This is a genomic window from Armatimonadota bacterium (genome assembly GCA_016223145.1).
Lineage (GTDB): Bacteria > Armatimonadota > Fimbriimonadia > Fimbriimonadales > Fimbriimonadaceae > Nitrosymbiomonas.
On record JACRPN010000011.1, the window covers coordinates 56,485 to 114,155 of the forward strand.

The window sequence follows — 57,671 nt, forward strand, 5'->3', positions numbered from 1 at the left end:
GCGCCGCCCACGCCGAGCACTTTGATGGTCGCCTGCTGATCGAATAGGTTGTCTGGTCTCATGCGCAATTCACTCAATGGGGAGCGAGGGGACGGTGAGAATGGTGAATGGGTGAGAATGGTGAGAATGGCCCCGGTCAATTCTCACAACCCTCACCACTCTCACGACTCTCACGTCCCGAGTGGCTTCCCGAACCTAAGTTGAAGACGAAACCACAAAGGCAAAGGAAGCTTGGGGGTTTTCCCCATGTGGAGGGCGGTTGTTTCCGACGGTGAGCGGGATCTTTCACGCAGAAGCGCAGAAGGTGCACGTTGCGATTGGTGAGGGGTAGAGGAACGCCTCTCGCCTCCCGCCTCTCGCCTCTCGCCTCTCGCCAAAGTACAATCCAGTCCGTGAGCGCAGCCCTTCCCCTGGTGAGGTCGAAGAGGACCCCTTGGACCCCCTATGCCTCACTGACAGAGGTTCAAGCCAAAGCTCTGGCCGACCTAAGGGCGAGGCTTGAATCTGGCTCGCTCAGGCTGGAAGAAGCGCCCTGCCTGACCGGCGCCCTTCCCGCCGAGGCGATCCTGGTCTCAGACATCGACCGATACGGCGTGCCGATCGGGGTGCACCTGGACCCCAAAAGCGGTCTGATGTGGACGTCGCCGAGGCTCAGCGAGGCGAGCATCGAGCCATTCTATCGGGACCTCTATCGCGCGCTCTACCGGGGCCGGCCCAAGGCCGATCCCAAGTTCTATCAGACTCAGATCGGACGCGGAAGGCAGGTTCTGGGCGCCGTTTCCGGCCATGTTTCTACGGGCAGAGTTTTCGATATCGGGTGCGGTGCCGGAGGGTCGCTGATCGCCTTTCGCGAGGCGGGGTGGGAGTGCGCCGGGTGTGATTTCGGCGCGGACTACCTGGAGGAGGGCCGCAAGGCCGGACTCGAACTGAGGCAAGGGAACGCTTCGTCGCTGAGCGATCTGGGTCCGGCGCAACTCGCCTTCGCGCTGCACGTTTTGGAGCACACGCTCGACCCGGTGGGCCAGATTGCGGCTTGGCGGGACCTGTTGGCCGAGGGTGGGCACCTGTATCTGGAGGTGCCGGGGGTGCTGCACGCCTATGCGGATTACGGCACGTTTGAGAAGTTCGTGCACCTCGCGCACACCTACCATTTCACGCTTGCGACGCTGCGCGGGACGGTCGAGCCGGTGGGGTTTGAGTTTGTGGATGGGGGCGAGGGGGTTTGGGCGCTGTTCAAGAAGTCCGCGCCACGTCCTTGCAACTGGCGACCCGGCGAGGCCGAGAAGATTGTCCGGTACCTGAAGCTGAACGAAAGCTCGCTGGGGACTCTGGCAAGGAAGCTCAAGCGGCCGCTCAGCAAGTTGGCGAGGAGGAGGGAAAAGAAGGGGTTGGGGGGGTCATAGGGCGACTCACACCTTCGCGGTCCCAAACTTCACGTTCATCAGGCTCCTGATCTGCACCAGGGTGAAGCCGATCAGGATCGCGCCCATGACCCACGCCGCGGCGGTCGCATAGCCGAACTTCAGGAACATGAACGCGTTCGTCCAGATTTCTAGCCCGATCGTGTGGGTGCTATACAGCGGCCCGCCGCCCGTGAGCACGAACACGTTCTCCATTGCCTTGAACCCCGCGATGAACACGCCGAGCAGGTTGATGAGAATAAGGGGTTTGAGGCCTGGCAGCGTGATGTAGCGGATCTTCTGCCGCCAGTTCGCGCCATCCAGGTCCGCCGCCTCATAGCGCTCCTCGCTGATGTTCTTCAGCGCCGCCAGATAGAGGATCGAGCCCGGCCCCGCGCCCGCCCAGATGCCCGGCAGCACGACGGCGAACATCGCCAGCTTGGGGTCGCCCAACCAGTCGTACTTGGCCAAGTCGAAGTGCGTCCCGAAGTGATCGTTAAGGAAGGCTCCCGGCACGTTGATGAGCGTGTTCAGCAGGCCGGTCTCGGCCTTATCGTAGAACTGCCGCCAAAGGAAGGCGATGACGATGCCGCTGGTCATCGCGGGCAGATAGAAGACCGTTCTGAAGAACACTTTGAACCGAGGGATTTCGTTGAGCGCGAGCGCCAGGAGGATGGGCAAAAAGAACCCGATGGCGATGGTGAGGGCGACGTAGATGAAGCTGTTGAGCAGCGCGCGCCAAAAGATCGGCTGTGTGAAAACCGACACGAAGTTATCGAGCCCCACCCACTTCGATCCACCCAGGATGCGGTAATCCTGAAACGCGATGGTGAGGCCTCGCCCCAGCGGGTAATAGCTCCAGACGAGCACGCTGAGGCCCGCCGGAAGCAGGCAGAGCATCACAAACCGCCACACACGCACCCGGTTCGTCCCTGCGGCGAGCCGCTCGACGACCTCCTTCTGGGCTCCGCGAGACTTCAGCCACCCCCAAACCCCAAACCCCAAACCCCCAAAGAAAAGCAGCCCAAGGATCCACTTGGCCATGGCGCGTTGGCGCTCCAGAAGGTCCGGCGGCGTGTAGCCGAGGAGCTTGCGGTCCATCTCCTGCGAAACGGCTTTGAGGATGTCGAGAGAAGGCCGATTCGGGTCCACGACCGCCATGTCGAGGGCGTTGTCGAGGATGGTGTAGACCTGCTGGCAGTTGCGGCCGTAGGGCTCCGGGTGGCCGGTCTTGAAGACGTCCTCGTTGGCTTTCTGGTACCCGGGGTCCACTTGCGCGGCCAGGTCGGCATAGCCGAACTTCTTGAGCCACGTTGGGCTGACCAGGTTGCCGAGACCCAGCTCGACGAACATCTTGGTGTTGATGCGCGCCGCTTCGTCGCCGGCGAAGAACTGGATGAACTTCCAGCAGGCTTCGAGCTTCTTGGGGTCTTTGACGTTGGCGTTGATCGCCCACATGCCGGCGTTGATCTCGTTCGCGCGTCCCGCGGGGCCCGCCGGGAGCGCGGCCACGCCAAGAAGCGACGGATTGAGGTCGGACATAGTGAGCAGCACATCGTTCGTGTAGCTGAACCACATGCTCACCTTCCCATCGGCGACGTCTTGCGACCAGTTGCTTGAGAGCGTGGCTACGGGGCCATAGGTTTTGCCGTTCTTGCCCTTCCAGGTCTCGGTGACGAGCTTGCGATAGAAGTCGAGCGCTTTGGCGCCTGCAGGAGTGGCAACGGCGGCCTTCCAGACGCCTTGCTGGGCGCCAGTAGGAACCCCCTCACCCGGTCCCGTAAGGCGCGGGGTCTTCGATTCACGGCGCTCAGCGACCTCCCCCTCAAGGGGGGAAGTGGAAGGGACGACCACCTCACCGCCCGCCTGCCAGACGAAGTTGCTCCACCAATACGCACGCCCGCCCATGCCTTTGGAGAAGACAAAACCGCTACGTCCCGACCTGGATTCGCACAGCCTCTTGCCGTATTCATAGAACTCTTCCCAGGTTTGCGGAGGGCGATCGGGGTCGAGGCCGGCCTCGGCGAAGTGGTCCTTGCGGTAATAGAGCGCCTGGGCCACTTGGTACCAGGGCATCGCGTAAATCTTGCCGTCGTAGCTGCGGAGGACCTTTTCGATCAGCGGGTTCATGCGCCCGACCGAGGCGGGGTCCCCCGCGATCAGGTCGTCGAGTGGGCGAGCGAAGCCTTGATCGTTGTAGTTGTAATACTGCCGGAAGTTGACGTAAAAGACGTCCGGCGCGGTGTCACCCGCCATCGCCATGAGGAACGCGCTTTCCAGGCGGTCGCCGGTGAGCTCGAGTCCGCCCGCGTTGACCACCCTTACACCCGGGTTCTGTCTCTGAAATTCCTCGAAGACGGCGCGTCGGGCCTGGGACCTGGGGTCGGCAACCTCCTTTGGGGGCACGCCCCAGCTCGGGCCGGCCATCATCCGGATGAGGATGGGCTTATGGGCTTGGCTGAATCCCAACCCGGCAAGCGCCACCAGGAGTGCGAGGCCCGTTCGCCGCATGACCCCCATTTTGCGCTCAAGTGAGGGCAATGTGACTGCTTGGAGCCAAAAACACTTGGCCCCGTCCCGAATCGGGACGGGGCCAATGCGCTTTCAGGGAGCTTGGGAGGCTACCGGGCCTTGCGTCGAAGCACACCCAGGAGGCCAAGTCCAACCACCGCGAGCGAGGCCGGTTCGGGAACCGGATCGTATCGCTGCTGGATCGAGGTCACGGTCGCCGTGCCGTAGGCCACGCTGAAGTACAGAATGTCCTTGCGTGCTCGGAAATGCGCAGCCGTTGTCGCAGGTCCGCCGGGTGCGTACTCCTCGAACGGCATATAGAAGGTCGCCGACCACGCTTCCTCGATCACGCTGCCGGTGCCGCGCGTATCGTTAAACGTTGCGTCCACGATCTTGCCGGTCTCGAGATTGCCGCTGCCGTCATAGCGGTTGATCTCTTCGCCAGCCACGAACTCCAGCACACAGTGCTCGGCCGGGCCGTCGGCGCGGATCGTTCCCGTCAGGGTAAGCCAGACGCCCTTGAAGGCGACAGGGCTGTCGGCATCGTAGGTCCACTGGATGTCGCCGGTCATGGCGACCGAGTTGGACAGCTCGAAGTTGTCCACGTCCAGCATGTACTCATAGGTTGGCGTGTTTTCGATCTCGGTCAAGATAGCGGCGGCATGTGCGCCGTCGGTTCCCTTGAGCACGGTGTTGAAGATGGCCGCTTGGGCGCCAATAGCGGCACCAAGCATGCCCACCGCCAATAGCATGCGTTTCATGATAGGTTTATCTCCTTTTGCGATTGCGAATGAACAAAGCGGAGATCCCGAGTCCCAGGGTAGCCAGTGCGGCCGGCTCAGGGACCAAGGACTCCGTGTATTGGAACGTGATGTCCGTAACCTTGGAATACGGTGTTGGGTTGGAGGCGTTGGTGGTGCTCAGATCGATGCTCACGAAAACATCGAAGAACGAATCGATCGGCGCGAAAGGCATGTCGCCTCCGCTCGCCCCTACGATCGAACCACCAGCGGCGTCATAGCTGGAATAGGTCTGCGGCCCGGCATAGTGCTTCGCCACGATCGAGATGTCGCCGTTACGAACGGACCCCACGGGCGACACGTACACATGGTCGATGGCAAAGCCGGCTGTCGCCGTCACCTGAAAATGGATGTCCACGAACCGAGTCAGGCTCTGCCCCACGATGAAATCGTCAGGCAGCGAGAACTCGTAGCCGTTCGAGCCAAAGGGTGCGCAATTCCATCCGGCGCTTCCTGTACCGGTTACGGAAATGATGTTGAAGGTCATGGCCTGGGTAGCCCCAGCCACGCCCAAGAGGGCCAATGTCTTTATCGTCCTTTTCATTTGCGACCTCACTAATGCGGTCAAACAAGCCCAGCAATCTCGCTGAGACAACTACAAATCACACTTTACGCCAAGACCTGTAGATACCGGGCCAGCAAAAATACTGGTTTCTCGACCCTGTCCATTCTGCAGAGACTTCGAGCCTGCTGGCGCCGTCCCACGGAGAGCTCGTGGGCTCGCACTTTTGCGAGATTTGTGGGGGCCCCCTATTGCATTCCGAAAGGGCTTTTTGTAAACTGATCACGTAGACAAATCTATAGGGGTTTATTCATGGCAGACATTGGCGGCGGCACAGAGAAGTCACGGGCGCTCGATTCGGCGCTTCATCAGATTGAAAAGCAGTTCGGCAAAGGCGCGATCATGCGGCTCGGCGACCAGGAGAGGGAAAGGATAGCCGTGATCTCAACGGGTTCGCTGAGCCTCGATGCGGCGCTTGGTGTCGGCGGCATCCCCAGAGGGAGAATCACCGAAATCTATGGGACGGAGTCCAGCGGCAAGACGACCCTCGCCCTGCACACGGTTGCCGAGGCTCAAAGGGCGGGAGGGCTGGCGCTGTTCGTCGACGCTGAACACGCGCTTGACACGGAGTACGCAAGGGCGCTGGGAGTGGACGTCGACCGGCTCTATGTGGCACAGCCCACTTCCGGCGAGGAAGCGCTCGAAATCATGGAGGCCATCATTCGATCCGGCGCTGTGGATATCGTTGTTCTCGACTCGGTTGCGGCGCTCGTGCCCAAGGCTGAAATCGAGGGCGAGATGGGGGATTCTTTTGTTGGTATCCAGGCTCGCATGATGTCGCAAGCGCTAAGAAAGCTCGGCGGAAGCATCAACAAGTCGAACACCGCCGCAGTCTTCATCAACCAGCTTCGCGAGAAGATCGGCGTCATGTACGGCAACCCCGAGACCACCCCCGGCGGACGGGCGCTCAAATTCTGGGCCTCGGTTCGACTGGAGGTGCGCCGTGGCGACACGCTAAAGGTCGGCACCGACATCTTCGGCGCGCGCACGAAAGTCAAGGTGGTCAAGAACAAGGTCGCACCGCCCTTTAAAGCCGTCGAGTTCGACATTCTGTTCGGCAAGGGCATTTCGAGGTCCGGCGACCTTCTCGATTGCGCGGTGGCCAAGGGCATCGTAAGCCGCTCTGGCACTTACTTCAACTACGGCGAGACTCGGCTGGGCCAGGGTCGCGACAACGCGCGCACTTTCCTCGACGAGAACCCGACCATCTTCACGGAGATCGACATGGCGCTTCGCTCGATGATGCAGGCGAGCGCCGTGGCGGCCGTCGCGGGTGAGAGCCTGGAAGAGGCCGAAGTCGAGTAGCCCGTGGGTTCCGAAGATCAACGAGCGCTTGCTCTTGCGCTGAAGATGCTGCACGCTTCGGACAAGTTCGAGGCCGAGATCGTGGCGCGTTTGGAAAGAGAGGGCTGTCCCGAACCCGCGATAGCCTACGCCTTGGCCTGGGTAAGGGAGAAACGGCTCGTGGATGACGCGAGGTTGAGCCACGAGTCGGTTGCGAAGCTGCTGTCCTCAGGCGCTGGCCCCGACATCGCTCGCCAGAAGTTGCTGTCCCGTGGAGCACCTGAATCCGTCCTTGAAGACGCCCTCGCCGAAGGAGACGATGACCGTCAGATCGAGGGCATTCGGACTCTTCTCGGAAAAAAGCTGAGGCCGCTTTCGACCCGGGCGCAGATGGCTCGGGCGCTGGCGTCGCGCGGCTTCGAGGAGCGTCTGATCGAGCCGGAGCTGGATCGGGTGTTTGGCGAGTTGTCGGAGCCCCGTATGGTAGGAGACACGGAAGATACGATCTGAGCCAACGTTCCTCCCTCGACATTTGCCACACTAATAGCCCGTGTCCACCTATCGCATCCTCTTTCTGGGAGACATCGTCGGAAAGCCCGGCCGCAAGGCGGTCAAAGACGGGCTTCCGTCGCTCAAGAACGAGCTGAATCCGCTCTTTACGATCGTCAACGCCGAGAACAGTGCGGCGGGCGTCGGCTTCACCTCAGACATCGCCGACGACCTTTTCCGCATGGGTATCGACGCGATCACGCTCGGGAACCACGCCTTCCACAAGCGCGATTCCTACGGCTACCTCGACAGCGGCAGGGCCATCGTGCGTCCCGCGAACGCCTCGCCGCGCGCACCGGGCCGAGGGCTTTGCTTCGTCGAACGCGAGAATGTCAAGCTTGCCGTGGCGAACATCTGCGGGAGGGTGTTCATGGACGGGTACGACGACCCGTTTCGTACCGCCGACGAGATGCTGGAGCAGATCGGTACGCCGCACGTCCTGATCGACTTTCACGCCGAGGCCACCAGCGAAAAGACCGCATTTGCCTGGCACATGGACGGACGGGCCACCGCCGTGCTTGGCACGCACACCCACGTTCCCACCGCCGACGAGCGGGTCTTGCCTGGAGGCACGGCCTATATCACCGACGTGGGGATGTCCGGACCGATCGACAGCATCATCGGCATGCAAAGAGAGATCATCATCGGGCGATTCTTGACCGGATTGCCGGCTCGTTTCGAGGTTGCCGAGAACTCTGGTGTAATATCCGGGGTGGCTGTGGACGTCCAAAGAGAGACGGGCCGCGCAGTCGGCATTCGTCGGGTTCGATATGGAAGCGGCTATTAGGGCCGCCCCAGAAGTCGATAGGAAGAACAGTATGAAGAAACACATTGTGTTGGCATTGGCTTTGTCCTCTGGACTGGCCGCGGCGCAGACGATCTACAATCCCGTTCGCTCGGTCAAGGACCAATCCATCGCGCTCAAGGCCTGGGGAAGCGGATCGATCGCGGAAACCGATGAGGCGGCGTTTGAAGGGATCACGTCCGTTCGAGTTTCCACGCGTAACTACTTCCAGGGCGGCGTGATGACGCTGGCCAATCCGGTGGATGTTGGCACTGCGTTTGGCGACAAGAACAACATGCTCCGCTTCGCAATCCGGATCGCCGACTCCAGCCAGACCTTTGGAGGCGGGCCCGCCGGTCCCGGACCCGGCGCAGCGGGAATCCCTGGCCGCCCTCCGGGTGGAGGTGGTAAGGGTGGGCCGGGCGGTGATGCCGGCGTACCCGGTGGCGCGGGAGGCGCCCTGGGCGGAGGCGCGAGCACCGCGCCGGAGACTCTCAAGAACCTGCGCATCATCCTGACCACCGAAGACGGCAAGCGCAGCGAGGTCTACCTGCCGATCGGCACGGCCGCCGCGGGTGAGCGCCAGTGGAAGCTGGTCGCCATACCTTTGCAGGCGATCGCGGGACTCTCCGACACCAACAAGAAGATCTCGGCGGTCGCCTTCGCCGGCGACGCGACGACAACCTTCTATGTTGGCGAAGTCAGGGTAATCAACGACTCGACGCCCATTTCCTGCGACACGACCTACCATGACCTGAACCTCGCGTTGGGCGATGAGATCACGCTCACCGGCACCGGTTACGGCGGCGCGAGCGTGCTGCGATACATGTGGGACTTCGATGCCGGCGATGGCATCCAGATCGACGCCGAGGGCCAGGCGGTGAAGCGTAAGTTCCGAAAGCCGGGCACCTACATGGTCACGCTGACGGTCGTGGACGTCTTCAACCTCAAGAAGGCGAGCACCAGCACGATCAAAATCGTCGTCAACCCCTAGTCGGCGGTACTTTCTTCCTATCTGGCAGCCCGGACAATGCCCGGGCTGCTCTGACTTTAGGGCGCCGATTCGCACAGCATTTTGAAGCAGAGCTTGACGGTGCTTCTCGAAAGCCCTTTGGGGTGGTCCGTTCGTCGGCAGAAACCGGCGGAAACGATTTCCCAAACCTGTTGACATCGTCGGGAGCTTTCCCATAGACTGTGGTCCAGAGGCGCTCTCAAAGCGCCCGATGTTGAGGGGGCCTTGCGAGCGCAAGGCGCAGAGGGGTGTCAGTGGCGACCCTGGGTCAACTCGCCGGAATGAACTGTTTCGGAACCATGCAGGACGAGGACGTTGTCGTCCTCGCCAAACGGGGCAGCCTGGCTGCGACCGAGTTCCTCATCACGCGCTACCGCCCGCTCGTCGAGAACAAGGCAAAGGCGTATTTTGTCATCGGCGCCGACCATGACGACGTGGTGCAGGAGGGCATGATCGGCCTTTACAAGGCGATTCGCGACTTCCGAAGCGACCGGCTCAGCAAGTTTCGGCCCTTTGCCGAGCTCTGTGTGACTCGGCAGATCATCACGGCCGTCAAGACCGCCACCCGGCAGAAGCACGTTCCTTTGAACGCTTACGTCTCGCTCAACCGGTCGCTGAGCACGGAGATGGCAGACGGGTCGCTGCTCGACGTGCTGCCGGACCAAGGGGTCGAGAGCGCCGAGCAGAACATGCTCGCCAACAAACTGCCTGAGGACCTTCCCGAAGTGGCCAAGCACGTGCTGAGCGCCCTCGAAAGCTGCGTGCTCAACTGCTACCTCGACGGCATGTCCTATCGCGAGATGAGCGCCGAGCTCAAGTGCCATACCAAGTCCATCGACAACGCTCTCCAGCGCGTCAAGCGAAAAATCGGCGTCCTGCTCCGGGACTAGGTCTCACTTGACGGGTTGCTTCGCCGGGCCCAACGGGCGACCCGTTGAAGCGAAGGGCGCAGCCCTGGAAGCACATCGGGGATAGGCACAAGGCCCGGGTAGCTGCCCTACAGGCTCTTAGGGCGACGATAGGACGAAGGGGCATCAGAAAGCCTGAGGCGCGCACCACGCCAACACGGCCCGCCACGAACCCAAAATACAGTACCTTTGTATTCAGTACCCATAATTTTGGTACTTTAACATGTGGTACCTCAAAGATAGAGTGAACACCGGGGCTCGCAGGGTGTTTCTACTTGTTACAAGTGGGGCGACTATGAGAGTGGCAGTACTATGTCAGGATGCCATGTTGCGCGACGGCCTGTTGAGCGTAGTGGGCTCGATCCCGCAGGTGGAAATCGTGGCAGCAGATGGGCGAATGCGAAGCATCGCGGCGCTTGCCGGAATCGGGCAGGTGGATGTCGTGGTGGTTCCCAGTGATACGCTTGCGAGCGCCGACGTTTCGGCGCTCCAGACGCTACGCGTGCCAAAGGGGCCGAGGATGGTCGCGATTACGGCTCAAGGGAGCCTCCCCTTGAATGGCCAGCGGCTTTTTGATGCGTTCGTACCGCGTAGCGCGGGCGCGCATGGACTGCGTTCGACGCTTGGCAACCTGCGCCTGGCGCCCCGCCGCGCCGATTTTGGCGGCGCTGAGCCGGCGCATTCCAACGGTTCAACCCGGCTGACCAAGCGCGAGCACCAAGTGGCTCAACTCATAGGCAAAGGGATGCCCAACCGCAAGATCGCCGAGGTCCTTGGCATTCGCGAGCAAAGCGTGAAGAACTTGGTGAGCGTGCTGCTGAAAAAGCTGGAATGCGAAAATCGGGTTCAAGTGGCCTTGCAATTGACTCGGCTTTAGGCGTTTACTCCAAAGCGTGAAGCATCGAGTCGCCACGGCTCTCATCGGCATTCCGGTGGTGCTTGCCTGCGTCTTCCTCGCTTCTCCCTGGCCCCTCTTCGCCCTGACGGTCCTCGCAACGCTTTCCGGGTCTTGGGAATTGACCAAGTTCACACCCAAGGAACGCTATCCATTTCCGCTCTTCGGCCTGGTTCTGATGCTGCTTCTTGCCGGACTGTTGGCGCAGGAGTTGCCGGGGTGGACAGCTCAGAGCTTCTACCTTCGAAACCTTGGGCTCTTGGCGGCCGGGTTCTTTGGGGCGTTCTTGCTCACCACGGCGTATGCCACTCGCCTGGCGAAGGAAGCGGCCTCGCTCTGGGTGGCGGCGCCCTTGGCGAGCCTGGTGCTTCTCAAAGCTGATGCCGCCGCAACGGCGACTTCGGCGTGGAACTGGACCGATCCGGCCCTCCTTGCCCTCGCGCCGCTTTGGGCGGGCGACACGGCCGCGATGCTCGTTGGAAAGAAATGGGGCAAGCACAAGCTCGCGCCAAAGATCTCCCCAGGAAAATCCGTCGAAGGCGCGATCGCCAATCTGGCCGCGTGCCTGGCCGTGGGGGTGCTTGCCGCCTCGCTCACCCAGCGCGGCCCGTTGCTGGGCCTCTCGTGCGGACTGGCGTGCGGCGTTTTGGGTCAGTTGGGCGACCTCTTCGAGAGCTATCTCAAGCGGTCCGCCGGGCTCAAAGATAGCGGCGCCATTCTTCCGGGACATGGCGGCGTGCTCGACCGAATTGACTCTTTGCTCGCCTCCGCTCCGGCGGTCGTGGCCGTGGTCCTGTTTTGGCCCGAGTAGGAGGGCGCAGGGTAAGATCGGCCCGCATGCCCGCGGTCGAAGTAAGCCACCTGCGCAAGGTCTACGTTTCGCACAAGAAGACGCCTGGGGTTCTAGGCGCCATCAAGGGGCTGGTCACCCGGGAGCGCACCGAAGTCGAGGCCGTCAAGGACATCTCCTTCTCAGTGGAGGCCGGGGAGTTTGTTGGCTTCCTGGGGCCGAACGGCGCCGGCAAGACGACAACGCTCAAGATGCTTACAGGCATCCTCTATCCCAGCTCGGGCTCGGCCACAGTGCTCGGCTACCGGCCGACGGACCGAAAGATCGAAATGCTCAAGCGGCTGACCCTGCTGATGGGCAACAAGATGCAGCTTTGGTGGGACCTGCCGGCATGGGACGGCTTTCTGGTGCTGAAAGAGATCTATGAGGTGCCCGACGCCGCGTTCAAGTCCCGCGTCGAGCACCTGATCGAGATTCTCGATCTGAGCGAGAAGATTAACGTGCAAGTTCGCAAGCTTAGCCTTGGCGAGAGAATGAAATGCGAGCTGGTCGCAGCGCTGCTTCACGCCCCAGAAGTGGTGTTTCTCGATGAACCAACTTTGGGCCTCGACGTGGTCAGCCAAAAACGCGTGCGCGACTTCTTGAGGGAGCTGCATCGGCAGGATGGTTCCACGATTTTGCTCACGAGCCACTACATGCAGGACGTTGCCGAGCTCTGCCACCGCGTGATCGTGATCGACCACGGGAGCCTCGTGTTCGACGGAACGCTCGACGCCCTCTCGCACCGATTCGGCAACGAGCGCCGGATTCGGCTCCACCTGGAGGGAGACGCAAGCCAGGAGATTCTCGAAAAGCTCGGCAAGGTGATCTCGAACGAAGAGGGCGAGGCCGTGCTGGAAGTTCCGGCCGATCGCGTTGCTACAGTCACCGGCCGCGCGCTGAAGGAGCTTTCGGTTGTGGATTTGAAGATCGAGGAGGTGGATATCGAGGACGTGGTCCGCAGGCTCTTCACCTCAGTCGAAGAGCCCCTTGCCCAGGAATCTGGCTGAGGTTCGGCGATAGGCGCGCCGCATGTTTCACGTGAAACACGCAGCCCCCACTTTGGTGCGAGCGCCACCCCCAGGTACACTTTCCCCACTTTCGCGACAGGAAAGGGTACTCATGGAACATTCAGGCGAGATGTCGACGCGCTACGACGCGTCATCGGTGGAAAGCAAGTGGTACGGTGAATGGGAGCGTGCAGGGCTCTTCTCGCCCGACCCAGACCCGGGCAAGCCTACCTACTGCATCACAATTCCGCCTCCCAACATCACGGGCTCGCTCCATATGGGGCACGCGCTCTGCTATCCCATCCAAGACTGCCTCGGGCGATTTCACAGGCTGGCCGGCAAATCGGTGCTCGTCCTGCCCGGCCAGGATCACGCCGGTATCGCCACCCAAAGCGTGGTCTCCAAGCTGCTGCGAAAGGAAGGGACAAGCCCCTCGGCCATAGGTCGCGAGAAGTTCCTCGAGCGCGTATGGGAGTGGCGCAAAGAGAGCGGCGACACCATCTTGAACCAGCTTCGACTGCTCGGCTGCGGGTTCGACTGGCCGCGGCAGCGCTTCACGCTCGACGACGCTTATGCGAAGGCTGTTCTGAAGGTTTTCGTGGATTGGTACGACCGTGGCATCATCTATCGCGGCAAGAGGGTGGTCAACTGGGACCCCGTGCTCGAAACGAGCGTCTCCGACATCGAAACAGAGCGAAGAACGGTGCGCGGCAAGCTTTATCACGTTCGCTACCCATTCGCCGATGGTTCCGGCTCGCTTGTCGTCGCCACAACCCGCCCAGAGACGATGCTGGGCGACGTGGCCGTCGCCGTCAACGAAAAGGACCCCCGCTACTCAGGCATGATCGGCAAGAGCCTTGTCCTGCCGCTTATGAATCGCGAGATTCCACTGATTGCCGACCCTTACCCGGACCCCGAGTTTGGGACCGGCGCGGTGAAGGTCACGCCCGCACACGATCCCAACGACTACGAGATGGGAGTCCGCCACGAGCTCGACATGCCGGTCATTTTGGACTCCAGAGCAAGGGTCACCGAACTTGGGGGTCCCTATGCAGGCTTGGACCGGGTTGAGGCGCGGAAGCGCGTGGTTCACGACCTCGAAGAGCATGGGTTCCTCGTGAAGGTGGAGGATTACGACATTCCGCTGCTGGTCTCGGAGCGGTCAGGCGAGCCCATAGAGCCGCTGCTGTCCGAGCAGTGGTTTGTCGCTCAGAAGCAGCTGGCCGGGCCCGGAATCGAGGCCGTAAAGTCAGGAAAGGTGCGGTTCTATCCTGAGCGCTACGAGAAGGTGTACCTCGACTGGATGGAGAACATCCGGGATTGGTGCATCAGCCGCCAGCTTTGGTGGGGCCACCGAATTCCTGTCTACTACATGGAAGACGGTTCCGCCGTTGCCGCCCTGAGCAAGGAAGAGGCCGAGGCCAAGTCTGGGAAGAAGGTGGTCCGCCAGGACGAAGATGTGCTCGACACCTGGTTCTCCAGCGGGCTTTGGCCGTTCGCGACCCTCGGCTGGCCCGAAAACACCGAGGACCTCTCCCGGTACTACCCAACTTCTGCGCTGATCACCGATCGAAACATCATCTACCTGTGGGTTGCCAGGATGATCATGATGGGGATGGACTTCCTCGGCGAGGCGCCGTTCCACGAGGTCTTCATCTACGCCACCGTCCTAACTGAATCCGGTCAGCGCATGAGCAAGAGCCTCGGCACAGGCAAGGACCCCACCGAGCTCATCGAGAAGCATGGCGCCGATGCTTTGCGATTCGCGCTCCTGTGCCAAACGGGTGAGAATCAGGACTTGCGGTTTGGCGATCGCAGGGTCGAAGACGCGCGCAACTTCTGCAACAAGCTCTGGAACGCGACGCGCTTCGTTCTGATGAACATCGTGGAGCCGCCCGTTGAGCCCAACGCGCTCCAAGAGGTCGATCAGTGGCTGCTCAGCCGGCTCTACAGCCTGGAGAAGTCTGTGCGAGACGCCTATTCCCAATACCGCTTTCAGGACGCTGCCTGGAGCCTCTACGGCTTTTTCTGGAGCGAGCTCTGCGACTGGTACATCGAGATATGCAAGTCGCGTCTGCTGGCTGGGGAGACCGCGCCAAAATGGGTGCTCCTCACCGCGATCGAGGCCGTGCTGAAGATGCTCCACCCGATCATGCCGCACATCACCGAGGCGCTGTACCAGCACCTGCCTCTTGCGCAGCGCGACCCGTTCCTGATGGGATCTTCCTGGCCGTCGCTGCCGCAACATTTCCATCAGCCCGGTGTCGAGGCCAAGTTGGAACAAACCTTCGCCGCGGTTCGCGCGCTCCGCGCTCTAAGGCATGAGGCCGGCTTGACGCCGATGAAAGCGATTCCGCGAGCCTACATCGATCGGGAATGGCCCGGCGGCCGAGAAATCCTGCTAAGCCAGGCTTGGCTCGAGGATCTGGTCGTGGGCGAGCCCGAATCGGGCGTTCGCTGCCTTTCGACCTCTTGCGAGGGCTTCCAGCTATCGGTTCCCGTTGAAGGGCTTGATCTGGACAAGGAGTGCGCCAGGCTCCAGCAGGAACTCGCGAAGGCTGAAGGTGAAAGAGCCCGCATCGAGGCTCAGTTATCGAATCCGAGCTTCGTCGAGAGGGCCAAGCCAGAGGTTGTGGAACAAGCCAGGCAGCGACTCGCGAGCCTGAACACAACCATTGAGCAGCTTGCCGAACGCCGCCGGGTATTTGGGTGTTCGGATTAGCGCCGCCCCTTAGCGAACGCGCACGAACGCGCCGTTTCGCAACTCGAACCGAATGTCCCCCTCCTGGTCGGTTCGGACGGCCGTTGCGCCGGCTGAGGTGACGCGCGCCAGCGCCTCCTTTGAAGGATGCCCATAGCTGTTATGGCGGCCACAAGAAAAGACCACGGTGTTTGGCTCGACGGCCCGGAGCCAGGCCTCCGAAGTGGAAGTTCGGCTTCCGTGATGGCCCGCTTTCAGCACCTGCGCGCGCCAATTGCGGCGCCCCGAGAGCACCGCTTCGGCTATCGCGTCGGCATCTCCCGAGAAGTCGGCAGCGGCGGTTCCGCCCTCCACCCGCAGGAACATCGACCCGAAGTTGTCCGGATCGCCCTGCGCGAATCGGACGGAATCCACCTCGATGCGGAACGACCCGAACTCGATGCGAGATCCCGGCGAGAGCCAGGCCACGCGGGATTCGTCAATCCGTGCCTCGCGAAGCCAATAGCCCAGGTCGGAACTCGATGCAAAGTGGGCCATTGCTCCCACCTTTCGAACCGGAATGTGCCTCGCGATTCCCCGCAAGCCTCCCACGTGGTCGGCGTCGGGATGTGACAGAAGGACCAGGTCGACCGCCGTGACGCCCATGCGCCTAAGGTCCCTGATGATCCCTTGCGCCGCCGTATCGCGATCAGGAGCGGCCGGGCCGGCGTCGATGAGCACGGTCACCCCCGCGTGTCGAAACACGGCGCAATCCCCTTGTCCCACGTCCAGAAACCAGAGCTCGGTGGGTTGGCCCGAAGCCGTCAGGGTCCCCGTAAGGCTCCCCGCCGCAAGAGAGCCCGCGGCGATGGCGGCGACCTTAAGCCGGGCGCGCAATCGGCCTCCACACCAGAATCGCCCCAAGGTAAACCAACCCCCAGAAGAGCCCCGGAAGCTCCGGAACCATAACGCTGCTCCAGGTCTGGCTTCCCAGGGTTTCCGTAACCGCCAAGACCCACAGAGCCAGAGGCTCGACGACGACGTGCATGAGGCCCTGCGAAAGAGCCTCTGAGATTGGGAAGACGGCCCAAGCCACCAGGGCGCAGACGATCAGCGGGCCGATCGTGCCTGCTACGAGAAGGTTGGCCACTACCGCCACAATCGAAAAGGTCCCAAAGGCCCGGGCCAGAAGGGGCGCCGTCGCCAACGTGGCGACGGCGCTGGCCCGAACGCTGGAACTCACTTGTGCCTTGAGCAGAGCCTTCGGCCCCCTGCCGGAAGAGTGCGCGCCACGCGCAAACATCCAAAGGGCTAGAACCGCCACGAACGAAAGCTGGAAGCTGAGCTCGAAGACCTCAAGTGGCCTCCACAGCAGAAACGCCGCCGCCGCAAGCCCGACTGCCGACGGGAAATCGCCCTCACGCTCGAACCAGGGGGCAGACATGATGGCGGCCGCCATCAGCACGGACCTGACGATGGGCGGGTCGAGGCCCGTGGCACAAGCGTAGAAGGCGAGAAGAAGATAAAGCACCACAAGTTGGCTGGACCGTGGCATTGGCGTGAGGCCAAGCCCAAACTGCAGGCTGAACGCCAGGATGAGCACATGCAAACCGGAGGTGGAGACGATGTGCACGATTCCCGTCCGCTTGAGGTTGGCCATGTCTCCGTCCGAGATTCCCCCACGGACATTGAAGCAGAGGGCTTGAACCAGTGTAGATGTTCGGTCACCTAGCGTACTATTGCACATGGTGATGAACGACTCGCGCCACTGGGCAGCCCATCGAAAGACCGATGGGCCTTCCGCCTTCACACGTATGTCTGCGGCCTTTGCCTTGATCACTCCAAGAATGCCGCGTCGGCCCATAGACACATTGAACGTCGGATCGACATTCCGCACCTCGGCAGCCACCTCGAGCACGTCGCCAATCGAAAGCCTAGGGAACCCTTCGCATTCCAGCAAATACTGGTTGACGCCTGACCTCACTTCACATCGAAACCCTCTCTGCTCTATGGTCGGCATGCCCACCACCGTCGCTTCACCGTGAAACCAGCCTGAGCCCGCTGATGGGCCAGCAACGCCTTTCGGCGCCAGAATGACGCCAGTAATAAGACATACTAGCAAAATCGTCTTGCAGGCTAACGGCCGGCACACGACCCCGAGAACGGCAACCAGAATGAGCCACACAGGTTCCGTGATGGCCACGATGCCGAGCGCCAGGCCGATGGCGGCCAGCAACAGCGGCCTAAGTTCAAGCTCCCTCCTCATCGCTGCCTTCCCCGAACCACTTCTGCCTGATTTCTTCTATCGTCTGCGTGACTCCTCTTCGTGTTCGCTGCGGAGGCGGAGGAGGTGGCGGGCTGGGAAGCGCCTTGTCGGTGAAGCGCAAGTCCTTGAACAAGCCCGGTTCGCCGCTAAACACGGCTAGCTTATCTAGTATTTGTTCCTTCCTGAGGGAGAGTTCTAGCAGCCAGCTCGATCCTTGTACGCAGACGTGGATCGTTCCCTGCTCGTAGCGCTCCGGCCAAGACTTCGTCGCCAAGGTCTCGCCAACCACCTCATTCCAACGCCTCAGCGTCTTGTTTGCGCGCGCCTGACGCAAAACCTCCCTCTGAGGGAGTGCCGACTTTAGGATGGAGTCGAGAGGACGCATGGCAATGGTGATCCGCTATGCCTCGCTGATTCGGCCCGAAGTGACGCGAAACACCTTGGACCTTGCCAGCAGCGACGCGCCGGCGGATTCGGGTTCGGTACAGGTTAGCACGGCTTGTCCCGCATGATCCAGTACCCACTGCGTCAAGTTTTGTCGGCGGCGTTCATCCAGGTCGGAGAGCATGTCATCCAGGAGCAGGAGCGGGACTCGGCCCTGCTGGCGGGCGAGCAGGAGCGTCGCGAGCTTGAGCGAAATCACCGCCGTGCGCTGCTGGCCCTGGCTCCCAAACAGCCGGGCGTCCCTGTCGTCGACCTCGATCTGGAGGTCGTCACGGTGTGGGCCCATGGTGGTCGTTCCGCGCATGATGTCCTCCACGCGTCCCTGCACAAACGCCCTGAAGAGGCCCTCTGCCGTGTCGTGGGCGTCTTTCGGGGCGAAACGCAGCCCGAGAGCCTCACCACCCCCCAGAGTGCCGTGTATGGCCCGCCCGAGAGGGTCCAGCTCCTCGAGGAACTCGCCCCTCATCCGGCGTATCTCGGCGCCGCCTTGTGCCATGTGCGTCTCCCACGTCTCGAACTGAGCCGAGTCCACCATGGTCTCCCGAGCCGCCTTCAAAAGTGCGTTTCGATGCTCCAGCGCCTTCTTGTAGAGGCTCAACGCCCTGAGGTAGCTGGGGTAGGTCTGTGAGAGCTCCAGGTCCAAGAACAACCTGCGCCCGGAGGGTTCTCCTTGAGCCAGAGCCAAATCGAAGCTTGAGACGCTTACGCAGGGCAGCCGCCCCAGCACATCTGAAGCTCGCGGCAGCTTCAGACCGTTCAGATAAGCCGATTTGCGGACCGACTCCTCGATTCGGATCTCGATCTCCGTGGGCTGCGAGGCCAGAGAGCCCTTGACGGATGCGGATGTCTCGCCGATGGCAATGGCCTCCCGGTCCCGAACCCCCCGCAGAAGCCGCGCCGTGCCCAAGAGGTAGAGCGCCTCCAGGAGGTTCGTCTTCCCTTGGGCGTTCGGACCCGAGACGACGTTGAACCCTTGAGATAGGCTGACCGATTCACTCAGGTAGTTTCGAAAGTGCCTCAGTGAGAGCTGGGCAACACCGCACAAAGCCGAATCGGCCGGCTTGTCCCCACCGGAGTTCTCTAGGTCAAGCTCATGCATGAAAATCTACTCTTACTAATACGGCGAACCAGAATGTGGAAAACTCACTTCCTTCAGGCTCGCGTTCGCCGCGAAAAGGCCGCAATTGAACTTGAGAGGCCACAGCACCGTCGGTGGTGCATTGTGGAAAATGCCGTGGAAAATGTGCGATTCGTACAAGTTTTCGAAAACCGATAGTTAACACAGAAACCGTCCAAAACGTAATCCACCTTCTGTCCACACACGCTCATAACAATCCGTGGATTCTCCCGTACTTCATCACCACCGCCTCGGCAAGCTGCAAAGGGTGGACGCCCGGCAGACTGGGGACCCCGCGGCGGCGGGCGAACGGGTCCCAGACCTCGCCCACGAAGCGGCCCTGTGATGCCGCCGAGAGCTCCGGATAACGGTCGCAAAACCGCTTCAAAGCTACATATTCTGCGAGCGTCATGCCCGTCAAATCGCCCACCTGCGACTCGAATCGATGTTCGCCCAGCACGTAAGGCGCAGGCTGGAAGATCGGTTGGGGCCGGCGATCGTGGACCACGATAGTGTTGGCGGCAAGATCACCGATCCGTTGAGACTTTGTGTTGGTAAACATAGCCACAAGCCCCAGAAAGTAGGCCGTCGGGAGCAGGTCCGCCGGGCGCACGAGGTTTCGCCCTATGGCGGCCTGTGGGGTGACCGGCGTGCCGTCGGCCATGCGGACCCGGATGCCCGCGGCCTTCTTGCCAAGGGTCTGGCCGTTCCAGAGGGCCTCGAAGAGGATGAAATAGAGGAAGAGGCCCGAGAGCGACAAGAACATGAAAAGCGCGTTGACCGCCTGCATATCGATGGCGTTCGCCACGGAGAGGATCCCGAGGACCATGTAGGTAGCCGCGACCAGGACCACATAAATGAAGAGATCCAGGACGTGGGCGAGGACGCGCGAGGCCAGGCTGGCAAGCCGTATGGACAGCACCGTCTTCTCGGGGCTGAGCAGGATGAGCTCTTGCGCCATGGCAAGCATCCTACCCCTGCCAAGCGGCTTTAGGCCCCTGTCGTGCCAAGATGGTCCGAAAGGCTTCCGACGATGTTGCCCACTCGACGCTTCTGGCTCCTATTGGCGCTGGCCATCCCGGCGGCGGCGGCCCTTGGCGCCAAGGGGGCCGTGCTGCCGATTGTCGCGCTCAATGGCTGCCTCTTTCTAGCCTTGGGGATCAGTTACTGGCTCGGGCCCTCGGCGGCGGGCCTGCGCGTGGTGAGGCGATTCGACCCGGTGCTCTCGGTTCGGGCCTCGAACCGTGTGGAGCTCCACCTTGAGAACCGGGGCCTTGAAGCGCTCGACGGAGTGCTTCGCGATGAGCCACCGCCCGAGTTCTCGGCGTCGCGGCGGGAGTTTCCGCTGCACCTCAAGCCGGAGCAGTCCGCGGTCTTCTCCTACCATCTCACACCCTCTCAAAGGGGTAGCGACTACTTCCGAGGGACATTCGTTCGGATCGCCTGCCCACTTGGGCTCGCCGAAAGGGTCGTGCGCCTGAGGACGGAACAGCCGGTTCGCGTGTATCCAAACGTCTTGGCGCTCCGCGAGTTCGACCTCCTGAAGCAGAGGGGACGCCTCCAGCAGATGGGGATCCGAAAGTCGCGCGTGCGCGGCCTGGGAATGGAGTTTGAATCGCTTCGCGACTACGCCGATGGCGACGATTACCGCAAGATCGACTGGAAAGCTACGGCCAGGCGCGGCAAGCTCGTGGTCCGGCAATACGAAACCGAGCGAAACCAATCCGTGATCCTGTGCGTGGATGTTGGCCGCCGAATGCTGGCCGAAGCAGGCGGCGCCACCAAGCTCGATCACACCCTTGACTCGCTGCTCATGTTGGCCCAGGCAGCCTTCTCTGGGGGCGACCTGGTGGGGCTCTTGGTGTATTCCGATACTGTGAAGCGCTACATCCCGCCGCGCAAGGGGAGGAACCAGCTCGGCGTCATCATCGAAGCGATCCACGACCTCCTGGCTGAACCCATCGAGAGCGATCACGCTGCGGCGTTCGCCTATCTTGCGACCCGCTGGAAGCGAAGGTCGTTGATCGTCTCATTCACCGATCTCGACGACGAAGGCAACTCGAAGGACCTCGTAAAGGGCCTCGGCGCGATGCCCAAGAGGCACCTGATGCTTCTGGCAAGGGTCGGCGATCCTGGGCACCGGGTTCGGCTGGAGAGCCCTATAGAAGTGGAAGAGGACCTCTACCAGAAGGCGAGCACGGCGCTGCTGGTCGAGGACCGCAAGCGCGCGGGCACGCTGCTGGAGGGGGCGGGCATCCACTCCCTGGAGGCCGAACCTCAGGACCTCGCGGCGGCACTCGTCAATTTCTACTTCGCGGCAAAAGAGCTGTCGCTGGTATAGGAGGGACGGAGGGACAAGCGGACCCGTAGCCGCAGGCTTTAGCCTACCTGAGCGAGGGAGCAAAGGAACGATAGCCGCAGGTTCCGTGCCTGCGATTGCCCGAAGGCACCCAACCGGCGCCCTTGCAGGACCCAACCCGAGCCCCACCGAATTCGTAGGGACTTGCGATGTCGGAAGAAGTGAACACCCTCGGGCGCATGCTGCGCGCCTCGTGCCGCACCTGGAAGGACAAGGCGGCGCAGATCTACCCAAGTGACGGCTCTTGGAAGACAGTGACCTACACCGAGCTTTGGGAGAAGGCCCGGGCCTATGCCGGCGCACTTCAGAGTCTCGGGCTGAAGAAAGGGGACCGCGTCGCCATCCAGAGCGAGAACCGAATCGAGTGGTCGTGGGTCGACTGGGGCTGCCAGTGCCTGGGTGTGGTGTTGGTGCCGATCTATCCCACCCTGCCGGCCGATCAAGCGCAGTACATCGTCCAGAATTCCGGCGCAAAGGTGGTGATTGCGGGAGACGAAACACAGGCCGAAAAGGCCCGCGGCCTGCCGGAGGTTCGGGTCATCCAGCTCTTCGAGGGCGCAGAGTCGATGACGGCCCTGGCGGAATCCCACGCGAGCGATCTGGAGGACCAGGAGCTGAACGCGAGCATTGACTCCGTTGGCCCGCAGGACGTCGCGACTTTCATCTACACCAGTGGCACCACGGGCCCTCCCAAGGGCGCCATGCTGGCCCAGGAGAGCGGCCCCTGGCTGCTGGCGAACGTAGTCAAGAGCCTTCCGATCGATCATCGCGACACTTTTCTCACCTTCCTCCCGATGTCGCACGTGTTTGAGAGGGTTGCAGGCCAGTGGCTGCCAATATCGTGCGGCGCAACCTGCGCGTACTCGAAGGGTCTGCTAACGCTGGCCAACGATCTGATGGCGGTCAAACCGACGATCCTGCTCTGTGTTCCCAGGTTTCTTGAGGCCACGCGCGACAAGATCCTCGATGGGACCAAGAAGGCCAAGCCGCTGCAACGAAGGCTGTTGGCGATGGCGATGAGCCTGGGCGTTAAGAAGGCCAGAGGAGGCTTCGCGCCGTTCTTTCCCATTTTGAACGCCATCGTCGGAAAGAAGATTCGGGCACGCGTGGGTGGCAACATCCGGTTCTTCGTTTCGGGCGGTGCGGCGCTTCCGCCCCCGGTGGCCGAGTTCTATATGGCGTTCGGGCTTCATGTGCTTCAGGGCTACGGCCTCACTGAGACCACAGCGGCCAGTTCCGTGAACCACCCCGACCGCTCCAAGTACTGGACCGTGGGAGAGCCAATCGCAGGCGTTGAGATCAAGCTGGCGGAGGATGGCGAAATCCTGATTCGCGGCAAGAGCGTGATGCTGGGGTATCACAGCCTGCCCAAGGAGACGGCGGAGGCCATCGACGCCGAGGGTTGGTTCCACAGTGGCGACATCGGTGAATGGGAGGGAAAACACCTGAAGATCACCGACCGGAAGAAGGACCTGCTGATTCTGGCGAACGGCAAAAACGTCGCCCCGCAACCCATCGAAAACAGGCTCAAGGAAAGCCCCTGGATTCAGGAGGCGGTGCTCTTTGGCGACGGAAAGGAGTATGTTTTCGGCTTGATCGTTCCCAACTTCGAGCGGCTTGCCGCGAAATATAAAGACGAGGGCCGGGCCTTTGCGAACAACCACGCGATGGCGGAGGACGAAGCCGTCAAGGCGCTCTTGAAGGACGAGATTTCGGGCATCAACAAGGGCCTCGCGGACTTTGAGAAGGTCAAGCGCTACGCCCTGGTCGATGCCTCGTTCAGCGTCGAAACAGGCGAGCTGACCCCATCGCTCAAGGTCAAACGCAAAGTCGTGAAAGAGAAATTCGCCGAGGTGTTGAAAGACCTATCGTAGTTCGCAAGCCCCTCCCTTGTTTTTGACGAAGTCGAAAATGAGGGAGGGGTTGGGGTGGGAGACATCCCCTCATTCCTCCACCCGGTGCACGGTCGCCCAGACCTTGCGCATGGCGTCCAGATCCCGGAACTGCTTCCTGCCGGGAACGAGGTCGGCGTAGACGGTTGCGATCTCATAAGGCCGCATCTTGAAGCGAAGGGTTTGCCAGGAGAAGGGGAATGAGCCCCCTCCCCTTGGAGCGACTCCCGACGCGAGAGGGGAGGGGGCTGGGGGGTGGAGGTTCTGGGATCCCCTGCTGCCCGGGTCTCCACCCCCATCCCCCACCTCAGTTTCGCTTCGCAAAACCAAGGAGGGGGATCTCCCTTCCACCGGCTCCAATTCCACTTCGAGCTCGCCCATGAGGTTCGTCTTGAACGCCTTGGCGATCGGCCCCGGCAGCGTCAGCTCTACGTCGGATTCCAGCCCGTCGAACTCCACCAACCGGATGACGAAGGGATGTCCCATCCCTCGCCCGGCGTAGTGCTCGAGATCCCTCCCTGCGTAGAACTCCTCCTCGCGATAGAACGCGGTCGGGACGACGTTGGAAGGGGAGCAAGAGAGGGGGGAGAAGGACTCAGGCATGTCGCAAATGCGTGGTGCCGTCCGCATGAGGTCGGGATCCCACTCGATTGAGTCCATCGGTCCTCCCCATTCTGCCTGGCCGAACAGCTCCCTGGCCAACTTCCAGCGCTCAGAATCCGATAGCGGACCATGAGGTGTCAGCCGGTAGTGGGTCCTCGCGTTTGGATTGAAATCATGCTCGTCCCACGGATCGATCATTGAAATGAGATTCTCGTAGCGACCTTCTCTAAGGAACCACTGTTGGGAGCCACTATGAGCAATCAGTAGCCCGTGTCCGTTGTCGGAGACTAAATCGACAAACGTCTGGGCCGTGAACCCTCCATATACGGTTTCAAACCACTGGGGGGAAGTCATCCAGTCAGCTTCCGGGTACTTTTTGAGTCCCTTGGGAGAGGGGCGCACTTTGTCGACGCCAAATGGGAGGTCGCACCGAGCTTCATGAACGTCGAAGCCTGGCTCGAAGATGACCCTTGGGCCCGCGTTCATGCCTTTGTCGTAAAACTCGGTCGGCTCGTAGCTCACGGTTAGGTCCAGGGCGTCTGCATTCTCCGGAACCCTAAGCCAGTAAGCCAGATCGCCGGATGTGACGAACACCTCTTCGGAGGTCACGTCGACGCGAGTCGGGCCGGTGCGACCATCCACCGGAACACCACTTTGGATCACCTTGAGCCTGGGCCAAGGTCCCTCAAGAGGGTATCCCGCGCTGAAGGGTGGGGCTGAGAATCGAGTGATCTGACCCCTCTTAAGATCAACGTCAATTCGCAGGGAGCCACGCTCGAAAACGGCATTCTCGTCCTCCTTTCGCCATCTTCCTTTGTCGACGACGCCTTGTTTCTTGACTACCCGATAGGAGAAAGGCGCCATGTCAAGCACAAGCCGCGCTTCAGCCGCACCGCACCGCACCTTTCTTTGCCAGCCGAACCGGTTAAAGACCAACATCTCGTCATCCTGAAGCCCGACTCGCCGTGCAAGGAGATCGAGTCCTCGGCCCCCTTCGTGGCTGGTCTGCGCAACTAGCGAATACATAGGATCGGCGACATGGCCGCAAAGTCCCTCGCACTCGTGGTTGTCGTGGTGCTGAGCCACGAGGAGATTCCGCCATGCCTCCTCGTATTCCCAGACGGGATACACATCCCAGTCCGGATAGGGGCGGCCAAAGAGCCCTAGGACGGAAGCGACGACCTCTACAGAGAGGAGGCATGCTTCAGCGCGATGGCTTGCCCGTGGGGCCGAATCCCCGTTCTTTCCCAGGCTCATGCCGTGCCAGACCTGGTCCATCGTGTAGCGCCGGACGGGGATGCTCGATTGCGGATTTTGGATTTCGGATTTCGGATTGGATTCGGCATTTCCTGAATCCGTAATCGCCAATCCGCAATCCGCAATCCCACTCAGGTACTCCCCCAACGTCCCCATCTTCACCTCGAACCGCTCGTCGGCCAGGAGTTTCTTTAGCATCGGGATCATCAGCTCCGCGCGGCACATCCAGTCCGGCGAAGGAATGAGCTCAAGCCATTGGAGGATGAGGGGAGGAGAGGTGTTGGGTGCTGGGTGTTCAGGTGTTGGGGGCTGGGAGGCTATTTCGTTGAGCAGAATCTGGAAGTCTTCGGGCCACTGGTGCAGGTTCAGCCGGTTTCTTGTTGCGGTCAGCAACCTTGAGCCGTCCGGCGCTTCCCACCAGACCACGGGCACGTCTTCCTTCGGCACCTCCGGCGTGTGCCAGGTCCACTGGAAGTAGAGCGAGGCGTTTTCGAACCCACAGCCCTTCAGAATCTGGGGCAATTGTGGGAAGAAGTCGAACTCCTCTTCCCAGAAAGTGCGGGGCCTCGTGCCCAAAAGGCGCATGACGGCGCGCACACCATAAATCCTTTGTCGAATATTCGATTCTCCCCCATGAAAAAGCCCGTAAGGCTGCCCATAGGAGCATCCAACCGGTTCGATCTGGCCCTTTGCGATGGCCTCTTTGAGCTCGGCGAGCGCCTCGGGGCACTCGGCAGCCATCTTCTCATAGCCCACCCCGTCGAAGTTCACATTGCCTTTCGCTCCGGTCTCGCGGCAGAAGTAGAGCATGTCGCGCACGGAGTCGGGCGTGACCTTATAGCCCCACAGCCACTCCATATCCACCCAGTGGTGATGGTTGCCGAAGGTGTAGTAGATGGGGATGCGTTCGGACATGGGACCCCAAGTGTGCCTGATGGCAAGCCCGGAAGTCATGCGGAACCGAGCGGCTTTGGCATAGAATCGGGCTATGTCGGTGCTCGCCATCTGCGCAATCGCTGGCGCTCTCGCCACCCACGGAAGCCCTTCCATGCAACAAAGCACGTTCCGCCCTCCTGCCGTCCCGCTCGTCGTCCACGACCCATATTTCAGCGTCTGGTCGGCTGCCGACAAACTCACTGATCGTTGGACGACCCACTGGACCGGCAGCACCATGGCCCTGTGTGGCCTCGTGCGCGTGGACGGCAAGTGCTATCGCTGGTCGGGCGTGCCAGGAGGCGATCTGCCCGCCGCCAAGCAACTCAGTGTTCGAGTCGATCCGACCACCACCACCTATCGGTTCGAAGCGGGAGGCGCAGGATTCGAGGTGAGGTTCATCAGTCCGATACTGCCCAAGGACCTCGACCTCCTTTCCAGGCCGGCGACCTACGTCCAGGTGAGGCCACTCGGGGAAGCGAGCAAGTCTATAGAATTCTATCTGGACGTTTCCAGCGAGTGGTGCGTGGACAAGACCAATCAGAAGGTCAGTTGGAGCCGTCTGCGCGCAGGCGCTCTAGAGCTCCTGAGCATGGGGGTGCACAACCCCGAACCCCTCACCCGGGCGGGCGACGACCTCAGAGGAGATTGGGGCAAGCTGATCCTCGCGGTGCCGCGCGAAAGTGGCTGGCAGTCGGCGATCGCGGGCCACGGCGCCAGTCGATCCGCCTTTGTCTCATCGGGGTCGGCGGCAACCTTCGACGATACGCGGATGCCCCGCGCAGCCGACGACGACTTCCCCGTGATGGCGGCCAGCACCTCGCTGCGGGGAGGCGAAGCCACGCTCCTCATCGCCTTTGACCGAAAGCCCGCGATCGAGTTTCTTCAGCGCCGGCTCAACCCGTATTGGGCACGAACCGGTGCAGACATTGGGCAGGTGTTGGATATGGCCTACACAGATCGCGCTGACGTTTTCTGCAAGTGCGCCGCGTTCGATGCAGACCTGAGGAAGGACCTCGAAGTGGTCGGCGGGCCCAAATACGCTGAAGTCGGCTCGCTGGCCTATCGGCAGTCCATTGGCGCTCAGCAATTGTGCGCGGACGTGGACGGAGCGCCGCTGCTGTTCAGCAAGGAGTGCTTCAGCAACGGTTGCATTGCGACCGTGGACGTGACGTACCCAGGCTCGCCGATGTACCTGTTGCTCAGTCCAGAACTCCTCAAGGCGCAGGTCAAGCCGATCATGGATTACGCCAGCCTGGCTAGGTGGAAGTGGCCCTTCGCTCCCCATGATCTCGGCACCTTCCCAATCGCCAACGGCCAGGTCTATGGCGGGGGTGAGCGCACCGAAGAGAACCAGATGCCGGTCGAGGAAAGCGGCAACATGGTGTTGATGGCCTGCGCCTTGGCCAAAGCGGAAGGCAAGCCTGATTTCGCCGCTCAATACTGGAAACTGCTCAAGACTTGGACGGATTATCTGGTGCAGTACGGCCTCGATCCCGCCAACCAGCTCTGCACCGACGACTTTGCAGGGCACCTGGCCCATAACGCCAACCTCTCGCTCAAGGCGATCTTAGGCATAGCAGCGTTCGCCGATCTGTGCAATGCAGCCGAGCAGTTGGCCGATGCAAAACACTATCGCGCAATCGCCGAGGACTATGCGAAGAAGTGGATCGCGATGGCTAAAGACGGCGACCACTACAAGCTGGCCTTCGACAAGCCAGGCACTTGGAGCCAGAAGTACAACCTCGCCTGGGACCGTGTGCTTGGCCTCAACCTCTTTCCGAAGGAGGTCTTCGAGACCGAAGTGGCCTACTACAGGACGAAGATGGCCAAGTACGGCCTCCCGCTCGACAACCGGAGCGCCTATACCAAGGGTGATTGGTGTGCCTGGACCGCCACTCTGGCCTCGAACAAGGCAGACATGCAGGCGATGCTCGACCCGCTCTATGCGTTCCTGAACGAGTCTCCGAGCCGTGTGCCCTTCTCCGACTGGCACTGGACCACCGATGCCAAGCAGGTCGGCTTTCAGGCGCGCTCGGTCGTGGGCGGCGTGTTCATGCCGATGCTCGCAGAACCCAAGATGTGGGCAAAGTGGCGAAAGTAGGGATCGCATTAGGACCAGAGAGCCGAGATCGGCACAGCCCAGAGATTGCTTTCCGCAGGTCGCGTCTCCTCCCCGCAGTACAACAGGATCCCCTTCACAAACCGGGCTCCCGCAAGCTCGCGTAAGAACCTCAGACCGGAAAAGTCCGCCGGACTGGCAGTCTGTCCCGCTTTGACCTCGATCCCCACGATCTTCCCATCTCCAAGCTCCAAAACAAAGTCAACCTCCTTGCCACGCACGCTGCGCAGATGCTGGATCGTCGGCCTCAGACCGCTGGCGTTGGCCAGCTTTCGAAGCTCCATCGCCACAAACGCCACAAGCGCCGCGCCAAACTGGTTGCGATCGGCGGCCATGCTAGCCGTGGTGCGCCGGGTGAGGTGGCAAAGCAGGCCGGAATCCACCAAGTAGGCTTTTGGCGCCTTGATGAGCGGGAGGCCTCGATTGAAAGACCAGGCGGGAACCGGCTGCACCAAGAAGAGGGACCCGAGCAGAGCCAAGTACCGAGTGAGCGTCGTGGCAGGGATCTCCGTCTCTCGAGAGATGCTGCTGATGTTGAGCAGCGTCCCCGAGCGGGCGGCGAGCAGATTCAGCAGGCGCGGAACCTGGCTCAAGCCGTCGATGTTCGAGAGGCTGCGCACATCTCTTTCGATCAGCGTCCGCACGTAGCTCCGAAACCAGGCATCGCGACGGCTCCCCGCCGGCCGGGTCGCGGCTTCTGGGAAGCCGCCCCGCACTACCCGTTCCATCACCTCGGTCGGTGAGACCGGGGTAACGCTCGAAAAGCGCTCGTCGGAGAAAGCCCTTTCAAGAAACCTCTCTGGCCGGCCCTCGATCTCTGCTTGTGAGAGCGGCAAGAGGTCGATCACCTCCATGCGACCGACGAGGGTGTCGGCCACCTTTGGCAAAGTCAGCACGTTGGCCGAACCGGTCAACAGGTACATGCCGGGCTCTCGCTGACGGTCCACGGCGGCCTTGATCGCGAGGAGGAGTCGAGGAGCCCGCTGAACCTCGTCGATCACCAGCGGAGTGCCATGAGCTCGAAGAAACTCCTCGGGGTCGCTTTCGGCAAGATCCAAAGAGAGCAAGTCGTCGAGCGTCACATAGGCGCCGCCGAATCGCGCGTCGGCGGCGCGTTTCGCCAGCCAGCTCTTTCCGGCCTGGCGCGGTCCATGGATCAGCACCACAGGCGTGTCTGCAAGAGCCGCTCGTATGTCGTTCATGGCGAGGCGTTCCCAGTTCATTTCTCGATCCTCAGTGGTGAATTATGCGCCATCGTATGGTGAATGTATCATCAAAATGTGGTGAATTAATGCAACCCCTGCGGTGGATTTCGCGCCCTGCGGAGGGTGAGGCCTCGCGCGGTTGAGGCAGCCAACCGTTGGCGGCAGAAGAGTCTCAAATGGACCTGTTGAGGATCGAAAACCAAGGGGTTCCGGTCCAACGGACGTCTGGTATAATGCGGTTCCTCCCGCGCGGGTGGTGAAATTGGTAGACACGCTACCTTGAGGTGGTAGTGCTCACAAGGCGTGAAGGTTCGAGTCCTTTCCCGCGCACCAGACTCTTCTGTCTTGCGAAGCTACCAAAACGCAGTTTCGCTCAATAATCCCAACCCTTCCGATACGTCGGTTTCAGCATCGCATCCAGGTCCGATCGACCCTTCACCCTCATGTTGGCGGCATCCCATTCGAGCCGGTCTCCCGGCGCCCAAGCGGCAAGGTTGCCGAGCACGACCGTCTCCGTGAGCGGACAAGCATAGCCGGGGAAGTTCGACATCGCCGGCTTTCCGCCCTCGATGGCCCGAATGAACTCCTCGAAGTGCCCTGGCGACTTCTCAAAGTCGGCTTGTGGCGCTCCCTTGCCGAGGATCGTCGCTCCACTTCCGTGTTCGCTGGGCACATACAGCGTGCCAGAGGACCCAACGATGATGACCCCGCCGCCGCTGTACTGGACGCCGGGGACGAAGTCCTGGGAGGGTTTTTTGCCTCCGTCGTACCAGGTGAGCTTCAGAGCCGCGCGGCCGTTGCGCTCGGGGAACTCGTAATGGATGATCGACCAGCGGGGGTAGGTCTCATCGTTGTGATCCGAGACTTCTGCCCGGAAGGCGATCGGGTCGCGCAGGTCGAGCGCCATGAAGGGCAGGTTGAGCACATGGCAGCCCATATCGCCCATCGCGCCGGCGCCGAAGTCCCACCACCCTCGCCAGCGGAAGGGGTGATAGGCGTTTGAGAAGTGCCGCACCGGCGCCGGCCCGAGCCAAGCGTCCCAGTCGACGCTTGCCGGCTTGACGTCCGGCATCGGGTGCCCAACGCCCTGCGGCCACCAGCCCTCGGCGCGGTCGGTCCAAACGTGGACTTCCTTCACCGTCCCAATCGCGCCGTTCTTGACGGCCATCGCAGCACGACGAAGCTCGTCGTTTGCGGTGCCCTGGTTGCCCATCTGGGTGGCGAGGTTGTGCTTGATGGCGAGTTCGGCGAGGCGGCGGGTCTCCCAAACGGTGCGGGTCAGCGGCTTCTGGCAGAAAGCGTGTTTGCCCATCATCATGGCCATGGCGGAAGCCAGACCATGGTTGTGATCAGGAGTGCTGACGGTCACGGCGTCGATGCTGCTGCGCATGTCCTGCAGCATGTAGCGATAGTCGGTGTAGGGTTTGGCGTCGGGGTACTTCTTGAGCGAGTTGGCGAGCGTGTTTCGGTCGGCATCGCAGATCGCGACGACCACGCCGAGACGGTTCGCGTCGGCAGTGTCGCTGTCGCCCTTGCCGCCCACTCCAATGCAGGCGAATCGGACCTTCTGGGGGGACTTGGGGGAGTTCTGAGCCGCGCCGAAAACCGGAAGCGCCAAGGTTACGGCTCCGGCGGCAGAGGTTCGAAGCACGTCGCGGCGGGTGGGATGGGTGGCCATGCCACCCAGTTCGACGCGAACGGGCAAGCCTCCTTCAAGGACGACGTGCCGGCAATTGAATTCTGGAGCGCCTCACTGTTTCGAAGGCAGCCGAGTCAGGTACATGTCCTTGAACGACACCGTCATGTCCACGCCGCCGTGTAGTTGCAGTGCCACCCAGCCCTCTCGTCGGCCCTGGGGGTCGTCGATGTCGGTGATCGTCTTACCATTGAGTTTCACGATATAGTGGGTCCCAATTGCAGAGACCTCCATTCGGGCCCACTCGCCGGGAACAAACTTGGCTGTCGCGTGGATCTCCGGGGTCGGCTTGAACACCCATCCCCGCCCAGCCGTCTCCCAAATGCCCGCGACGTCATCGATCGCGTCGATTTCGGCCTGCATGCCCTTGACCAGCGGCTGCCCTTCGACGCGCTCGGTGCGGAAATAGAACCCGCTGTTTCCGCTCGCGATCTTGAATTGCAGCTTTGCCGTGAAGTCCTTGACCTGCTGTTTGTACACCAAGATCCCCTGCTCGTCCGACTTGGTGCAGGACCCGGTCAGCACGCCCTTTTCTACGGTCCACCGCCCTCCACCCACGATTTCCCATCCATCGAGGTCCTTGCCGTTGAAGATCTTGTCGCTGAGCAACGCTGCCGCAAGAAGTGTAAGCACTGCCGATTGTGGCGCATGGGCGAGGACTTCACCGCACCTTTACGGTGCCAAGACCAAACTGAAGGACTCTTGGGCTATTCTCTGAAGGTAGCCATGAACCGGTGCAGCCTGGCCAAGATGTTTGCTGGACTGTGTTTGGCTATTGCCGGGGCCATTGCCGGCGCGGAGCCTGTTACCCTTCGCCTGACGCTCTGGGACGGGGATGAGGCCCTTAGAATCTTGAAGCGGGTCGTCCGCGACTTCGAGCGCGAAAACCCGGACATCAAAGTCCGGGTCGAGAACTTCGGCGACTACAACCTCTACCACCAGAAGATGCTCGTCCAGTTCGCGGCGAACGCTGCGCCGGACGTCGCGATGATGGATATGGGCCACTTTCAGGCGCTCGCCAAACGAAAGGCCCTCTACCCGCTTAACGAGTTTCTTTCGCGGACGCCCGACATGGATATCCGCGACTACTACAAGCCAATCGTCGACGCGCACACTTTGGACGGCAATCTCTACGTTCTGCCCCGTGACATCGCCCCAAGCTGCCTCATCTACTACAACAAGGAGCTGTTTCGGGAGGCAGGCATCCCGTACCCCGACGGGACATGGACCTGGGATTTCAAGGTCCGGCCGGAGCTTCGCGAAAAGGACTTCCTTTGGGTGATGCAACAGCTCACCAAGAAGGGCCCGGACGGAAAGGTCAAGCAATACGGCTACGCGCCCGGCTGGCCGGGCCTCATGGCCGATACCTTCATGTACAGCTATGGCGTGAAGCCGGTCGACGATTATCAGAAACCGACTAAGCTCTACTATGACAGCCCGGAAATGCGCAAGGTCTACGACTTCTTTGTGGACCTAACGCTCAAGAAGAAGTGGGCGCCCAGCAACACGGAGGTCAGTTCCGTGCTCCAGTCGACGACTCAATTGCTGTTCGTGAGCAAGAAGGTCGCGATGTTCCAAAACGGCATTTGGGAGACCCCCAACATGCGCAAGATGCTCAGGCCCGGCAAGAAGGGCTTCTTTGAGTGGGACATCACGCTCTTTCCTGCCTGCGCAAGCTCGCTCAACGGCGGCGAAAACCGTGCCTATACGACGGGCGGCTCCGGCTACAGCATCTTTCGAACGACCCGCTATCCCGAGCAATCATGGAAGCTTGCGCGCTACCTCGCCGGCCCTCCGGGCATGATCGCCATGGCCAAAGCCGGAATCGCACAGCCCGCCATTCGCAAGCTTGCGCTTACGCCGGGAATCTGGCTGCCGGGACCCGATACGCCCCTCGAGCAGCGCTATCCCGAAAACCGGATCGCCACGGACCAGGCCGTGCCCTATGTGCAGTTCGGGGTCACAGCGGACTACTGGGCCGAGATTCAGGCTTTCATCGACTCTCGAAGGGACAGCATCTACAACGGCATCACCACCCCTTCGGCGGGCCTAAAAGCCGCAAACGAGGAGGCTTCGACTCGCCTGGGTCAAATCTTGAGGGAGGAAGCCCTTCCCGCTTTTCCCTGGGGCATTGGGATTGCCGTCGCCTTTGGCGTCTTGGCGCTCATCCTGACGGCGGTCTACTGGCCCGAGCGCAAGATCAAGTTCACACGCCGCGAGCGGCAAGAAAGCCTGGCGGGCTACAAGTTCATCTCGCCGTGGCTCATCGGCATGGCCCTCTTCACTCTCGGGCCCATGATCCTCTCGCTGCTGATGTCCACCATGAACTGGGACATGATGCAGTCCGCGCAATGGCGTGGAGCAGGCAACTTCCGCGAGGCCTTCACCGAGGACCCCCGGTTTTGGGTGGCGCTCAAGGTCACTGCGCTCTACACGCTCATCGCGACGCCATTGGGAATCGTGGTGGCGCTTCTTCTCGCGATGCTCTTGAACCAAAAGGTGCGAGGTGTACCGCTTTTCCGTGCGATCTACTACCTGCCTTCCATCGCTTCTGCGGTGGCCATGTCGCTGATCTCGCGCAAGATCTTCGCACCGGATGGCGGTCTTGTGAACTCGATCCTCTACGGTCCGGTGCTCAAGCCGATCGGTGAGGCCCTTAGCAACTGGGCCGGACAGCCGGGTGAGCAGATCAACTGGTTTGGCAACGAGCACACGGCACTCGGGACCTTGGTTCTGCTCTCCTTCTTGGGAGTCGGTGGGGCGATGGTGATCCTGCTTGCCGGGCTCCAGGGCATCCCGGAGTTCTACTACGAAGCCGCCAAAGTGGACGGCGCCAGCCCGTTCCAGAGGATGAAAGCCATCACGCTCCCGCTGCTCACCCCCTCGCTGTTCTTCTGCCTCATCACCGGCTTCATCGGCGCGTTCCAGGTCTTCACCCAGGTGTTCGTCATCACCAACGGCCCGAACGGTGGCCCGAACAACTCGATGCTCGTGTTCATGATCAGCGTTTACTCGGCGGCGTTCGCGACCCTCCGGCTTGGCTACGCCGCCGCGCTGGCCTGGGTTCTGTTCGCCGTCGTGCTGGCGTTCACGCTGCTCCAAATGCGCCTCAGCAAGTGGGTCTATTACGAAACGGGGACGAAATGAACGAGCAACCCACCGCCCTGGAGCAAACCGACGCCGCGAACGAGCACTATCGCCGCGCAACACGGCGAGCCGTGAGGATTGGCGCAGCCCTGGGCGTCCTTTCAAGACTGGCGATGGCGCTCGGGGGAGTCGTGTTCACCCTGCCTCTGTAGGTGATGGTGGCGATGGCCCTCAAGACGGAGCACGAGATCGCGACCACCTCGGCGTGGGCGTGGCCCCAAGACCTGACCTGGGCCAATTTCACTACCGTTCTGACCAACCCCAACGTCAGCTTCCAGCTCTTCTTCAAAAACACTTTTGTCATCGCTCTGCTCTCGACGACGGGCGTGCTCGTGTCCTCGGCCTTGGTAGCATACGGCTTCGCCAGGCTCCGCTTTCGTGGCAGAGACCGCCTCTTCTTGCTCCTGCTCAGCACGATGATGCTGCCCGCCGTTGTGACCATGATTCCAACCTATGTGCTGTACAAATATCTCTATTGGATCGACACGTTCTATCCGCTCTGGGTGCCGGCCTGGTTTGGTGGTGGCGCGTTCAACATCTTCCTGCTCCGCCAATTCTTCATGAGTATTCCGCGTGAACTGGACGAGGCCGCGCTGCTCGACGGCGCCTCCCATTCGGTGATCCTCTGGCGCATCATCCTGCCGCTTTCGGGGCCCGCGCTGGCGACCGTGGGCCTCTTTGCCTTCATCTATTCCTGGAAGGACTTTATGGGGCCGCTTCTCTACCTGAACTCGCCCGAGAAGCAGACGCTGGAGCTAGGGTTGCAGACCTATCGCTCGCTCAACAACGAGCAGTGGCACCTCCTGATGGCGGGTTCCGTACTCGTGATGCTTCCTCTCATCGTTCTGTTTATCTTTGGACAAAGGTGGTTTATTAAGGGCATCATGATGACCGGCGGCAAGTAGCCTATTTCACCAACAGATCCAGCTCCTGACGCACCTGCTCGCGCGAGCCCACCAGCACATGGTGCCGATAGGTGTAACTCGCCCCAGGCTTGGGGTTCCGCACCCGAAACACGCAGTTCCATTTAACAACCTTCTCGGCGACAAACCGCCACCGGCCGTAGCCCTTGGCCGCCGGTTCAGGAGAGAAGATCCCCATCGCATAGGCGCCATCAGGAGTGGAGAGCACCACCGGATCGGCCTGCTCGCCGGGACCATCGCTCAGAGGCTCGAGGGTCCGCTTGACAGGATCGAACCGTAAGAACGCGCTGAAATCTGGGTGCATATAGCCCGTAAGCGATTCAAAAACCGCTTGGCCGTGTTCTTCGTCGGCGGGCAGGGTGAACGCCACGTCGTAGGCGATTCGATGGGGTCTGCCTTGCGCCCCGATCGTCACGCGCTTTTCAAGGATATGGTTCGAGAGAACCGTCGTGTTCTTCGCGGGATTGCCCTCGGAAAGCTCGCCGGGCGCCAGCCAAAAGGCCATCTGTGACCTCGTCAAGAGCCTGTTGCCTCTTGCAGAGAGGGAGAGCAGCTTGCTGGAGCTCTTGTCGCCGGTCCCGTCGCGCCGCGATCCCGCCTCGGTGGGGTTATAGGTTTCGCCCGTGATGGGCGTCCCACAGTCGAAGTTGCTCGCGGACTGAAGCTGCCTGCCATGGTCATAAGAATCCAGAAACTCCTTTCCCCGCCATGTCAGGGAGTGGATGGCCCCGGCACATCGGTTGGTGGTCGTAACCACGATCTCCGAGTCTTCGGTCTTGCCGCGGATCGTCGCGTTGCCATCGACGGTCTGAAGCGATGCCAAGAGCAGAGCCAGCGGAAGCATGATGGCCCGATGGTACCGCCGACAATGCCCGAGATCACCTCGCCCCTTGAGGGAGAGTTCGGTGAGCGAAGCGACCCGGGTGGAGGGGTACTTCGCGAGCCAAACCATGAAGCGAATGGCTCTGCGAAGACCTCTATCGCCTCGCGCCAAGCATCAACTCAAACAGCCGCCGATCCACCTGGTAGCCGCTGATCTCCTCGAAGACGGCGCCGGGCCGATGGTGGCCGATGATGCCAAAAGACCCCTCAAATCCCCACATCGCGAACCCCCAGCCGAACTCGCGCCAAACCGCGAAGAGGTCCTCGAACCACCGGTTCGCGACGTCGCCGGGCGTTCGGTCGTAACAGCCGAACTCGCCCATGTGTACCTTGACGCCCTTGGCCTCGACCTCCCGCCAAGGCTCATAGAACGCTCTGAGGGCGTCCCGATTCCAGGTCACGCCGTCCCATTCGCACCCTGGATAGGTCGGCTCGGGCAAGCCCACACTGCCGTCCCACCACTCGGCCATGTAGTGGCTGACGGTCATCGGTTGATACCCCCGGCCGCTGTGAATGACACCCAAGTCGGCCAGTTCCGGCATGGCCAGGTGCCCTCCGGCCAGACCGTCGATGACGACCTCCCGCTGGGGATCGATCGCGCGGATGGCGGCCACCGTTCGCCGGATCACCCGCTGATGATCGTCGCGCGTGAAGCCTCTCTGGCCGATCGACGGTGGCTCGTTCACGAGGTCGAAACTCAGAAAGTCGCTAGATATCCCTAGGTATCGCTTGGCGAATGTCGCCCAGAGAAACACGAAGGCGTCCTCGGCCTCTTTGTCCGCCCAAAGGTTGTGGCGTTCCAGGTCCCATCCGTTGATGCAGTAACCTGGCGCGCGATGGATATTGAGGCTCATGTGGATGCCTCGGATTCGACAAGCCGCTAGGTACCCATCTAAATATTCAAAGACCGACTCGTCGGGGTGGAAGTAGTCGAATTCCTTGGTCCAGAAGCGGTAGTCGGTCGGTATCCTAGCGAAATTGAAACCGTATTTGCTCAGGAAGTCGAGCGCTCTTTCGTCGACGGGTTGCGGGGACTGCAAATGCCCCTTCGAAAACATCCACTGAAAGTTGAAGCCATAGCGCGGCATGGTTGGGCTCTCCGGGCATCAAGTTACCCTGGGAGCCCAGCGGCCAACCTGCCATAATGAGGGCCTATGGTCCAGCGTCTGCCCGAGTGGCTGACCATTCGCATGCCCCGCCCGGACACGATCGAAGAGGTCAGGGACATGATGCGCGTGAAGAAGCTCCACACGGTGTGTGAGAGCGCCCGCTGCCCCAATCTCCCCGAGTGCTGGTCCAAGAAGACCGCCACGTTCATGATCCTGGGCAACACCTGCACGCGCTCCTGCGGCTTTTGCGCGATCAACGTTGGCCGGGGCGAGGACGTGGACCCGTTCGAGCCGGCGAACGTGGGCAAGGTCGCCAGGGATCTCGGCCTCAAGCACGTGGTCGTCACGAGTGTGGCCCGCGACGACCTGAAGGATGAGGGCGCTGAGCAGTTCGCGCGGACCATCCGGGCCCTGCATCACTCGATCCCCAATGCGATCGTCGAAGTGCTCACACCCGATTTCAAGGCCAAGGAAGAGCTGATCCGGGTCGTCACCGACGCGCGCCCTGAAATCTACAACCACAACGTCGAAACGGTGTCGCGCCTGCAGAAGATCGTCCGCCCCCAGGCTCGCTACGAGCGCTCGCTGAAGGTGCTGGAAACGGCCAAGCGGCTCGATTCGAGGATCTACACCAAGTCGGGGATCATGCTCGGCCTCGGTGAAACCCACGATGAGGTGGTTCAGACGCTCCGCGACCTCCGGTCTTCGGGCGTGGATGCGGTCACCATTGGCCAATATCTGCGGCCCACGATGAAGCATCTGCCGGTGCACACCTTTGTGACCCCGGAGCAATTCAAGGAGTACGAAGCCATCGGCCAGGAGCTCGGCTTTGCCTTTGTCGCCAGCGCCCCCTTCGTTCGAAGCTCCTACAACGCCATCGAATTCAGCAAGAAGGTGATGGCCGAGCGCCTGGCGCTCGTGGGTGCTGGAGCTTAAACGCCATCCCACAAACCTGTAAGGCGGGTATTGGAGGGACAGAGGAACGAAGGGAGGCGGAACCGTAGCCGCAGATCTTTGGCCTGCGTCCGGGCATCTATGAGAAAGCTTGTAGTCCAGCCTCTCTCCCCTTTGTGCAGCAATATTGTGGAAAGCCAGGCTGCCACGCGTGGCAGCTTGGAACGTCGTTATCCTTGAACGGTAGGATGGAAGACTCGGAGGAACCCTTAGCGTTCCTCCGTCTGAGGTAACCGAATTCGAGTCCTGACCCGGCTGCTGAAACTGTTCGTGTTCTGGACGCCTTTGGCGTTGCTCGCCGCGCTGTCCACGAGCTACCTCCGGGCCTGCCTCGACTACGTCTCGGCCCCCGGCGTCCCTTTGGAAATGGAGCTCGCGACCCGCGGCGGCGGGATCGTCCTCACGGCGGAGAGCTATGCCCTCGACGCGATGTCAGGGGTGCTAACGGCCCGAAACATAGAGATTCGAGAACCACAGGGCAAACTGCTCGCCCGGGCCTCGAATCTCCTGGTTTCTTATCCCTGGCAAGAAGCCCAACCGGTGGTCAGCGTTCGCGTTAAGGACACGCGGCTTGCGGTCGAAAGGGATGCCGCCGGCAAGTTGAAGTTCGAAGAGTATCTCCCTGAGAAGTCCGATGAGGCCGGGACGATCCCGTATTCGGTCCGCATCGAATCGGGCCTGCTGGACATCGAGGACCACAAGGGCGGACCCGTCTGGAAAAAGGCTGCATCCGTCCCCACCTTGCTCATCGAGGGCGTGGGCGACCACTTGATCGTGTCGGGGAGACTTGCCGGAGTTTCCGAGAGCGGTTCGCTTTCCTTCACCGTTCGGTCCAGCCCGGAAAAGGGATTCAGCGGCGAGTTCGACCTCAAGGACTTCGAAGCTGCGGAGATCGTCCGACGGATACAGCAATCCGACCCGGAAGTCTGGCCCCAAGCCCTCGTTGGCGCCAACGCCAGAAAGCTCACCCTCTCCGGCAAGTTGGTTTTGGATAAACGAACGGCTGGTGCGGCGCGTCTGGCAGGTCGGGTCGAGGTCCTCGCCGAGGGGCTGGTCTGGAAGGAGTGGAAAGTCGACGGCGCAGAGTTCTCAGGGTCGGTCACCGAATCCCTCGCCCAAGGCGACTGGGCGGCCCATTCAGGACGGCTCACGGCCTTGGCCTCCGGCAGCTTGGCGTGGAGTCCAGAGCCGGTGTTTGAGGCGGAGCTGTCGGCCATCTGTCCTTCCCCTCAAGATCTTCCTCCAGCCTGGCGTAGGAAGCTTCCAAAGGGCCTCAACTGGAGAAACTCGGCGATCGAGGGCCGATTGGTGTTTGGGCCATCGGCGTGGCCCGAGTTTCTCGGTAAGGTCTCCGGCGAAAGCGCCAGTTGGAACGACGAGAAGCTCGGATCGCCAAGGGCCGAGCTGGCCGTCGCCAAGGATGGAGTCAGGGTGGCCAACGCCAGCGCCAACTGGCGCGGCAACCCGATCGTCGGGAATTTCGACCTGGCTTCGGCGGATGGCTCACTGCATGGTTTTATGGAATCCTCCACGATCAAACTCGAGTCGATCCGCTCGCTGCTTGGCGTCGAGGGTCTTTCGGGCGTCGCGCATGTGGCCGCCGAATTGGGGGGCTTTGCCAAAGCGCCGACGGCCCTGTTCCGCGCGAAAGCCAACGCGAAGCTCAAGTCCAGGCAGGGCCGCAGCTTCTCCCTTACCGATCTTCTGGCGCATGGCGCCTGGCGAGCGGGAGCTCTACGCGTCGAGCAGGCCACCGGTCTTTTCGAGGGCGGAAGAGTCTCGGCTTCCGGCTCCATCGCCCTCAAAAACCTGGCGGCCAACATGTCGCTGGACCTTAGGTCGGCGGACCTGAACCGGATCTTCCCCGACGTCTACGGCGACGCCTGGGCGAACCTGCGCATCACGGGGCCGCTCGGCAACCCGCAAGCCGTCGGAAAGGTGGAGGTGTTCGGCCTGAATGTCCAGGACCAGGAGATTCCCTTTGCATCTGCGAACATCGGTCTGAACCGGAGGGCGTTCGAGGCTCAGGACATCTGGGCAGCCCAATCTGCCGCCCGGCTCCAAGGAAGCGCCCGTTGGGACCTCACTACCGACGCCCTTTCCGGCCAAGTCACCGCGGAGGGCATCGAGCTTGCCTCTCTTCTTGGGGAGGGATTTGCCGGACTGGTGGGCGCCACCAGCCTTGTCTTGGGCGGGACTTTCAGCGAGCCCGAGGCTGAATATTCAGTCGCTGCTCAAGACCTGGTGGGCTTCGGAGTCCGCGTGGACCGAGCTGAAGCCAAGGGCCGAGTGACCTCCGATAAGATTGAGTTCAAGGACCTAATCCTAAGCGTAGCGAAGGGCTCGCTGCATGCTTCGGGCGATTACAGCTTTTCCGACGGCGCCGGCAGCGTGACGGCCGAGGCAACGGCCATCGAGCTCCTGAAGGCGCTGCCTTCGCTGCCGGGGAGAACGGTCGTGGACGGGCTGGTCTCCGGGACGGCAAAGGCGCGGTTCACGAACGGCAAGGTTGCAGCGCTGGACTCAAAAGGGACCGTGGAAGACCTCAAAGTGAACCCGACGCTGTTGGGTTCCGGATCGTGGAGCGCCTCCCTCGCTGACGGCCTGTGGACGGGCCAGGCCGACATAGGCCAAATCGAGCGCTATCTGCAGCTTTCCAATCTGCAGTTGACCTCCAACCAAGAGCTTTCGGGCCAATTGGTGGCCTATGGCATGCCGCTCAAAGATCTGTTTGGAGCGGTCCGGCCCTACCTCGCGGCCGGGGAGGCGGGGCAAAAGCCCCCCTGGATCGAGCTGTCGCCGGAGGCCCTGCGGCAGCTCGACAGCCTGAGCGGCAGCATCGATGCGGCCGTCTCCTTGTCGGGTAAGGCAGAGGAATTGTCCGTTGGATTGGACTCCCTTGAAATGCGGGACCTGAAGGCCGGAGACGTCGAAGCAGGCGCGATATCGGCCGTAGCGTCGCGCAGCAAGGGCGTATGGGATATCGGCAAGTTCCAGTGGCGGAATGGGCCGACAAGCCTCGACATCAAGGGGACGCTCGACGAGCAGGGGGACGTTAGCCTTGAGGGCAACCTGAACAACCTGGAGACGGAATGGGTTTCCAAGCTCATCCCTGGGGCGTCGGTGCTTCAGGGCGAGGTGGGAAACCTGACCTTCCTGGTTTCCGGACCGACGCAGGACCCCGTCGTCGAGGCCTCGGGAGCCGCGACGTTCTTTAAGCCAAAGTCGGCGTTGGTGGCGGCCGTCGACGTCGGCGCGGTGAAGACGGTCGACGCGCCGGCCGAATCGGGCGTCAAGAGCGATAAAGACACGTCACTCAGCTTGAATATATACAATATCAGGGTTACGAGCACCGGCGCCAAAGCGACTGGAAGCTACAACTACCTGGGCTTCAAGGGCGACGTCAGGGGGAGTGTTCCGTTGCGGCAGGGGTTCGCGATCGCCGAACTCGATCCGCTTTCTGTCGTAGTGGACATCCCGGAACGTGAGCTCACCGACCTCAAGGTCTTTCTACCCTCGATGGACGTTGCGCGCACGAAAGGGAAGGTTGGCGGGAGGCTTGCGGTTGGCGGGACCTGGTCGCGCCCCGAGCTCGATGGCTTTGTCATAGCCCACAACTCAAGTCTGGCGCTGCTGGGTATCCAGACATCGCTGAAAGAGGCCGACTTCACCGCTACGATTGGCAACGAAGGTGTGGGGTTTGGCGTGAAGGCGCAGAGCTCTCTGGCCGGCGCGCTTGAGGGCCAGCTCAGGCTCGCCATCGAAGACCTCGCCTCGGACATTCAGCGCTTTCTCCAGTTCGCAAGCGGACGCGCCGAGCTTCCGGATAGCGCTATTTCCGGTGGGCTGAAGTTCGACCGATTTGAGTTTGAAGAGGATCGAGGGCAGCAAGGTGGACGGATCAAAGGCGGTCTTTCTGGCGAGATTCTGCTGGGAGGCGTCCTGCCCCAGCCCACGCTCTTCACCAACAAGCCGTTGGTTCTGGCGGGTGTGGACGCGCGCGCGCCGGCGGAGTTTCAGCAGGCCGCCATGTCCAAGGTCGGCCTGATCAATCCACAGTTCGCGATCAGTCTCGACGTCGGATCGGCTGAAGAGCCGGCCAAGGTCGCGGCCTCCAACGGGCAATTCGAAGTGCAGGGCCAGTCTCGTCTGCAGGGTTCGCTGGACGCGCCCACCCTCACCGCGAACCTACAGGTGCAGCGGGGATCCCTGAAGCTCCCGGCGGGCCGAATCGCGCTGGAATCGGGCGGCATGGCGAGGTTCCTTTATACGGCAACGCAGTCCGGCTCGAGCGAAGCCTGCCTCGACATCGACTTGAAGGGCCAGACGAGCATCACGGCGCTCTCACCCAGCGGAATCGTGGAGCGCTACGCCGTCAACCTCAATCTCGCCGGGAACCTCCTTCAGGAAGGGGACCTCAGGGTCACCGCGCAGTCCGACCCGCCGGGCCTAAGCCAGGACCACATCCTCTCGCTGCTCGGACAGGGAGGCGTGCTCGAATCCCTGAACGTGAAGGGCTCATCGAGCGACATGCAGCGGCGATTGCGCTCGGCACTGACTGGCATTGCGTTCCCCATGCTCATCGATCCGTTCACCGAGCAGATTTCTCGCGAGCTTGGCCTCGACTACCTGAACCTTGAATACAACGCCTACGAGGGGGCCGTGCTGACCGCAGGCAAGACCTTTGGCAAGGGGCTGGCTGTCCAGTACCGACGGCAGGTTTCGGAGCGGCCGGGAGAGCCGCTGCGCTACGATTTTAGGTTCACTTATCGCCCCTTCAAGCGCGGAAGGCTCCTGAGCGGCATCTATTTCAGCGTCGGCGCAGACCAGATCCGCCCCTGGAAGATCACTTTGGAATACGGCACTCGGTACTGACAAAGGCGCCGGGGCCACGGGCGTAACGCCCCGCCACAGAAGGAGTCAGATAGTGGAAGGCGTGCGCCGAGGGCGCTCTGCAAACGGCGATGTGTACAAAGTCGGGCGCGAAGTGAATCCTTGATTGCGTACACTCGGCAGGGAATGTATTTGGCGCCGTCGAACGATACTCCGTTTGGCGCTTGCCGCCCCCTCGGCGGCTCAAACAAGGGACTGGTAGCGAATTAGGATGATGGGAAAACGGATGTTCAAGGGTGTTGCAGCCCTCTTGCTTTGGATGGCGCTCTTTTCCGTGGCAGTAGGCCAAAGCGCCGGCACGATCAAATCGGTCGACGTCAAAGGTCTGGCGAACATCGGCAGAACCGTCATCGACGCCACAATGCGCACACGGGTTGGCCAGCCTTACCTGAAGACGCTGATCGACGACGACAAGAAGGCGATCATGGACCTGGGTTACTTCCAGGCCGTGGACGTTCGCGCCCAGGAGACCGAGGCCCAGTCCTGGGCAGTCACCGTCGAGGTCGTCGAATTCCCCAAGATCAAAGAGGTTCGCATCGTCGGCAACACGGTCATCCCGACGAAGGCGATCCTCGACGTGCTCAAGAGCGCGCCCAGCGTCCCGATTGCCCCCGACAACGTGTTCTGCCTGCGGTCGCAAAAGCCGTCTTCCGACGCGATCGAGAAGCTCTACAGCGAAAAAGGGTTTTTCGCGCGGGTCAGCGAATTCGGCCCGCTGACCGACGCCCCAGAAGTTGTGAGCCTGACGATTCTTGAGCTCACGGTCAACTCCATCAAGGTCCAGGGCGCGACGCGAACTCGGCAGTCGGTCCTCGACAAGATCATCAAGACCCGCTCCGGGCAGCCGTTCAACGCCGACCGCTGGCGAAAGGACAACGTCGCCCTGCTCAATACGCGCTGGTTCGACAAGGTCGAGCCGGTTGCTCGGGAAACCGACGACGTCTCGCGAGTGGACTTGATCATCGACGTGACCGAGGCCAGAACGGGCCTTTTCAACATCGGTTTCCAAATGGACCCGCGTAGCTCCTTTGCCGGAATGGTCCGGTTCTCCGACACCAATTTTCGCGGCAGCGGCCAGAACTACGGTCTCGATTTCATCCAGGGCACGCAGGGCGGCGGCGCGAGCATCGACCTCAACTACGGCAACCCGTATGTGGACGACAAAGGCACCGGCATCAATTACAACCTCTACAGCCGAAACGTGTATCGCTTCAGCAACACCTTTGGAGGCTCAAACCAGTCACCGACCGACGCGCGCTACTTCGAGCGCCATACCGGTGGATCGGTGGCCCTGACCAGACAGCTCAAGGAGGACTCCAAGTTCCTCTCGACGGGCTTGCGATACGAGCAGATCAAAACCACAAACCTGGACACAACGAACACAACCGGCTTCATCCAGCAGGACGGCGATCTTGCCTCGATTTCGGCCGCGTATGTGGTGAATCGCCGCGATCTCGATATCGACCCTTCGCGAGGCGACTGGCTCCGCATGCAGATCGAGCCGGGCTGGAGCAGGATCACGAAGGTCGGCGGCGATACGAACGATCCCAGCTTGATCGGCAACCACTTCTTCGTTCGCGGCGACGTCGAGTACCGGAAGTACTGGTCGCCCCAGCCGCCCCGCGAGAAGCTGGATGACCCGCGACGCGTATTTGCTTTTCGCGCTCATGTGGGAACCGTCGGCGGAACCGTTCCATTCTTCGAGCAGTTCTTCGCCGGTGGCGCCAACACGATCCGTGGCTATCCCGAGGACCGCTTCTGGGGCAAGAACATGGCCATCCTGAACCTGGAATACCGCCATCCGATCCAGAAGTCGTTCAACATGATCGCCTTCGTCGACTATGGCGGCGCTTGGGGCGGCTTCGGAACGGTCAACAACTACACGCAGTCGAAGAGGGCCGAATTCAAGCTGGGCTACGGCCTGGGTTTCAGCTTCCGTACTCCTCTCGGGCCGATCCGCCTCGACTTTGGCTTCAATCAGGACGGCGGCAGCCGGACACACTTCATGATCGGCACTTCGTTCTGATCGCACGGGCATTCGAGAATCACTACTATGAGTATCAATATGAATAGCAAGCTAAATACATTGGGTTGGGTTGTTGCCGCAGGATTGGGCGGCATCCTTCTGGGCGGCGGCTTCCAGAACGCCGACCTGAAGATCGGCGTGGTCGACGTGAAGGCCGTTGTCGAGAAGAGCGACTACTTTGTCAACAACCAGAAGACCCTGGAGACGATGAAGGCCAACCGCGAGGGCTTGCTGGACTTCCTGTTTCAGTTCAAGGTCGCCACTCCCGACCAGATGAAGCGCCTAAAGGAACTGGCTACAAAGGACACATTGACCGCACAAGAGAAGCAGGAAATGGAGAGCCTCAAGAACTCAATCAAGGATACGGACAAAGACAAGCAGGCGATCATACAAAAAGCAAGCCCCACTGCCGAAGAGACCGCGCGGCTGAAGGGCTTTCAGGAGCGCGGCCGCGAGATCGACCAGGCTCTCGTCCAGATGCGCGACGAGTTCGAGGGTGATCTCCAGAGGAAATTCGCCGACGTCCAGAACACCGCCATCGAGCGCGCGAGGACGTCGATCAACGAAGTGGGCAAGCAGGGCGGCTATAACATCCTGTTCCGGACCGACATCGCGCCCTATGGGGCAAACGACGTGTCAGACGCCGCGCTCAAGTCCATGAACGCCAAGAAGTAGCCTCAATGGATGCGAACACATAGCCTGGCTTGGGTGGCGGCAGTTCTGGCGCTGGCGGGTTGCCAGTCCGCGCCCAAGGTGGTGAAGGTCGACCTGGCGCAGGTGGCGGAGCCCGGGCTTGAGGCGGCGCCAAGCAAGACCCCGAACCGGGTCCTGAACTCAGTGGAAGCGCCCCAGAGCGATAGGCTATTTGAACTCAAAGAGCCAGAAGCCGCGCGGGGCGACGGCAGACGGGCACAGCGCGCCCAGCAGACGCTCGACCGCGGCCGAAACGCCGCCATGCGCGCTCTGAGGGAGAAGCTGTACCGATCCTACGCCAAGGAGGCGGAGGCTTGGAGGCTGGAGCAAGTACCGGCGCAAGAAGCGTTTGCTCGTTTGCAGTGGGACCGCGTCGAGGAGGCTTCAAGCCGGCTCCTCCAGCAATCGGCGCCCGACCAGGGAGTGCGCCTGGCAGAACTCTCCTTTCTTGTCGGCTTTCCTGCGCCAGCCACCTCTGGCGCCAAAACCTCAACGAGCGCAGCCCCTTGGCAGGTCCGGCGCTGGGAGCGTGCCCAAGAGCTGCTTACCGAGATCCAGAAGATGGAAAACGACCGGATCGAACGCCGTAACGGTTTGCTGACTGAGGCCCAGGATGCTATCCTGGCTTCCCGCGCCAAGGTCCAGTTGGAATATGCCAACAGGCTTGATCGAGCGCTCGAAATGGCGAATGAGGAGGCCGAGCAGAGCGCTCGCGCGTCGAGAGGCGAGTTCCGCTCGGACCTCGCCTCGATGCCCGAGCCACCAACCATCCAATTGCCCGCAACACCCGTGGGGAGCCGCTCGATCGCGGGTTCGGCGGGCCGAGAGATTGCTTCTGCTCAAGGGGCAAAGGTAGGGCCGAAACCCTTTTCTCGCGCCCGGCACGACCTTGAGATATGGCTGGCGCTAAAAGGGTACCGTTTGGCAACGGCGTCTGAACCTGCACGGGACGCCACTCAGGAGTTCATCGCATGGAGACGCACCCACCTCCCTGGACGTTAGGCGAGATCGCCGAGTGGCTCGGAGGTGGTCTGGAGGGGCCAGCGGACCACCGTGTCGAGCGTCTCGTGCCGGCGGGAGACGACGACCCGAGCGGCTTGGCGTTCTGCGAGAGCCCCAAGTACCTTGAGAAGATCGAAGGTTCGAACGTCGGCGCAGTGCTGCTGGGGCGCGACATGGAGAGCTCGAAACCACGGGTTCGCGTCGAGTCGCCGCGTCTGGCGTTCTACACCTTGCTGGTGGCCTCTCAGCGCTCCCTCACCTTGCCGCCCGGCGCCCACCCAACCGCCGTCATCGACGCGAGCGCCAAGGTGGACCCAACCGCCCAGATCGGACCCTTCTGCGTCATTGGCCCGGATACCGAGATCGGGGCTGGGGCCAAGCTCCACGCCTTCTGCTATGTCGGGGATCGGTGCCACATTGGCGAGGGGTGTGAGCTCTTCCCCGGGGTCGTGCTCTATCGCGACGTGTCGCTTGGCAGCGGCACGATGGTCCACGGCGGAGCGATCCTTGGAGCCGACGGTTTTGGATACGAATGGGACGGTAAGCAGCGGGTGAAGATCCCGCAGGTCGGAGCAGTCGAAATCGGTTCGAACGCGGAGATCGGCGCCAATACGACGGTGGATCGCGCGACCGTCGGAGAGACCTTCATAGGAGACGGCACCAAGATCGACAACCTGGTTCAGGTGGCTCACAACGTGCGCATCGGCGAGCATGGAGTGATCGCCGGCCTAACGGGAATCGCAGGCAGCACAAAGCTAGGCAACCGAATCGTTGTTGGCGGCGGAGTGGGCTTCAGGGACCATGTGAACGTCACCGACGACGTCGCCCTTGGCGGGCGCTCGGCGGTGGCAGCAGACATCGCAGAACCTGGAGAGTACTTTGGGGTGCCGGCAATGCCCAAGCGCGAAGCGGTCAAGAGCATGCTGCTAATACCTAGGCTCCCTGATCTCTACAATCGCATTAAGCAGCTCGAAACCCGCATTGCGGAGCTTGAAAAGGACTGTTCCGAGTAGAATCGGGGCCGGCCAAGCCCATGATCTTCCCTCGCCAGACCGTTCGCGATACCCTGTCCTTCAGGGGTCTTGGTCTACATTCCGGAGTGCCCACCGAGGTCCAAATCCACCCGGGAAGCGACGGCATTCGGTTTCGCCTTAGGGACGAGGTCGTGCCGGCTTCCGCGACTGCTGTCGTAAGGACGGAGCGATGCACCCAGCTCGGGCCGATCTCGACGGTCGAGCACGTCATGGCGGCGCTCGCCGGCATGGAAGTCTCGGACGCCGAAATCGAACTGACGGCGCCCGAACTTCCCGCGCTCGATGGCAGCGCGCTGCCCTATGTGCAGGCGATCTCCAGGTCAGGCGTCGAGGTCGTCGGGCAGTTGGAAGTGACTGGCCTGTTCGCCCGGCTCTTTGTCAAGGACGGCGACGCCAAGGTGGCGGTGAGCGCGGGCGAAGGACACTGGCATTATCGGTTGGTGTGCCCGGGCAGGTGGCCGGAGCTTCAAGAATTTGCTGGAGTCTTGAATCCGGAGTTCTTTTCCGAAGGGGTTGCGCCTGCGCGGACTTGGGGGTTTGAAGAGGAAGTCGAACAGGTGCTGGCGCGCGGGCTCGCCAAGGGCCTCGACTGGAACTCGGCGCTGGTCCTAGGGAAAGAGGGCTACAAGAACCAAGCCAGATTCCCGGATGAACCCGTCCGCCACAAGTTGCTCGACCTTTGCGGCGACCTCGCCCTCTCGGGTGTGCCGCTTCGCGCGCTCAATGTGGCGGGCACTCGCAGCGGGCACAAGCTGAACGTGCGAGCCTCCAAACTCCTCGCGGAAATGGTGACGGTCGAGCGAGTTAGCGTCTAGACAAAAAAATAACCCGAGCAGAAGAGAAGGAGGAGAGTCTGCTCGGGCAAGTTGGTGTTCTTTGCTTGGTTCGCTTTGCTTGGCTCGCTCAAAACGGCGGCCTTCGCTTGCTTCTGTATCTATATCCGCAGCAAGCACCTGTTTTGTGACAGCTTTTTTCACATTTTTCTTGAGGAGGGGAACATTTGAACCTGCGACCAAGTCTCGAGCGGCCATGAAAAGTGGAAAAGTCGGCCCTGCAGTCGGCACCAACGGGGGATCTGCCGGGACAAAGGAACAAACCCAGAGCTTCGCCGGTACTAACCGAAGATGCTCTCTTCTGTCGCCGCTGCCCTCTTCCTGAGTTCCCAGGACCTTAAGATCGATCCCCTGCTGATCCGGCAAGTCGATGCCATCTACAAAGTGATCGGCAATTCCAAGAACCCGGTGTGGCCCGGTTGGGATGCGTCTCAGACGCCGATCCTCATCTACTTTCCGGGGCGGCAGGACGTCTTGATCCATCACCCCAAACCGCCAGAGGGCTTCAAGCGCTATTCCGGGCCGGTCACCAGCGCCATCGGCCCGATCTGGGTCAGAGATGGGGCCACGCAGATTGAATGGGATGGCCAGAACACTTCCATGGACGTGAATGGCGTCCAGACCCTGGTCGTTGCCGACACGCTCTCGTCGAGGCGGCAGTGGATCGAGAGCTTGTTCGGCGCAAACCCCAAGCCCGATCAGGTGTCCAAAGCGATCACCGACGGCCTCTTCGGCGATCCTTACGGAGCGATGCTCATGTTCGCTCATGAGGCCTTCCACGTTTACCAACGCCAAAAGAGCACGGGCAAGGAGGGGCACGAACTGACTTTGGGCCAGTACCCGGCGCTGTCGGTGGAAAACAACGTTGGGATGGCGATGGAGGCCGACTGCCTGGCCGAAGCGCTGCAAGCGCAGTCGAAGGCGGCCGTCCGATCCGCGGCCATTCGGTGGCTTGTGGCAAGAAACGACCGCCGAGCGCAACTATCATCCGCATGCAAAGCCTATGAAGACGGCACCGAGTTCAATGAGGGTCTCGCCAAGTTCGTCGAGTACAAGCTCCTTCAGGTGCTGGAAGGCGCCGAACCGCCGAAAGACCTCTGGCTCATCCAAGGCTTTAGAGGCTACAAGGATCTCTCAGCCCCTCGTAATGGCCTGATAAACCAGATGAAGGGCTTTATGAGTGGCGCCTTCAACATCAATAACGATCCCTATGGCGCTTCTCCGGTTCGCTTCCGGCTCTACTATTCGGGTATGGGAGTGGCGGCGCTTCTCGATCGCCTGGGAGCCACCTGGCAGGATCGCATCCTCCAGCCCGGGACCAGCTTGACGAGCCTTGCTGCGGAAGCCATCGGCGCAACCCCTGCCGAGATGGACTCGGCGCGAGCCTCCCTGCGAGGCAGCTCACGATATGCCGAACTGGCCAAGGAGAAGGCGGCGCTCAGAAAGGCAGGAGAGGAGCACGTCGCCAAGGTGCTCGCCGAATTCGACGCCGCGCCTTCTGTTCTCATCATCGACTTCTCGGCTCTATCGGGAGTCGAGCCATCCTTCTCTTTCACACCCTTTGGGATCTTGTCGGTGGACGATGACCGGATGATCTTCCGAATGCTGCCGCTTCGCGGCTCCATTGGGAAACTCAAGGTTTCCGAGTCCGAGGCGAAACCCGTTCTTTACGACCGATCACGTCGAAGAGTCACCTTTCAGCTCAAGGCGCCACCAGATACCCTGCCCGAGGGCGACTCCGTGAACCTCGAGACGCTCGACCTCCCGGGTGTCAGCCTCAAGAAGGTCAAGGGCCACTTCCAGATGGTCGGAAAGCGGATCGAACTGACATTGACGAACTGAGGCGCCCTCACCGCCTCTCCCCTCGTGGGAGAGGTCGGTGAACAAAGTGAACCGGGTGAGGGGTGCCTCGGAACCCCATCCGGGCGAGCATGAGCGCCCCCTCACATCAGCAGAGCGGCCTGTGCCAACATCCGGGCATGAGCGGCTACCCCCTGATGCCGGGCCCGATGGGCTCTTTGGCCACGCCCCAATCCGGGCGCAGCATGCGCGCCACGTCCACGTTCCGCGAGGGCAAAGACGGCAACTACGACCCCACCGCGCCACCCAAGAGCGACCTTGAAGAAAAGAGCAACCGCGACAACTTCCGGGTTCAGCCTGGCCAAACCCACGTGTTGATGGACGTCGAGGGTCCGGGCGTCATCACGCACATGTGGATCACCTTCCTCGGCCCTGAGCCGCACCCGTGGGCCAGAGACGGCTCCGCGAACCATCAGGAGCTGCTTCTCAGAATCTTCTGGGACGGCAACGAGCGCCCCGCCGTCGAGGCGCCCCTGGGCGACTTCTTTGCGGGGTGCTTCGGCAAGCGCAGCGAGGTGGTCAGCACCGCCGTCATCGTTGAGGGAGGCGACAGCTACAACTGCTTCTGGCACATGCCCTTCCACAAGTCGGCGCGTGTCGAAATCGTGAACCAGAGCGAGAAGCCCCTCAGCCTGCTCTACTACAACATCGACTGGATCAAGAAGGACAGCCTGCCCGAGGACACGCCCTACTTCTATGCTCAGTACAACCAGATGTACCCCCTGGAGACCGGCAAGCCCTACACGATCCTTGAGACCCAGGGCAAAGGACACTATGTGGGAACGGTCTTCTGTGTGCGCACCCGCAGCCCCTACTGGTTTGGCGAGGGCGACGAAATGGTCACGATCGACGGCGAAGCGATCCCCTCGGTCTGGGGCACCGGTACCGAGGACTACTTCCTCTGTGCATGGGGCCTGGAGAAGACGCTCACACCGTATTTCGGTGTGCCCTATTTCGACCAATGGGGCATCGTCGGCGGCCACACCAGCGCGTACCGGTGGCACATCAACGACCCGTTCGTGTTTCGCGAGTCGATCAAGGTGCAGTTCGAGACCTTCGGCTGGATGTCGGCGGACGAGAACCCGGAATACCGCGCGATGAGCTGGAATCCGCGTGAGGACGACTATGCGAGCGTGGCGTTTTGGTACCAGACGGGCACGCCCACCTTCTCAGCCCGGGCGCCCCACGCCAAGGAGCGGGCGCTGCCAAGCATCGACCGGGTGACGGTCTATCCCTCAGAGCTCGACTACGGCCAAAAGCCCGTGAGCGAGGAGCTGATCCGCCTGGAATACGACGGGCGCAAAGAGGGCGAATCGGAAGAGAAAGAGGTGCTTCGCTACCCCGAGCACTTCGGCCATCATGTGCTGTTCGTCCCGGCGCACACGGAGATCGAGGGCTTCATCGAGGTTCCGATCACCGTCGAGAAGCGCGAGCCGCTGCGGCTGCTGATCAACATGGCCAAGGGGCCAAACCTGGGCGCCTACGAGGTGTCTTTGGATGGCGTGAAGCTCGGGGAGCGCATGGACTTCTATGCGCCGGAGGTCGAGGCGCGCGAGTACCATTTCCTGGACTTCTGGCCGGAGCCCGGGACCTACACGCTGCGGCTGGAGTGCGTGGGTAAGAACCACCTGTCCAGCGGGTTTGGGTTAATGATCGAGTCGGTGCGGCTGCGCGAGCGCCGCCCGCGGGTGGTCCAAATGGCGCACGACAAAGACAAGGATTGGCGCACAGAGCCGCTTTATTACGCAGGGACTTGACGCCCGCCTTCTGCCAACCAATATGCCCACGCCGAACCAACGTAGGGGCCTCATCGCTACCTGGGAAGATGAGAAAGGCTACGGTTTTATTGAACCGGCAGGCGGTGGTGAAAGGCTGTTCGTCCACATCAAGGCTTTCGGCAGGCTGCAATCACGTCCCACAAAGGGCGATACGGTCCTCTTCGTCTTGGGACGTGACGCGAAAGGACGGCCGCGTGCCGAGAGCGCAGAGATCGTCGGTCCTGCAGCTGCTCGAAAGTCCGCCCACCCCAGGGTCGTGCCCGCGCTATGGCCAACCGGCGCCTATTTCGGGTTGACGTTCCTTGGATCGTTCGTGGGCTCACTGCCCATCGCCGTTCCCCTTGTAACCCTCATGCTCAGCTTCATGACCTACCTGGTCTATGGGCTCGACAAGCGAAAAGCGGAAGACGCCGCCTGGAGGGTGCCTGAAAGCACGTTGCACCTACTCGCCCTGCTCGGAGGCTGGCCGGGAGCATTTGCTGCGCAACGGCTGCTAAGGCACAAATCTCGAAAGACCGGCTTCTTAGCCATGTTCTGGTTCACGGTGGCCCTGAATCTCTTGTTGCTGGTGTGCCTGTTCACGCCTCTTGGCGAAAGGGCGCTTCAAACCCTCTTTAGTCTGTCAGGCAGAGCGCCGCAATAGGGCTTGCGGACACGGCCGGAGCGCCCAGGGACGAAAGCAAATCCCTTGGCCCGGTCGCGTCCGCTCACAGGGCCAAGACTCGACTACGAATTCAGCGTCGGCTCCTCCACCGGCTCGGGCGCTTGGAACGAGGCCATCTTTCCCAGCTTGGAGTCGAACTCGGCCAGGGCGCGGCCCTCAAGAGCCGTCTCTTTGCCCTCGAGGCGACGCATGAGGTCCAGGCACTCCGAACGCGAAAAACGCACGGAGCACTTCAAATGCTCCTCGAACGCCTCATAGGCAAGCGGCGCGACAGCCTTGGCGCATTGCGCCAGCGCGTCGGCGAACACGCGGATTTCATACTGCGCGTGGGCATCGGCGCGAAGGTGGATGAAGTGGAACAGGTTGTGAAGGTCGATCTGCCAATACCACTCGGTGTACAGCGAAAGGGGCAGGTTCATCCGTGCCAACTCGCGAGCCACGCCTTTTTCGACCAAGCCGTCATAGCGCCGATAGGCGTCCTTCTGCTCCTGCTCGAGCTCAGCGATGAGTTTCATGGCTTCATCGAAAGGGATCGCCTCATCCGATCGGCCCTGCTTGTTGTTCGCTGATTGGTACCGGATTTGCTCGGGGTTGGGCAGATAAAACTCGTCCTTCATCACCGAGTAGCGTCCTGAAATCTCGTTCAGCCGCGCCGTTCGGTGGCGCACCCATTGCCGCGCAACAAAGATCGGCATCTTGCAGTGGAACGTGAGGATCACCTGTTCGAACGGAGAGGTGTGCAGGTGCTTCATCAGGTAATGAATGAGCCCGCGATCTTGGCGAAAACTCTTCGTGCCGGACCCGTAGCTCACTCGCGCGGCCTGCACGATCCGGTCGTCGCTCCCGAGGTAATCGACAAGGCGGACGAAACCGTGATCGAGGACTTTGATCTCCTGATCGAGCAGGGCTTCGGCTTCAGGAACGACGGAGTGGGCCATGGCAGATTCTGGCACCTGCCGTCGCCATTTGCTCGGACCGGAGCAAGCTCGAGGCCGCAGGGGTAAGCGAAAGGACACCCCAACGCGGTACGCTCAACTCAAGCATCAGGCTTAGGGTCGCGGCGGGCTATCAAACCGCTTGAAGGGACCCTCTGCGTTCCCTTCGCGCACGCCGTATCCCAGAGGCCAGGGAGCTCACCATGCTCGACTTCACGCTTCGCAAGGAAGACTCCGGCGAATCCACCGTGGCCACCGACCTTGCCGGGTCCTTCCTCCTCGACACCCCCATCTTCAACAAGGGCACGGCCTTTACCACCGCCGAGCGGACCGAACTGGGCCTGAACGGGCTCCTTCCGCCCTACGCCACCGACATTCACGAGCAGCTCGAGAGGACCTACCACGAGTTCAGCTTCAAGCCGACGGACATGGAGAAGCACATCTATCTGCGCGCGCTCCAAGACCGCAACGAGGTCCTGTTCTATCGGCTGCTCCTTTCGCACCTCGAAGAGATGATGCCCCTGGTGTACACGCCCGTTGTCGGATGGGCCTGCCGGCATTTCAGCCACATCTACCGTCGCCCACGGGGGCTCTTCATCAGCTATCCCCAGAAAGACGAGATTGAGTTGATCCTCGAAAATCGGGCGTTCAAGCACGTGGACGTTATCGTCGTCACCGATGGCGAGCGCATCCTGGGCTTGGGCGACCAGGGCGTCGGCGGCATGGGCATTCCCGTTGGCAAGCTGTCGCTCTATTCCCTTTGTGCGGGCATTCACCCGGCGCGCACGCTGCCGATTGTGCTGGACACGGGCACCGACAACGAAGAGCGCCTGGCCGACCCACACTATCTGGGTTGGCGACATGGCCGCGTGCGAGGGCAGGCCTATCTGGACTTCATCGACCGGTTTGTTGAGGCTGTCAAGAAGAAGCTTCCCGATGTGCTTCTGCAGTGGGAGGACTTCTCGCGCGATAACGCCTCGCTGCTGCTGGGCAAGTATCGCGACGAGCTTTGCACCTTCAACGACGACATCCAGGGCACGGCCTCCGTCACCACGGCGGCGTTGCTCTCGGCCATGCGGATCACGCGCAAACGGACCGAAGAGCAGAAGGTCGTGCTGCTCGGCGCCGGGTCGGCGGCGGTGGGCATCGCCAACCAGTTGGCCGATTCCTTGGTGGACCAGGGCATGAGCGAAGAAGATGCGGCCGCCAAGTTCTGGATCCTCAACTCTAAGGGCCTGATCCACGACGGCCTTTCGGGCATCTTGCCGTTCCAGACCCGGTTTGCCCGCAAGAAGGCCGAAGTCGAGGGTTGGGCGGCTCAGGAGGGCTACATCAAGCTCGACGAAGTGGTCAAGCGCGTTCATCCGAGCGTGCTCATTGGCGTTTCCGGCAAGGCCGGGATGTTCAGGGAAGCGATCGTGAAGGAAATGGCCAAGGGCTGTGACAGGCCGATCATCCTTCCACTTTCGAACCCGACCTCTCAAGCCGAGGCGACCCCCGCCGACATCCAGCTTTGGACCGACGGTAAGGCGATTGTCGCCACCGGCAGCCCGTTTGCACCGGTTGAGTACAAGGGCGTAAGGCACATGGTCAGCCAGTGCAACAACAGCTACGTATTTCCGGGAGTGGGCCTTGGCGTCATTGCGACCAAAGCCAAAAGGGTCACGCGGCAGATGTTCCGTGCGGCCTCAAAGGAGCTGGCGCACATCGCCGAGGAAGCTCCTGGAGCGCCGGTGCTGCCGCCGATGGGCCAAATCCGGAAGGTTTCGCGGCGCATCGCGCACGCGGTGGGGGAGATGGCAATGGAGCAGGGCCTGACCAAGGTGGCGTCGATCTCGGAGCTCAGCGAGCGGATCGACGATACGATGTGGCTTCCGGATTACCCTCAGATCGTTCGCCACGATGTGCGCGAGCCAGTCGGCGCGGGAAGAAGGCGCTAGCCCCTGAAGAGTTGAACCTCCTCTTCGGCCGTGGGAGAGGGCCAAGAACGCGATGCGCGAATGGCGAAGAGCGATGGATGCCATTTGTGCCACCTCGCCCCCTGGGGAGAGGTCGGTGAGCGTAGCGAACCGGGTGAGGGGGGCATCTGTCCCTTTGTCCCCTGGACCCTCTCCGACCGGCCAGGCATGGATGCCTGCGCTCCGTCCCTTCGCCCCGATATTTCTCAGAACGGCACGCCGGGCTCCAGGTCGTAGACCCTTAGGCCCGGGTTCGGGTGCGAGGCCAGGCGCACCGCCTCCGGCGTGCCGGTGAGCAAACCGAACGTGCCCCAGTGCATCGGGACCACGTGCTTGACGCCCAGCAGCCGGATCGCATAGGCGGCCTCCTTCGGACCCATCGTGTAGTGGTCGCCGATTGGCAGAAACGCGAGCTGCGGCTCGTAAAGTTCGGCGATGATCTTCATGTCGCCGAAAACGCAGGTGTCGCCGGCGAAATAAAACGTGAAGCCATCCTCGCATTTGACCACGAACCCGGCGGGCTCGCCCGCATAGATCGGCGGCTGGTTCATATCGAGAGAGCTCGAGTGCCTCGCGTCCACCATCGTGATCTCCAGGCCGTCTCTGTGAAGGGTGCCGCCCTTGCCCATGCCGATGGTGCTCGCGCCCTGGCTTTCGAAATGCTCCGCGAGCTCGTGAATGGCCACTATGGTCGCGCCGTGCTTCTTGGCGAGATCGACCGCACTTCCGGAATGGTCCATGTGGCCGTGGGAGATCTCCATGTTGGGGGTTTTACCACGGTGGGCGGGGCTCCCGACGCCTTCCCTCCCCGAACTCCATTCGCACCCCAAGGCGTCCGATGATGTAAAATGGCATCCCTGCGGAGAGATGGCTGAGTGGTCGAAAGCGCCCGCCTGCTAAGTGGGTAGGGGCCTTATAGCTCCTCTCGGGTTCGAATCCCGATCTCTCCGCCAGAATTGAAGCCGTGCCCCAAGAGGCGCCATGATTCGCCCCCTCGCCACCCTGTTCGCGCTCCTGGTCCTATTCGGCGCCTTAAGCGCCCAGAGCCTGAACGCCTATCTGGAGCTGCGCAAAAAGCACAAGATCACCCAGGCCGTGGGCACTGAAGCCTTGGAGACGTTCGTGGGCGCGCGGACCTTTGAGGTCAAGGGCGTCGTACAGGGCACCCTTGTCGTGAACGGCAAGACCTCCCTCTTCGTCGAGCGCACCGATGGCGGCGACATGACCATCGACGCCGAAAACGTGCCGGATTGGCTGAATAACAACCAGGTGGCCGCCCGGCTGCTCATCCATGCGACCCGAGAAGACGACCTCGCTCCCCTCGAAGCCAAGCTGCTGGGCGCCGCGCTCGAGGATTCCATCGCCGCCATCGAAAAGGCGGAGGCGAGGAAAGCCGCCGAGGCCGCGGCCAAAGCAAAGGCCAAGGCCAATTCCAAGAACCGAGGCGGCCTCACGGGCGCGATCGGCTCGCGGGGCAAGACCTCCGGCAAAGACTGGAACCTGCCCGCCAACGAGGCAACCTCCTATTACGCGGGCTTCATCAAGGGGCGCAACAAGCGGCTTTCCGATGCCGACGCCTGGAGGATCGCCGAAGGCATCATCGGGTTCAGCGTCCGCTATGGCGTCGACGCCCGCCTGATCCTGGCGATGGTGATGGTCGAGAGCGGCTTCAACCCCAACGCCACTTCTCGCGCGGGTGCTCAAGGTCTGGGGCAGCTCATGCCCGGCACGGCGCGCGGGATGGGCATCACCGACGCCTACGACACGTATCAGAACCTCTATGGCACGGTGCGCTCGATTCGCGGCCACCTGGAGCGCCAGTTCGCCAAGACGGGCGACGGCTATCAGGCGCTGATCCTTGC

At 61.6% G+C, this 57,671-nt stretch carries 45 protein-coding genes and 2 tRNA genes (2 of these 47 only partly in view); 30 read left to right on the forward strand and 17 right to left on the reverse strand.

What is annotated here, in order from left to right:
- A protein-coding gene (gene ftsZ / locus HZC36_09000; protein ID MBI5707111.1) for a cell division protein FtsZ crosses the window boundary here: on the reverse strand, positions 1 to 62 show its 5' portion. Its footprint begins 1,111 nt before the window's first position; 62 of the gene's 1,173 nt are visible here — the first part of the coding sequence; the start codon lies at positions 60 to 62; its stop codon lies beyond the left edge, outside the window.
- Positions 63 to 392: 330 nt separating this feature from the next.
- On the opposite strand from ftsZ, the gene HZC36_09005 reads away from it, so the two are divergent.
- Entirely contained in the window at positions 393 to 1,403 is a 1,011-nt protein-coding gene (locus HZC36_09005) for a methyltransferase domain-containing protein (GenBank protein MBI5707112.1), read from the forward strand.
- Positions 1,404 to 1,409: 6 nt separating this feature from the next.
- Here the strand turns inward: HZC36_09005 and HZC36_09010 are convergent, their stop codons facing one another.
- The 3 genes from HZC36_09010 to HZC36_09020 all read right to left on the reverse strand — a co-directional run bounded on the left by HZC36_09010 (position 1,410) and on the right by HZC36_09020 (position 5,255).
- Positions 1,410 to 3,911 carry an extracellular solute-binding protein gene (locus HZC36_09010; GenBank protein ID MBI5707113.1) on the reverse strand — a complete coding sequence of 834 codons (2,502 nt, stop codon included), beginning with the start codon at positions 3,909 to 3,911 and terminating at the stop codon, positions 1,410 to 1,412.
- Between the two features lie 110 nt (positions 3,912 to 4,021).
- Entirely contained in the window at positions 4,022 to 4,672 is a 651-nt protein-coding gene (locus HZC36_09015; protein MBI5707114.1) for a PEP-CTERM sorting domain-containing protein, read from the reverse strand.
- A gap of 7 nt (positions 4,673 to 4,679) precedes the next feature.
- Positions 4,680 to 5,255: a PEP-CTERM sorting domain-containing protein gene (locus HZC36_09020; GenBank protein MBI5707115.1), complete on the reverse strand. Its 576-nt coding sequence runs from the start codon at positions 5,253 to 5,255 to the stop codon at positions 4,680 to 4,682.
- 270 nt (positions 5,256 to 5,525) lie between these two features.
- Between HZC36_09020 and recA the strand changes: the two genes are divergently transcribed.
- The 9 genes from recA to HZC36_09065 all read left to right on the forward strand — a co-directional run bounded on the left by recA (position 5,526) and on the right by HZC36_09065 (position 15,266).
- The gene (gene recA, locus HZC36_09025; protein ID MBI5707116.1) at positions 5,526 to 6,578 is read left to right on the forward strand and encodes a recombinase RecA; all 1,053 of its coding nucleotides are present in this window, start codon (positions 5,526 to 5,528) and stop codon (positions 6,576 to 6,578) included.
- A gap of 3 nt (positions 6,579 to 6,581) precedes the next feature.
- A complete protein-coding gene (locus HZC36_09030) occupies positions 6,582 to 7,067 on the forward strand; it encodes a RecX family transcriptional regulator (protein ID MBI5707117.1) in 486 nt (161 codons plus the stop codon).
- A 40-nt stretch (positions 7,068 to 7,107) separates the two neighbouring features.
- Complete coding sequence (locus tag HZC36_09035; protein ID MBI5707118.1) at positions 7,108 to 7,893, forward strand: TIGR00282 family metallophosphoesterase; 786 nt, start codon at positions 7,108 to 7,110, stop codon at positions 7,891 to 7,893.
- 31 nt (positions 7,894 to 7,924) lie between these two features.
- Positions 7,925 to 8,884, forward strand: a complete 960-nt coding sequence (locus HZC36_09040) for a PKD domain-containing protein (GenBank protein ID MBI5707119.1) — start codon at positions 7,925 to 7,927, stop codon at positions 8,882 to 8,884.
- Between the two features lie 299 nt (positions 8,885 to 9,183).
- Positions 9,184 to 9,792, forward strand: a complete 609-nt coding sequence (sigH, locus tag HZC36_09045; GenBank protein MBI5707120.1) for an RNA polymerase sporulation sigma factor SigH — start codon at positions 9,184 to 9,186, stop codon at positions 9,790 to 9,792.
- Between the two features lie 343 nt (positions 9,793 to 10,135).
- Positions 10,136 to 10,687: a response regulator transcription factor gene (locus tag HZC36_09050; protein ID MBI5707121.1), complete on the forward strand. Its 552-nt coding sequence runs from the start codon at positions 10,136 to 10,138 to the stop codon at positions 10,685 to 10,687.
- A 16-nt stretch (positions 10,688 to 10,703) separates the two neighbouring features.
- On the forward strand, positions 10,704 to 11,516 hold the full coding sequence (locus tag HZC36_09055) for a phosphatidate cytidylyltransferase (GenBank protein MBI5707122.1): 813 nt from the start codon (positions 10,704 to 10,706) through the stop codon (positions 11,514 to 11,516).
- 26 nt (positions 11,517 to 11,542) lie between these two features.
- Complete coding sequence (locus HZC36_09060) at positions 11,543 to 12,544, forward strand: ATP-binding cassette domain-containing protein (protein ID MBI5707123.1); 1,002 nt, start codon at positions 11,543 to 11,545, stop codon at positions 12,542 to 12,544.
- A 112-nt stretch (positions 12,545 to 12,656) separates the two neighbouring features.
- Positions 12,657 to 15,266 (forward strand): valine--tRNA ligase, encoded by a 2,610-nt coding sequence (locus HZC36_09065; protein ID MBI5707124.1) that lies wholly within the window; start codon positions 12,657 to 12,659, stop codon positions 15,264 to 15,266.
- Positions 15,267 to 15,275: 9 nt separating this feature from the next.
- Here HZC36_09065 and HZC36_09070 read toward each other — a convergent pair whose 3' ends face one another.
- The 5 genes from HZC36_09070 to HZC36_09090 all read right to left on the reverse strand — a co-directional run bounded on the left by HZC36_09070 (position 15,276) and on the right by HZC36_09090 (position 20,012).
- Positions 15,276 to 16,121 carry an MBL fold metallo-hydrolase gene (locus tag HZC36_09070; GenBank protein MBI5707125.1) on the reverse strand — a complete coding sequence of 282 codons (846 nt, stop codon included), beginning with the start codon at positions 16,119 to 16,121 and terminating at the stop codon, positions 15,276 to 15,278.
- Positions 16,105 to 17,490, reverse strand: coding sequence for a ComEC/Rec2 family competence protein (locus HZC36_09075; protein MBI5707126.1), 1,386 nt, complete (start codon positions 17,488 to 17,490; stop codon positions 16,105 to 16,107). The genes HZC36_09070 and HZC36_09075 overlap by 17 nt, the downstream gene beginning before the upstream one ends.
- On the reverse strand, positions 17,474 to 17,875 hold the full coding sequence (locus HZC36_09080) for a DUF721 domain-containing protein (protein ID MBI5707127.1): 402 nt from the start codon (positions 17,873 to 17,875) through the stop codon (positions 17,474 to 17,476). The genes HZC36_09075 and HZC36_09080 overlap by 17 nt, the downstream gene beginning before the upstream one ends.
- A 15-nt stretch (positions 17,876 to 17,890) precedes the next feature.
- Positions 17,891 to 19,033, reverse strand: coding sequence for a DNA replication/repair protein RecF (gene recF, locus HZC36_09085; GenBank protein ID MBI5707128.1), 1,143 nt, complete (start codon positions 19,031 to 19,033; stop codon positions 17,891 to 17,893).
- A gap of 226 nt (positions 19,034 to 19,259) precedes the next feature.
- Positions 19,260 to 20,012: an RDD family protein gene (locus HZC36_09090; protein ID MBI5707129.1), complete on the reverse strand. Its 753-nt coding sequence runs from the start codon at positions 20,010 to 20,012 to the stop codon at positions 19,260 to 19,262.
- A 72-nt stretch (positions 20,013 to 20,084) separates the two neighbouring features.
- Between HZC36_09090 and HZC36_09095 the strand changes: the two genes are divergently transcribed.
- A complete protein-coding gene (locus HZC36_09095; GenBank protein ID MBI5707130.1) occupies positions 20,085 to 21,392 on the forward strand; it encodes a DUF58 domain-containing protein in 1,308 nt (435 codons plus the stop codon).
- A gap of 167 nt (positions 21,393 to 21,559) precedes the next feature.
- A complete protein-coding gene (locus tag HZC36_09100) occupies positions 21,560 to 23,284 on the forward strand; it encodes a long-chain fatty acid--CoA ligase (protein ID MBI5707131.1) in 1,725 nt (574 codons plus the stop codon).
- Between the two features lie 69 nt (positions 23,285 to 23,353).
- Here HZC36_09100 and HZC36_09105 read toward each other — a convergent pair whose 3' ends face one another.
- Positions 23,354 to 26,077, reverse strand: coding sequence for a hypothetical protein (locus tag HZC36_09105; GenBank protein MBI5707132.1), 2,724 nt, complete (start codon positions 26,075 to 26,077; stop codon positions 23,354 to 23,356).
- 73 nt (positions 26,078 to 26,150) lie between these two features.
- Here HZC36_09105 and HZC36_09110 point away from each other — a divergent pair, with 73 nt between their 5' ends.
- Entirely contained in the window at positions 26,151 to 28,199 is a 2,049-nt protein-coding gene (locus HZC36_09110) for a DUF4965 domain-containing protein (GenBank protein ID MBI5707133.1), read from the forward strand.
- A gap of 8 nt (positions 28,200 to 28,207) precedes the next feature.
- On the opposite strand, the gene HZC36_09115 is transcribed toward HZC36_09110, so the two are convergent.
- Entirely contained in the window at positions 28,208 to 29,440 is a 1,233-nt protein-coding gene (locus HZC36_09115) for an ATP-binding protein (protein ID MBI5707134.1), read from the reverse strand.
- A gap of 229 nt (positions 29,441 to 29,669) precedes the next feature.
- Between HZC36_09115 and HZC36_09120 the strand changes: the two genes are divergently transcribed.
- A tRNA-Leu gene (locus tag HZC36_09120) sits at positions 29,670 to 29,755 on the forward strand.
- Positions 29,756 to 29,795: 40 nt separating this feature from the next.
- Here the strand turns inward: HZC36_09120 and HZC36_09125 are convergent.
- Both HZC36_09125 and HZC36_09130 read right to left on the reverse strand, forming a co-directional pair.
- The gene (locus HZC36_09125) at positions 29,796 to 31,100 is read right to left on the reverse strand and encodes a Gfo/Idh/MocA family oxidoreductase (protein MBI5707135.1); all 1,305 of its coding nucleotides are present in this window, start codon (positions 31,098 to 31,100) and stop codon (positions 29,796 to 29,798) included.
- A 72-nt stretch (positions 31,101 to 31,172) separates the two neighbouring features.
- The gene (locus HZC36_09130; GenBank protein MBI5707136.1) at positions 31,173 to 31,751 is read right to left on the reverse strand and encodes a DUF1080 domain-containing protein; all 579 of its coding nucleotides are present in this window, start codon (positions 31,749 to 31,751) and stop codon (positions 31,173 to 31,175) included.
- A 93-nt stretch (positions 31,752 to 31,844) separates the two neighbouring features.
- On the opposite strand from HZC36_09130, the gene HZC36_09135 reads away from it, so the two are divergent.
- The 3 genes from HZC36_09135 to HZC36_09145 are packed head-to-tail and all read left to right on the forward strand — an operon-like array spanning position 31,845 to position 35,170.
- Positions 31,845 to 34,265, forward strand: a complete 2,421-nt coding sequence (locus tag HZC36_09135) for an extracellular solute-binding protein (protein ID MBI5707137.1) — start codon at positions 31,845 to 31,847, stop codon at positions 34,263 to 34,265.
- A complete protein-coding gene (locus HZC36_09140; protein MBI5707138.1) occupies positions 34,262 to 34,417 on the forward strand; it encodes a hypothetical protein in 156 nt (51 codons plus the stop codon). The genes HZC36_09135 and HZC36_09140 overlap by 4 nt, the downstream gene beginning before the upstream one ends.
- A 12-nt stretch (positions 34,418 to 34,429) precedes the next feature.
- Positions 34,430 to 35,170 (forward strand): carbohydrate ABC transporter permease, encoded by a 741-nt coding sequence (locus tag HZC36_09145; GenBank protein ID MBI5707139.1) that lies wholly within the window; start codon positions 34,430 to 34,432, stop codon positions 35,168 to 35,170.
- Between the two features lies 1 nt (position 35,171).
- Here HZC36_09145 and HZC36_09150 read toward each other — a convergent pair whose 3' ends face one another.
- Positions 35,172 to 36,032: a hypothetical protein gene (locus HZC36_09150; protein ID MBI5707140.1), complete on the reverse strand. Its 861-nt coding sequence runs from the start codon at positions 36,030 to 36,032 to the stop codon at positions 35,172 to 35,174.
- Positions 36,033 to 36,165: 133 nt separating this feature from the next.
- The gene (locus tag HZC36_09155) at positions 36,166 to 37,158 is read right to left on the reverse strand and encodes a cellulase family glycosylhydrolase (protein MBI5707141.1); all 993 of its coding nucleotides are present in this window, start codon (positions 37,156 to 37,158) and stop codon (positions 36,166 to 36,168) included.
- Positions 37,159 to 37,224: 66 nt separating this feature from the next.
- Here HZC36_09155 and lipA point away from each other — a divergent pair, with 66 nt between their 5' ends.
- The 10 genes from lipA to HZC36_09205 all read left to right on the forward strand — a co-directional run bounded on the left by lipA (position 37,225) and on the right by HZC36_09205 (position 52,895).
- Positions 37,225 to 38,115, forward strand: a complete 891-nt coding sequence (gene lipA, locus HZC36_09160) for a lipoyl synthase (GenBank protein ID MBI5707142.1) — start codon at positions 37,225 to 37,227, stop codon at positions 38,113 to 38,115.
- A gap of 288 nt (positions 38,116 to 38,403) precedes the next feature.
- Entirely contained in the window at positions 38,404 to 43,008 is a 4,605-nt protein-coding gene (locus HZC36_09165) for a translocation/assembly module TamB domain-containing protein (GenBank protein MBI5707143.1), read from the forward strand.
- 229 nt (positions 43,009 to 43,237) lie between these two features.
- The gene (locus HZC36_09170) at positions 43,238 to 45,052 is read left to right on the forward strand and encodes a BamA/TamA family outer membrane protein (GenBank protein MBI5707144.1); all 1,815 of its coding nucleotides are present in this window, start codon (positions 43,238 to 43,240) and stop codon (positions 45,050 to 45,052) included.
- Between the two features lie 39 nt (positions 45,053 to 45,091).
- The gene (locus HZC36_09175; GenBank protein ID MBI5707145.1) at positions 45,092 to 45,727 is read left to right on the forward strand and encodes an OmpH family outer membrane protein; all 636 of its coding nucleotides are present in this window, start codon (positions 45,092 to 45,094) and stop codon (positions 45,725 to 45,727) included.
- Between the two features lie 9 nt (positions 45,728 to 45,736).
- A complete protein-coding gene (locus HZC36_09180; protein ID MBI5707146.1) occupies positions 45,737 to 46,747 on the forward strand; it encodes a hypothetical protein in 1,011 nt (336 codons plus the stop codon).
- The gene (lpxD, locus tag HZC36_09185) at positions 46,717 to 47,760 is read left to right on the forward strand and encodes a UDP-3-O-(3-hydroxymyristoyl)glucosamine N-acyltransferase (GenBank protein ID MBI5707147.1); all 1,044 of its coding nucleotides are present in this window, start codon (positions 46,717 to 46,719) and stop codon (positions 47,758 to 47,760) included. Before HZC36_09180 ends, lpxD begins: the two co-directional genes overlap by 31 nt.
- A gap of 20 nt (positions 47,761 to 47,780) precedes the next feature.
- Positions 47,781 to 48,596 carry a UDP-3-O-acyl-N-acetylglucosamine deacetylase gene (locus HZC36_09190; GenBank protein MBI5707148.1) on the forward strand — a complete coding sequence of 272 codons (816 nt, stop codon included), beginning with the start codon at positions 47,781 to 47,783 and terminating at the stop codon, positions 48,594 to 48,596.
- Between the two features lie 309 nt (positions 48,597 to 48,905).
- Positions 48,906 to 50,456, forward strand: coding sequence for a hypothetical protein (locus HZC36_09195; GenBank protein MBI5707149.1), 1,551 nt, complete (start codon positions 48,906 to 48,908; stop codon positions 50,454 to 50,456).
- Positions 50,457 to 50,593: 137 nt separating this feature from the next.
- Positions 50,594 to 52,231, forward strand: coding sequence for a DUF2961 domain-containing protein (locus HZC36_09200; protein MBI5707150.1), 1,638 nt, complete (start codon positions 50,594 to 50,596; stop codon positions 52,229 to 52,231).
- Positions 52,232 to 52,253: 22 nt separating this feature from the next.
- Positions 52,254 to 52,895 (forward strand): cold shock and DUF1294 domain-containing protein, encoded by a 642-nt coding sequence (locus HZC36_09205; protein ID MBI5707151.1) that lies wholly within the window; start codon positions 52,254 to 52,256, stop codon positions 52,893 to 52,895.
- A gap of 83 nt (positions 52,896 to 52,978) precedes the next feature.
- Here the strand turns inward: HZC36_09205 and HZC36_09210 are convergent, their stop codons facing one another.
- On the reverse strand, positions 52,979 to 53,854 hold the full coding sequence (locus HZC36_09210) for an FAD-dependent thymidylate synthase (protein MBI5707152.1): 876 nt from the start codon (positions 53,852 to 53,854) through the stop codon (positions 52,979 to 52,981).
- Positions 53,855 to 54,054: 200 nt separating this feature from the next.
- On the opposite strand from HZC36_09210, the gene HZC36_09215 reads away from it, so the two are divergent.
- Entirely contained in the window at positions 54,055 to 55,791 is a 1,737-nt protein-coding gene (locus tag HZC36_09215) for an NAD-dependent malic enzyme (protein MBI5707153.1), read from the forward strand.
- A gap of 224 nt (positions 55,792 to 56,015) precedes the next feature.
- On the opposite strand, the gene HZC36_09220 is transcribed toward HZC36_09215, so the two are convergent.
- Positions 56,016 to 56,570, reverse strand: coding sequence for a metal-dependent hydrolase (locus tag HZC36_09220; GenBank protein ID MBI5707154.1), 555 nt, complete (start codon positions 56,568 to 56,570; stop codon positions 56,016 to 56,018).
- Positions 56,571 to 56,670: 100 nt separating this feature from the next.
- Between HZC36_09220 and HZC36_09225 the strand changes: the two genes are divergently transcribed.
- A tRNA-Ser gene (locus HZC36_09225) sits at positions 56,671 to 56,762 on the forward strand.
- 268 nt (positions 56,763 to 57,030) lie between these two features.
- On the forward strand, positions 57,031 to 57,671 hold the 5' portion of the coding sequence (locus HZC36_09230; GenBank protein MBI5707155.1) for a lytic transglycosylase domain-containing protein. The gene runs 127 nt beyond the window's last position; 641 of the gene's 768 nt are visible here — the first part of the coding sequence; its start codon is at positions 57,031 to 57,033; its stop codon lies off the right edge, out of view.

Bases quoted from the DNA above. Each gene is read 5' to 3' on its own strand.
- recF (MBI5707128.1), bottom strand. From the start codon at position 19,033: ATGCATGAGCTTGACCTAGAGAACTCCGGTGGGGACAAGCCGGCCGAT.
- HZC36_09125 (MBI5707135.1), bottom strand. From the start codon at position 31,100: ATGGCCACCCATCCCACCCGCCGCGACGTGCTTCGAACCTCTGCCGCC.
- HZC36_09180 (MBI5707146.1), top strand. From the start codon at position 45,737: ATGCGAACACATAGCCTGGCTTGGGTGGCGGCAGTTCTGGCGCTGGCG.
- HZC36_09150 (MBI5707140.1), bottom strand. From the start codon at position 36,032: ATGCTTCCGCTGGCTCTGCTCTTGGCATCGCTTCAGACCGTCGATGGC.
- HZC36_09220 (MBI5707154.1), bottom strand. From the start codon at position 56,570: ATGGAGATCTCCCACGGCCACATGGACCATTCCGGAAGTGCGGTCGAT.
- HZC36_09175 (MBI5707145.1), top strand. From the start codon at position 45,092: ATGAATAGCAAGCTAAATACATTGGGTTGGGTTGTTGCCGCAGGATTG.
- HZC36_09100 (MBI5707131.1), top strand. From the start codon at position 21,560: ATGTCGGAAGAAGTGAACACCCTCGGGCGCATGCTGCGCGCCTCGTGC.
- lpxD (MBI5707147.1), top strand. From the start codon at position 46,717: ATGGAGACGCACCCACCTCCCTGGACGTTAGGCGAGATCGCCGAGTGG.
- HZC36_09075 (MBI5707126.1), bottom strand. From the start codon at position 17,490: ATGAGGAGGGAGCTTGAACTTAGGCCGCTGTTGCTGGCCGCCATCGGC.
- HZC36_09090 (MBI5707129.1), bottom strand. From the start codon at position 20,012: ATGGCGCAAGAGCTCATCCTGCTCAGCCCCGAGAAGACGGTGCTGTCC.
- HZC36_09170 (MBI5707144.1), top strand. From the start codon at position 43,238: ATGATGGGAAAACGGATGTTCAAGGGTGTTGCAGCCCTCTTGCTTTGG.
- HZC36_09105 (MBI5707132.1), bottom strand. From the start codon at position 26,077: ATGTCCGAACGCATCCCCATCTACTACACCTTCGGCAACCATCACCAC.
- HZC36_09095 (MBI5707130.1), top strand. From the start codon at position 20,085: ATGTTGCCCACTCGACGCTTCTGGCTCCTATTGGCGCTGGCCATCCCG.
- HZC36_09065 (MBI5707124.1), top strand. From the start codon at position 12,657: ATGGAACATTCAGGCGAGATGTCGACGCGCTACGACGCGTCATCGGTG.
- lipA (MBI5707142.1), top strand. From the start codon at position 37,225: ATGGTCCAGCGTCTGCCCGAGTGGCTGACCATTCGCATGCCCCGCCCG.
- HZC36_09050 (MBI5707121.1), top strand. From the start codon at position 10,136: ATGTTGCGCGACGGCCTGTTGAGCGTAGTGGGCTCGATCCCGCAGGTG.
- HZC36_09210 (MBI5707152.1), bottom strand. From the start codon at position 53,854: ATGGCCCACTCCGTCGTTCCTGAAGCCGAAGCCCTGCTCGATCAGGAG.
- HZC36_09115 (MBI5707134.1), bottom strand. From the start codon at position 29,440: ATGAACTGGGAACGCCTCGCCATGAACGACATACGAGCGGCTCTTGCA.
- HZC36_09145 (MBI5707139.1), top strand. From the start codon at position 34,430: ATGGCCCTCAAGACGGAGCACGAGATCGCGACCACCTCGGCGTGGGCG.
- HZC36_09040 (MBI5707119.1), top strand. From the start codon at position 7,925: ATGAAGAAACACATTGTGTTGGCATTGGCTTTGTCCTCTGGACTGGCC.
- HZC36_09205 (MBI5707151.1), top strand. From the start codon at position 52,254: ATGCCCACGCCGAACCAACGTAGGGGCCTCATCGCTACCTGGGAAGAT.
- HZC36_09080 (MBI5707127.1), bottom strand. From the start codon at position 17,875: ATGCGTCCTCTCGACTCCATCCTAAAGTCGGCACTCCCTCAGAGGGAG.
- sigH (MBI5707120.1), top strand. From the start codon at position 9,184: ATGAACTGTTTCGGAACCATGCAGGACGAGGACGTTGTCGTCCTCGCC.
- HZC36_09155 (MBI5707141.1), bottom strand. From the start codon at position 37,158: ATGCCGCGCTATGGCTTCAACTTTCAGTGGATGTTTTCGAAGGGGCAT.
- HZC36_09195 (MBI5707149.1), top strand. From the start codon at position 48,906: ATGCTCTCTTCTGTCGCCGCTGCCCTCTTCCTGAGTTCCCAGGACCTT.
- HZC36_09200 (MBI5707150.1), top strand. From the start codon at position 50,594: ATGAGCGGCTACCCCCTGATGCCGGGCCCGATGGGCTCTTTGGCCACG.
- HZC36_09010 (MBI5707113.1), bottom strand. From the start codon at position 3,911: ATGCGGCGAACGGGCCTCGCACTCCTGGTGGCGCTTGCCGGGTTGGGA.
- HZC36_09020 (MBI5707115.1), bottom strand. From the start codon at position 5,255: ATGAAAAGGACGATAAAGACATTGGCCCTCTTGGGCGTGGCTGGGGCT.
- HZC36_09015 (MBI5707114.1), bottom strand. From the start codon at position 4,672: ATGAAACGCATGCTATTGGCGGTGGGCATGCTTGGTGCCGCTATTGGC.
- HZC36_09060 (MBI5707123.1), top strand. From the start codon at position 11,543: ATGCCCGCGGTCGAAGTAAGCCACCTGCGCAAGGTCTACGTTTCGCAC.
- HZC36_09190 (MBI5707148.1), top strand. From the start codon at position 47,781: ATGATCTTCCCTCGCCAGACCGTTCGCGATACCCTGTCCTTCAGGGGT.
- recA (MBI5707116.1), top strand. From the start codon at position 5,526: ATGGCAGACATTGGCGGCGGCACAGAGAAGTCACGGGCGCTCGATTCG.
- HZC36_09135 (MBI5707137.1), top strand. From the start codon at position 31,845: ATGAACCGGTGCAGCCTGGCCAAGATGTTTGCTGGACTGTGTTTGGCT.
- HZC36_09110 (MBI5707133.1), top strand. From the start codon at position 26,151: ATGTCGGTGCTCGCCATCTGCGCAATCGCTGGCGCTCTCGCCACCCAC.
- HZC36_09215 (MBI5707153.1), top strand. From the start codon at position 54,055: ATGCTCGACTTCACGCTTCGCAAGGAAGACTCCGGCGAATCCACCGTG.
- HZC36_09140 (MBI5707138.1), top strand. From the start codon at position 34,262: ATGAACGAGCAACCCACCGCCCTGGAGCAAACCGACGCCGCGAACGAG.